The 57671-nt window shown below is 63.5% G+C and carries 56 protein-coding genes and 1 pseudogene (2 of these 57 only partly in view); 29 read left to right on the top strand and 28 right to left on the bottom strand.

The window, feature by feature from the left end; all coding sequences use genetic code 11:
* A protein-coding gene (locus tag B4394_RS10950) for an electron transfer flavoprotein subunit beta/FixA family protein (protein WP_005056735.1) crosses the window boundary here: on the bottom strand, nt 1–422 show its 5' portion. Its footprint begins 370 nt before the window's first position; 422 of the gene's 792 nt are visible here — the first part of the coding sequence; the start codon lies at nt 420–422; the stop codon falls past the left edge of the window.
* A 238-nt stretch (nt 423–660) separates the two neighbouring features.
* Between B4394_RS10950 and B4394_RS10945 the strand changes: the two genes are divergently transcribed.
* The 4 genes from B4394_RS10945 to car all read left to right on the top strand — a co-directional run bounded on the left by B4394_RS10945 (nt 661) and on the right by car (nt 7911).
* Nucleotides 661–1482 carry a class I SAM-dependent methyltransferase gene (locus tag B4394_RS10945; protein WP_078315027.1) on the top strand — a complete coding sequence of 274 codons (822 nt, stop codon included), beginning with the start codon at nt 661–663 and terminating at the stop codon, nt 1480–1482.
* A 43-nt stretch (nt 1483–1525) separates the two neighbouring features.
* On the top strand, nt 1526–3049 hold the full coding sequence (locus B4394_RS10940; protein WP_176138301.1) for a 1,4-alpha-glucan branching protein domain-containing protein: 1524 nt from the start codon (nt 1526–1528) through the stop codon (nt 3047–3049).
* 28 nt (nt 3050–3077) lie between these two features.
* Nucleotides 3078–4322, top strand: coding sequence for a glycosyltransferase family 4 protein (locus tag B4394_RS10935; RefSeq protein WP_078308878.1), 1245 nt, complete (start codon nt 3078–3080; stop codon nt 4320–4322).
* Between the two features lie 91 nt (nt 4323–4413).
* Nucleotides 4414–7911 (top strand): carboxylic acid reductase, encoded by a 3498-nt coding sequence (gene car / locus B4394_RS10930; RefSeq protein ID WP_078315025.1) that lies wholly within the window; start codon nt 4414–4416, stop codon nt 7909–7911.
* Nucleotides 7912–7948: 37 nt separating this feature from the next.
* On the opposite strand, the gene B4394_RS10925 is transcribed toward car, so the two are convergent.
* From B4394_RS10925 to B4394_RS10915, 3 genes are all read right to left on the bottom strand, one after another.
* Nucleotides 7949–8869: an SMP-30/gluconolactonase/LRE family protein gene (locus B4394_RS10925; protein WP_078315044.1), complete on the bottom strand. Its 921-nt coding sequence runs from the start codon at nt 8867–8869 to the stop codon at nt 7949–7951.
* Between the two features lie 168 nt (nt 8870–9037).
* A complete protein-coding gene (locus tag B4394_RS10920; protein ID WP_078308876.1) occupies nt 9038–9358 on the bottom strand; it encodes a hypothetical protein in 321 nt (106 codons plus the stop codon).
* Between the two features lie 862 nt (nt 9359–10220).
* The gene (locus B4394_RS10915) at nt 10221–10832 is read right to left on the bottom strand and encodes an MspA family porin (protein WP_078309018.1); all 612 of its coding nucleotides are present in this window, start codon (nt 10830–10832) and stop codon (nt 10221–10223) included.
* Nucleotides 10833–11443: 611 nt separating this feature from the next.
* Between B4394_RS10915 and B4394_RS10910 the strand changes: the two genes are divergently transcribed.
* Entirely contained in the window at nt 11444–12388 is a 945-nt protein-coding gene (locus B4394_RS10910; protein ID WP_139360110.1) for a LysR family transcriptional regulator, read from the top strand.
* A 31-nt stretch (nt 12389–12419) separates the two neighbouring features.
* Here B4394_RS10910 and B4394_RS10905 read toward each other — a convergent pair whose 3' ends face one another.
* Together B4394_RS10905 and B4394_RS10900 are read right to left on the bottom strand one after the other, a co-directional pair.
* A complete protein-coding gene (locus B4394_RS10905; RefSeq protein ID WP_078309017.1) occupies nt 12420–13256 on the bottom strand; it encodes a metal-dependent hydrolase in 837 nt (278 codons plus the stop codon).
* Between the two features lie 69 nt (nt 13257–13325).
* Entirely contained in the window at nt 13326–14162 is an 837-nt protein-coding gene (locus B4394_RS10900; RefSeq protein WP_078308874.1) for a metal-dependent hydrolase, read from the bottom strand.
* A gap of 130 nt (nt 14163–14292) precedes the next feature.
* On the opposite strand from B4394_RS10900, the gene B4394_RS10895 reads away from it, so the two are divergent.
* The 3 genes from B4394_RS10895 to B4394_RS10885 are packed head-to-tail and all read left to right on the top strand — an operon-like array spanning nt 14293 to nt 15608.
* Entirely contained in the window at nt 14293–14631 is a 339-nt protein-coding gene (locus B4394_RS10895; protein WP_078308873.1) for an ArsR/SmtB family transcription factor, read from the top strand.
* Nucleotides 14632–14633: 2 nt separating this feature from the next.
* Nucleotides 14634–15128, top strand: coding sequence for an SRPBCC family protein (locus tag B4394_RS10890; RefSeq protein WP_078309016.1), 495 nt, complete (start codon nt 14634–14636; stop codon nt 15126–15128).
* A gap of 33 nt (nt 15129–15161) precedes the next feature.
* Nucleotides 15162–15608, top strand: a complete 447-nt coding sequence (locus tag B4394_RS10885) for a nitroreductase family deazaflavin-dependent oxidoreductase (RefSeq protein WP_078308872.1) — start codon at nt 15162–15164, stop codon at nt 15606–15608.
* Here the strand turns inward: B4394_RS10885 and B4394_RS10880 are convergent.
* The gene (locus B4394_RS10880; RefSeq protein ID WP_078308871.1) at nt 15592–16341 is read right to left on the bottom strand and encodes an acyltransferase; all 750 of its coding nucleotides are present in this window, start codon (nt 16339–16341) and stop codon (nt 15592–15594) included. The two genes, B4394_RS10885 and B4394_RS10880, sit on opposite strands and share 17 nt — an antisense overlap.
* A gap of 85 nt (nt 16342–16426) precedes the next feature.
* Here B4394_RS10880 and B4394_RS10875 point away from each other — a divergent pair, with 85 nt between their 5' ends.
* A complete protein-coding gene (locus tag B4394_RS10875) occupies nt 16427–17719 on the top strand; it encodes an outer membrane protein assembly factor BamB family protein (protein WP_078308870.1) in 1293 nt (430 codons plus the stop codon).
* On the opposite strand, the gene B4394_RS10870 is transcribed toward B4394_RS10875, so the two are convergent.
* Genes B4394_RS10870 through B4394_RS10850 form a run of 5 tightly spaced genes read right to left on the bottom strand, consistent with a single transcriptional unit; the run spans nt 17679 to nt 22381 of the window.
* A complete protein-coding gene (locus B4394_RS10870; RefSeq protein ID WP_078308869.1) occupies nt 17679–18866 on the bottom strand; it encodes a THUMP-like domain-containing protein in 1188 nt (395 codons plus the stop codon). The genes B4394_RS10875 and B4394_RS10870 overlap by 41 nt on opposite strands.
* 18 nt (nt 18867–18884) lie before the next feature.
* Entirely contained in the window at nt 18885–19850 is a 966-nt protein-coding gene (locus tag B4394_RS10865; RefSeq protein WP_078294624.1) for a class I SAM-dependent methyltransferase, read from the bottom strand.
* A gap of 21 nt (nt 19851–19871) precedes the next feature.
* Entirely contained in the window at nt 19872–20666 is a 795-nt protein-coding gene (locus B4394_RS10860; protein ID WP_078315024.1) for an enoyl-CoA hydratase-related protein, read from the bottom strand.
* A complete protein-coding gene (locus B4394_RS10855) occupies nt 20663–21511 on the bottom strand; it encodes an NUDIX hydrolase (protein ID WP_078315023.1) in 849 nt (282 codons plus the stop codon). The genes B4394_RS10860 and B4394_RS10855 overlap by 4 nt, the downstream gene beginning before the upstream one ends.
* Nucleotides 21512–21538: 27 nt before the next feature.
* A complete protein-coding gene (locus B4394_RS10850; protein ID WP_078294632.1) occupies nt 21539–22381 on the bottom strand; it encodes an ABC transporter ATP-binding protein in 843 nt (280 codons plus the stop codon).
* A gap of 120 nt (nt 22382–22501) precedes the next feature.
* On the opposite strand from B4394_RS10850, the gene B4394_RS10845 reads away from it, so the two are divergent.
* The gene (locus B4394_RS10845; protein ID WP_078315022.1) at nt 22502–23248 is read left to right on the top strand and encodes a helix-turn-helix transcriptional regulator; all 747 of its coding nucleotides are present in this window, start codon (nt 22502–22504) and stop codon (nt 23246–23248) included.
* Here the strand turns inward: B4394_RS10845 and yczE are convergent.
* Nucleotides 23230–23919, bottom strand: coding sequence for a membrane protein YczE (gene yczE, locus B4394_RS10840; protein WP_078315043.1), 690 nt, complete (start codon nt 23917–23919; stop codon nt 23230–23232). The two genes, B4394_RS10845 and yczE, sit on opposite strands and share 19 nt — an antisense overlap.
* 62 nt (nt 23920–23981) lie before the next feature.
* On the opposite strand from yczE, the gene yczR reads away from it, so the two are divergent.
* Nucleotides 23982–25430: a MocR-like transcription factor YczR gene (yczR, locus tag B4394_RS10835; protein ID WP_078315021.1), complete on the top strand. Its 1449-nt coding sequence runs from the start codon at nt 23982–23984 to the stop codon at nt 25428–25430.
* Between the two features lie 12 nt (nt 25431–25442).
* On the opposite strand, the gene serB is transcribed toward yczR, so the two are convergent.
* Nucleotides 25443–26702, bottom strand: coding sequence for a phosphoserine phosphatase SerB (gene serB, locus B4394_RS10830; protein WP_078315020.1), 1260 nt, complete (start codon nt 26700–26702; stop codon nt 25443–25445).
* A gap of 3 nt (nt 26703–26705) precedes the next feature.
* A pseudogene (ctaD, locus tag B4394_RS10825) lies at nt 26706–28404 on the bottom strand (aa3-type cytochrome oxidase subunit I).
* Nucleotides 28405–28629: 225 nt separating this feature from the next.
* Here ctaD and B4394_RS10820 point away from each other — a divergent pair.
* The 4 genes from B4394_RS10820 to B4394_RS10805 all read left to right on the top strand — a co-directional run bounded on the left by B4394_RS10820 (nt 28630) and on the right by B4394_RS10805 (nt 31086).
* Nucleotides 28630–29637 (top strand): ABC transporter substrate-binding protein, encoded by a 1008-nt coding sequence (locus tag B4394_RS10820; RefSeq protein WP_286142033.1) that lies wholly within the window; start codon nt 28630–28632, stop codon nt 29635–29637.
* A gap of 52 nt (nt 29638–29689) precedes the next feature.
* Nucleotides 29690–29968: a YciI family protein gene (locus B4394_RS10815; RefSeq protein WP_078315018.1), complete on the top strand. Its 279-nt coding sequence runs from the start codon at nt 29690–29692 to the stop codon at nt 29966–29968.
* Nucleotides 29965–30477, top strand: coding sequence for a nitroreductase/quinone reductase family protein (locus tag B4394_RS10810; protein ID WP_078315017.1), 513 nt, complete (start codon nt 29965–29967; stop codon nt 30475–30477). The genes B4394_RS10815 and B4394_RS10810 overlap by 4 nt, the downstream gene beginning before the upstream one ends.
* Nucleotides 30478–30612: 135 nt before the next feature.
* A complete protein-coding gene (locus B4394_RS10805) occupies nt 30613–31086 on the top strand; it encodes an SRPBCC family protein (RefSeq protein ID WP_078308860.1) in 474 nt (157 codons plus the stop codon).
* A gap of 9 nt (nt 31087–31095) precedes the next feature.
* Here the strand turns inward: B4394_RS10805 and B4394_RS10800 are convergent, their stop codons facing one another.
* Nucleotides 31096–31512 (bottom strand): hypothetical protein, encoded by a 417-nt coding sequence (locus B4394_RS10800; protein WP_078315016.1) that lies wholly within the window; start codon nt 31510–31512, stop codon nt 31096–31098.
* 36 nt (nt 31513–31548) lie between these two features.
* On the opposite strand from B4394_RS10800, the gene B4394_RS10795 reads away from it, so the two are divergent.
* From B4394_RS10795 to B4394_RS10770, 6 genes are all read left to right on the top strand, one after another.
* A complete protein-coding gene (locus tag B4394_RS10795) occupies nt 31549–32124 on the top strand; it encodes a TetR family transcriptional regulator (RefSeq protein ID WP_078315015.1) in 576 nt (191 codons plus the stop codon).
* Nucleotides 32121–32993 (top strand): EamA family transporter, encoded by an 873-nt coding sequence (locus tag B4394_RS10790; protein WP_078315014.1) that lies wholly within the window; start codon nt 32121–32123, stop codon nt 32991–32993. The genes B4394_RS10795 and B4394_RS10790 overlap by 4 nt, the downstream gene beginning before the upstream one ends.
* Nucleotides 32994–33122: 129 nt before the next feature.
* Nucleotides 33123–34994 carry an ABC transporter ATP-binding protein/permease gene (locus tag B4394_RS10785; protein WP_078315013.1) on the top strand — a complete coding sequence of 624 codons (1872 nt, stop codon included), beginning with the start codon at nt 33123–33125 and terminating at the stop codon, nt 34992–34994.
* Between the two features lie 70 nt (nt 34995–35064).
* Entirely contained in the window at nt 35065–36108 is a 1044-nt protein-coding gene (locus B4394_RS10780) for an NAD(P)-dependent alcohol dehydrogenase (RefSeq protein WP_078315012.1), read from the top strand.
* A gap of 56 nt (nt 36109–36164) precedes the next feature.
* The gene (locus B4394_RS10775; RefSeq protein ID WP_078315011.1) at nt 36165–37616 is read left to right on the top strand and encodes an LLM class flavin-dependent oxidoreductase; all 1452 of its coding nucleotides are present in this window, start codon (nt 36165–36167) and stop codon (nt 37614–37616) included.
* Nucleotides 37617–37625: 9 nt separating this feature from the next.
* Nucleotides 37626–38150 (top strand): hypothetical protein, encoded by a 525-nt coding sequence (locus B4394_RS10770; protein ID WP_078315010.1) that lies wholly within the window; start codon nt 37626–37628, stop codon nt 38148–38150.
* Here B4394_RS10770 and B4394_RS10765 read toward each other — a convergent pair whose 3' ends face one another.
* Together B4394_RS10765 and nrdF are read right to left on the bottom strand one after the other, a co-directional pair.
* On the bottom strand, nt 38151–38480 hold the full coding sequence (locus tag B4394_RS10765; RefSeq protein ID WP_078315009.1) for a DUF3349 domain-containing protein: 330 nt from the start codon (nt 38478–38480) through the stop codon (nt 38151–38153).
* Between the two features lie 157 nt (nt 38481–38637).
* Entirely contained in the window at nt 38638–39612 is a 975-nt protein-coding gene (nrdF, locus tag B4394_RS10760) for a class 1b ribonucleoside-diphosphate reductase subunit beta (RefSeq protein ID WP_078308851.1), read from the bottom strand.
* Nucleotides 39613–39786: 174 nt separating this feature from the next.
* Here nrdF and B4394_RS10755 point away from each other — a divergent pair, with 174 nt between their 5' ends.
* From B4394_RS10755 to B4394_RS10745, 3 genes are read left to right on the top strand one after another with little or no spacing between them, the layout of a single operon-like run.
* Entirely contained in the window at nt 39787–40653 is an 867-nt protein-coding gene (locus B4394_RS10755; protein ID WP_078293989.1) for an SDR family oxidoreductase, read from the top strand.
* 29 nt (nt 40654–40682) lie between these two features.
* Complete coding sequence (locus B4394_RS10750; RefSeq protein WP_078308850.1) at nt 40683–41876, top strand: geranylgeranyl reductase family protein; 1194 nt, start codon at nt 40683–40685, stop codon at nt 41874–41876.
* A gap of 30 nt (nt 41877–41906) precedes the next feature.
* Entirely contained in the window at nt 41907–42545 is a 639-nt protein-coding gene (locus tag B4394_RS10745) for a YoaK family protein (RefSeq protein ID WP_078315008.1), read from the top strand.
* Here B4394_RS10745 and B4394_RS10740 read toward each other — a convergent pair.
* Nucleotides 42531–43268, bottom strand: a complete 738-nt coding sequence (locus B4394_RS10740) for a maleylpyruvate isomerase family mycothiol-dependent enzyme (RefSeq protein ID WP_078315007.1) — start codon at nt 43266–43268, stop codon at nt 42531–42533. The genes B4394_RS10745 and B4394_RS10740 overlap by 15 nt on opposite strands.
* 172 nt (nt 43269–43440) lie before the next feature.
* Nucleotides 43441–44154: a LysR family transcriptional regulator substrate-binding protein gene (locus B4394_RS10735; RefSeq protein ID WP_078315006.1), complete on the bottom strand. Its 714-nt coding sequence runs from the start codon at nt 44152–44154 to the stop codon at nt 43441–43443.
* 28 nt (nt 44155–44182) lie between these two features.
* Here B4394_RS10735 and B4394_RS10730 point away from each other — a divergent pair, with 28 nt between their 5' ends.
* Nucleotides 44183–44569, top strand: a complete 387-nt coding sequence (locus B4394_RS10730) for a DUF5997 family protein (RefSeq protein WP_078308846.1) — start codon at nt 44183–44185, stop codon at nt 44567–44569.
* Between the two features lie 21 nt (nt 44570–44590).
* On the opposite strand, the gene B4394_RS10725 is transcribed toward B4394_RS10730, so the two are convergent.
* Genes B4394_RS10725 through B4394_RS10700 form a run of 6 tightly spaced genes read right to left on the bottom strand, consistent with a single transcriptional unit; the run spans nt 44591 to nt 49979 of the window.
* Nucleotides 44591–45298: an anti-sigma factor gene (locus B4394_RS10725; RefSeq protein WP_078315005.1), complete on the bottom strand. Its 708-nt coding sequence runs from the start codon at nt 45296–45298 to the stop codon at nt 44591–44593.
* Nucleotides 45295–45876: a sigma-70 family RNA polymerase sigma factor gene (locus tag B4394_RS10720; RefSeq protein WP_176138300.1), complete on the bottom strand. Its 582-nt coding sequence runs from the start codon at nt 45874–45876 to the stop codon at nt 45295–45297. Before B4394_RS10720 ends, B4394_RS10725 begins: the two co-directional genes overlap by 4 nt.
* Nucleotides 45873–46646: a DUF1295 domain-containing protein gene (locus B4394_RS10715; RefSeq protein WP_078315042.1), complete on the bottom strand. Its 774-nt coding sequence runs from the start codon at nt 46644–46646 to the stop codon at nt 45873–45875. The genes B4394_RS10720 and B4394_RS10715 overlap by 4 nt, the downstream gene beginning before the upstream one ends.
* Nucleotides 46647–46654: 8 nt before the next feature.
* Nucleotides 46655–47929 carry a class I SAM-dependent methyltransferase gene (locus B4394_RS10710; RefSeq protein WP_078315004.1) on the bottom strand — a complete coding sequence of 425 codons (1275 nt, stop codon included), beginning with the start codon at nt 47927–47929 and terminating at the stop codon, nt 46655–46657.
* Nucleotides 47926–48663 (bottom strand): DUF1365 domain-containing protein, encoded by a 738-nt coding sequence (locus B4394_RS10705; RefSeq protein WP_078315003.1) that lies wholly within the window; start codon nt 48661–48663, stop codon nt 47926–47928. Before B4394_RS10705 ends, B4394_RS10710 begins: the two co-directional genes overlap by 4 nt.
* A complete protein-coding gene (locus B4394_RS10700; RefSeq protein WP_176138299.1) occupies nt 48660–49979 on the bottom strand; it encodes an NAD(P)/FAD-dependent oxidoreductase in 1320 nt (439 codons plus the stop codon). Before B4394_RS10700 ends, B4394_RS10705 begins: the two co-directional genes overlap by 4 nt.
* A 228-nt stretch (nt 49980–50207) precedes the next feature.
* Here B4394_RS10700 and B4394_RS10695 point away from each other — a divergent pair, with 228 nt between their 5' ends.
* Genes B4394_RS10695 through B4394_RS10680 form a run of 4 tightly spaced genes read left to right on the top strand, consistent with a single transcriptional unit; the run spans nt 50208 to nt 54543 of the window.
* Nucleotides 50208–51101 carry a cyclopropane mycolic acid synthase family methyltransferase gene (locus B4394_RS10695; protein ID WP_078315001.1) on the top strand — a complete coding sequence of 298 codons (894 nt, stop codon included), beginning with the start codon at nt 50208–50210 and terminating at the stop codon, nt 51099–51101.
* A gap of 22 nt (nt 51102–51123) precedes the next feature.
* Nucleotides 51124–51783, top strand: coding sequence for an SOUL family heme-binding protein (locus B4394_RS10690; RefSeq protein WP_078315000.1), 660 nt, complete (start codon nt 51124–51126; stop codon nt 51781–51783).
* A 37-nt stretch (nt 51784–51820) separates the two neighbouring features.
* Complete coding sequence (locus tag B4394_RS10685; RefSeq protein WP_078314999.1) at nt 51821–53179, top strand: TIGR01777 family oxidoreductase; 1359 nt, start codon at nt 51821–51823, stop codon at nt 53177–53179.
* Complete coding sequence (locus B4394_RS10680) at nt 53176–54543, top strand: cryptochrome/photolyase family protein (RefSeq protein WP_078314998.1); 1368 nt, start codon at nt 53176–53178, stop codon at nt 54541–54543. The genes B4394_RS10685 and B4394_RS10680 overlap by 4 nt, the downstream gene beginning before the upstream one ends.
* Here B4394_RS10680 and B4394_RS10675 read toward each other — a convergent pair.
* Nucleotides 54540–55034 carry a TspO/MBR family protein gene (locus B4394_RS10675; protein WP_078315040.1) on the bottom strand — a complete coding sequence of 165 codons (495 nt, stop codon included), beginning with the start codon at nt 55032–55034 and terminating at the stop codon, nt 54540–54542. The two genes, B4394_RS10680 and B4394_RS10675, sit on opposite strands and share 4 nt — an antisense overlap.
* Before the next feature lie 1515 nt (nt 55035–56549).
* Nucleotides 56550–57671, bottom strand: the 3' portion of a protein-coding gene (locus B4394_RS10660) for an SMI1/KNR4 family protein (RefSeq protein WP_078314996.1). It continues 75 nt past the right edge of the window; the window shows 1122 of its 1197 coding nt (coding positions 76–1197); the start codon falls outside the window, past its right edge; it ends in the stop codon at nt 56550–56552.

The raw sequence follows: 57671 nt of genomic DNA, 5'->3' as shown, positions 1-57671 counted from the left end.
CCCAGGTACTCGGCGATGATCGCGGGGATGGCGCCCGAACGGCCGTCGGTGGCCTCGTTACCGGCGATGACCAACTCGACACCCTCAACCTGACCCAGCGCGCGGGCCAGGGCCCAGCCGGTCTGGATGGCATCGGACCCGTGCAGGCCCGGGTCGAGCAGGTGAACTGCCTTGTCGGCACCCATCGACAGAGCCTTACGGATGGCCTCGGTGGCCTTTTCCGGACCTGCCGAGACGACGGTCACGACCGAGTCGCCACCCTCGCGCTCCTTGATGAGCAGCGCTTCCTCGACGGCACGCTCGTTGATCTCGTCGAGTACCGCGTCGGCGGCTTCCCGGTCGAGCGTGAAGTCACCGTCGGTGAGCTTGCGCTCTGACCAGGTGTCTGGGACCTGCTTGATCAGGACCGCGATGTTCGTCATAAGTCTCCGATCGTCCTTCCTCTTCGCTGTCTGCTAGCTATCTGCGTGGTAGTTCCGTGCGCACCCGTACTACGCCGGTCGCACTGTCACGTTTCGTGACTAATCCGGCGAACAAAGTTACTCACGGGTAATATACGGAGTTCGCCCGTACACCATAGCCGGTTCACCCCTGGTTTCCGGCCTGTGATCTGGGCCACCAGTATTAAGACACGGCGTTCACCCGATAGCCTGCCAAACGATGAACTCGCACCTGACCGACCCGCACCCGGCTGACCCTCTTCGCGCAAGCGGCTCATCAGCCGATGACCCGGACGCCCTGGCGCTGACCGGGGAGCGGACCGTGCCCGGGATCGCCGAGGAGAACTACTGGTTCCGCCGCCACGAAGTGGTGTACGAGCGGCTCAGCAGCCTCTGCGCGGGCCGCAGAGTGCTGGAGGCAGGCAGCGGTGAGGGCTACGGCGCCAACATGCTGGCCGCCGTGGCCGAGCACGTCATCGGTCTGGACTACGACGAGTCCGCGATCGCGCATGTGAAGGCCCGCTATCCCCGCGTGGACATGCGCGCCGGAAACCTGGCAGACCTGCCGCTGGCCGGCGGCGCGGTGGATGTGGTGGTGAACTTCCAGGTCATCGAGCACCTGTGGGATCAGGGTCAGTTCATCCGTGAGTGCGCGCGCGTGCTCAGCCCCGGTGGCTCGCTGCTGATCAGCACCCCAAATCGCATCACCTTCTCCCCCGGGCGCGATACCCCGCTGAATCCGTTCCATACCCGCGAGCTGAATGCCGCTGAGCTCACCGAACTCCTTGTAGAGAACGGCTTTTCGGTGCAGTCGATGAATGGCGTGTTTCACGGACCACGACTTCGCGAGCTCGATGCCAAGTATGGCGGTTCGATCATCGATGCGCAGATCGAGCGCGCGGTCGCCGGCGCGCCGTGGCCGCAGGATCTGCTCGCGGACATCACAGGTTTGACCACCGAGGATTTCGAGATTGTCGACGCGGAGGAACGCGACATCGATCAGAGTCTGGATTTGGTTTCCACAGCGGTGATAGACCGGTGATCCCGTGACGGAGTCGAAGAAGCCTATTCCGGGCCTGTTCACCATGGTGCTGCACACGCACCTGCCGTGGCTTGCCAATCACGGCCGCTGGCCGGTCGGCGAGGAGTGGCTATACCAATCCTGGTCAGCCTCGTATTTGCCATTGTTCAAGGTGTTACGGACGCTGGCGGCAGAGGGCCGGGAGAGCCTGATCACCCTCGGCATCACCCCGGTCGTAGCCGCGCAGCTCGACGACCCACACTGCCTGACCGGGCTGCACAGCTGGCTGGCCAACTGGCAGTTGCGCGCCTTCGAGGCGGCGACCATCACGAGCACCGACGCAGAGCCCGGCACCGCTTCGAGCCCGGAGATGTTGCGGGCCTTTGGCGTTCGCGAATACCGCAGCGCCACAGACGCCCTCGACGAATTCGACCGGCACTGGCGCCACGGAGGTAGCGGCCCGCTGCGCGGCCTCATCGATGCGAAAGCCATTGAACTGCTGGGCGGCCCGCTCGCACATCCGTTCCAGCCGCTGCTACACCCCCGGCTGCGCGAATTCGCGCTGCGCGAGGGGCTGGCCGATGCCGCACAGCGTTTCGGTCATGCACCTTCCGGCATCTGGGCGCCCGAATGCGCCTATGCCCCGGGCATGGAGGAGGGCTACGCGGCGGCCGGGGTCAACCACTTCATGGTGGATGGCCCGTCCCTTCAGGGTGACACCTCACTGGGCCGTCCCGTGGGCGACTCAGATGTGGTTGCGTTCGGACGCGATCTGACGGTGAGTTACCGCGTGTGGTCACCCAAGTCCGGATACCCCGGCCATGCCGCGTACCGCGACTTCCACACCTATGACCATGACACCGGCCTCAAGCCCGCCCGGGTCACCGGGCGCAACGTGGCTCCGGAAGCCAAGGCGCCGTACGACCCTGAGCGTGCCGACGCCGCGATCGACGTCCACGTCCGCGACTTCGTGGATACCGTGCGCCAGCGCCTCATCGCCGAGTCCGACCGCATCGGGCGGCCCGCGCATGTCATCGCCGCGTTCGACACCGAACTGTTCGGCCATTGGTGGTACGAGGGGCCGATATGGCTCGAGCGTGTGCTGCGCGCCCTGCCCGAAGCCGGTATCCATGTGGGCACCCTGGAGCAGGCCCGCGAACAGGGCTACGTGGGCAAGCCGTTCGACCTGCCTGCCAGCTCATGGGGTTCCGGTAAGGACTGGCATGTGTGGAACGGCGAGAAGGTCGCCGACCTCGTGCAGCTGAACAACGAGGTGGTCGACACCGCCCTCACGGCGGTGGACAAGGCTCTGGGTGAACAACCCGCGCCGCACACCCGGAATCGGGTGGCCGATCAGATCTTGCGCGAGGCACTGCTGACGGTATCCAGCGACTGGCCGTTCATGGTCAGTAAGGATTCGGCCGCCGATTACGCGCGTTACCGCGCTCATCTGCACGCACACGCCACCCGTGAGATCGCCGACGCGCTGGCGGGCGGTCGGCACGATGCGGCAGTCCGATTGGCGGACGGCTGGAATCGCGCGGACGGGCTGTTCGGCGCGCTTGATGCTCGGAGGCTGCCACGATGAAAACGATCTTCGCCCGAGAGGCTCATCAATGAGAATCCTGATGGTCTCGTGGGAGTACCCACCCGTGGTTATCGGCGGGCTGGGCAGGCACGTGCATCACCTGTCGACCGAACTGGCCGCGGCCGGACACGAGGTGGTGGTGCTCACCCGTCGCCCATCAGGCACAGACCCGGCGAGCCACCCGACGTCCGACGAGATCTCCGAAGGTGTCCGGGTGGTCGCAGCCGCCGAGGATCCACACGATTTCGACTTCGGCACCGACATGATGGCCTGGACGCTGGCCATGGGGCATGCGATGGTGCGCGCCGGACTGGCCTTGGGCTTCAAGGGGTCCGGCGATTGGCGCCCCGACGTGGTCCACGCGCACGACTGGCTGGTGGCCCATCCGGCGATAGCCCTCGCCGAGCACTTCGACGTACCGTTGGTATCGACGCTGCATGCCACCGAGGCCGGCCGGCATGGCGGCTGGGTATCCGGACGGATCAGCCGGCAAGTGCATTCGGTGGAATGGTGGCTGGCCCGCGAATCGGACTCGCTGATCACGTGCTCGGCCTCGATGCTCGACGAGGTAACTCAGCTGTTCGGGCCGGAACTACCGCAGGTTCATGTCATCCGCAACGGAATCGACGTCACCCGTTGGGTTTTCGCTTCCCGTCTACCCTCTGACGGATCCGCGCCGGTGCTGCTTTTCGTCGGACGGCTCGAGTACGAAAAGGGCATCCACGATGCCATCGCGGCGCTGCCCAAGATCCGCCGCTCGCACCCGGGAACGGTGTTGGCGGTCGCGGGCGATGGCACGCAGCAGGATTGGCTCCTCGAACAGGCACGCAAGCACAAGGTCGTCAAGTCCGTTCAGTTCCTGGGCAACCTTGACCACGAGGGTCTGTTGCAATGGCTGCATCGCGCGGACGCCATTTTGTTGCCCAGCCATTACGAGCCGTTCGGCATCGTGGCGCTGGAGGCGGCGGCCGCGGGTACTCCCCTGGTGACCTCGACCGTCGGCGGGCTGGGCGAAGCCGTCATCGACGGAGAGACCGGATTGTCCTTCGCCCCCCGTGATGTGGCAGGCATCGCGGACGCGGTCAAACGCACCCTGGATGACCCGGCCGCTGCCGCAGAGCGGGCCGTGGCGGCACGGGCCCGGCTCACCGCGGACTTCGACTGGGCCACCGTCGCCGACGAGACGGCTCAGGTGTATTTGGCTGCCAAACGCCGCGAACGGGAACCTTTGGGCCGCAGCGTTATCGTCGAGCGTCCGCTGCCGGACCGCTAACCTCCATTCTGCGAGCAGACAACTGGTGCACGCAAAACCCTGAGATACCTGTGCAATACACGTCTGTTCGGCGAAAGAAGGGACTGACACCATGACCGATGCGGCGGCCCTCGCGGCGAAGCTGGTCGAGTCCGATCCCCAGTTCCGGGCGGCCATCCCCGACCCTGAGGTGATGGACTCCTTGCTGGTACCAGGACTGCGGCTGTCGCAGGTACTGCACGCCCTACTGACCGGCTATGCCGACCGGCCGGTCATGGGTTTCCGGTCCCGCGAATCGGTCGTCGACCCCGCCACCGGCCGCACGGTCGATCGGCTGCTCCCCGCCTTCGAGACGATCACCTATGGAGAACTCCGCGAGAACATCTCGGCCATCCTCGCCGAGTGGCAGCACGGCCCCAACGCCATCGGTGCCGACGACTTCGTTGCCACCATCGGCTTCTCCAGCCCCGACTACGTCACCCTCGACCTTGCCACGCTCATGAACGGGTCGGTATCGATTCCACTGCAACACAACGCATCAGTGGCCCAGCTGCGCATGATGTTGGAGGAGACCAGTCCGCGGCTGGTGGCGGCGAGCGCTGACAGCCTCGATCTCGCGGTGCAGGCAGCACTGGGGCTTACGGATCTGCGGCGGGTGGTGGTGTTCGACTACCGGCCCGAGACCGACGATCACCGCGAGAAGCTGGCCGCGGCACGGGACCGCCTACGGGAAGCCGGTATGGAGGTCGTCGTAGAGCCGCTCGCGGAAGTCATCGCGAAGGGACGGCGGCTGCCCGAGCCCGTGTTGTACACGGCCGGCGATGATCAGCGCACGGCGCTGATCATGTACACCTCCGGCAGTACCGGCGCACCCAAGGGCGCGACGTTCACCGAGTGGACGGTGACCCGTTTCTGGTCCTCGGGTGCGGCACCCAACCGGGACACCCCGATCATCAACGTCAACTTCCTGCCGCTCAACCACCTCGCGGGCCGAGTGGGGCTTCTGACCGCCTTCATTCCCGGCGGCACGTGCTACTTCGTTCCGGAGAGCGATCTATCCACACTCTTCGAGGACTGGCAGCTGGCACGCCCCACTCATATGGGCGTGGTGCCGCGAGTGGTCGACATGCTCTTTCAGCATTACCAGACCCGTGTCGACGCACTCATGGCCGAAGGAGCCGATGCAGCGTCTGCCGATCGCACGGCCAAAACCGAACTGCGCGAAGAGGTTCTCGGAGGGCGCGTGGTCGCGGGCATGCTCGCCACGGCGCCGCTGTCCCCCGAGATGAAGACCTTCCTGGAATCCTCCCTCAACTTCCACCTACTCGATCTGTACGGCCTGACCGAGGTAGGCGGGGTGTTCCGGGATGGCAAAATCTCCCGCCCCCCGGTACTCGACTACAAACTCGTCGACGTCCCCGAGTTGGGGTACTACACCACCGATAAGCCCCATCCCCGTGGCGAATTGCTGGTCAAGAGCGCCACCGCGACACCCGGGTACTACAAGCGCCCCGATGTCACCGCCGAGGTGTTCGACGCCGACGGCTATTACCGAACTGGCGACGTCATGGCCGAGATCGCGCCCGACGAGCTGGTGTACGTGGACAGGCGCAACAACGTCATCAAGCTCGCCCAAGGCGAGTTCGTCGCGGTGGCGAACCTGGAGACGGTGTATGTCGGCGCACCGCTGGTTCGCCAGATCTTCGTCTACGGCAACAGCGAACGCGCGTACCTATTGGCGGTCATCGTGCCCACCGAAGAGACACTGCAGCGTTACACCAATTCGCCCATCGACATGAAGAACTCGATCCGGGAGTCGCTACAGCGGACCGCTCGCGCCAACCATCTGCACTCGTACGAACTTCCGGCCGACTTCATCATCGAAACCACCCCGTTCACGATCGAGAGCGGCATGCTCGCGGCCGTGGGTAAACCGATACGCCCCAAGATGATCGAGCACTACGGCGGTCGGCTTGAACAGCTATATGCCGACCTCGCCGAGGCCCGCGTCCAAGAGCTACGGCAGCTGCGCGATACCGCACAGCAGCGACCGATCATCGAGACCGTCACCGAGGCCGCCCAGGCACTGCTCGGCATGTCCTCGGACGCGGTGCGTCCCGACCACCATTTCATCGATCTCGGCGGAGACTCGCTGTCGGCGTTGACCTTTTCCAACCTGCTGCGCGATTTGTTCGACGTCGACGTGCCGGTCGGTGTGATCACCGGTCCCGCAGCTGATCTGCGCAAGCTCGCCGCCTATATCGAGACCGCCCGCGAGAGCAATGTGGCCACCGCGGCCAGTGTGCACGGACCGGACGCGGCCGTCATCAACGCGGATGAGCTCACTCTCGACAAATTCATCGACGCCGAGACGCTCGGCAATGCCTCCACACTTCCCGCCCCCTCCAGCGCCGTGCACACGGTTCTCCTCACCGGGGCCAACGGGTATCTCGGCAGATTCCTGTGCCTGGAGTGGCTGCAGCGGTTGGCACAGTCCGATGGACAACTGATCTGTCTGGTTCGTGGCGACGACAACGAGGACGCCCTCGCCCGTCTTGAGGCTGCATACGGCGACACCGATCAGACACTGCTCGACGAATTCCGCGCGCTGGCTCGGCGACATCTGCGGGTAGTCGCCGCCGATATCGCCCAGCCCCGCCTCGGGGTAGATGACGTGACCTGGGAGCAATTGGCTCGCGACGTCGACAAGATCGTCCATCCCGCCGCACTGGTGAACCACGTGCTCCCCTACAGCCAGCTGTTCGGCCCCAATGTCTTTGGCACGGCAGAGGTTATCCGCTTGGCGCTGACGACGCGAATGAAGCCGGTGACCTACCTGTCAACGATGGCAGTCGCCATGGCGGTGCCCAATTTCGACGAGGACGGCGATATCCGCACGGTGAGCCCGACTCGCCATATCGGCGCGGGTTACGCCAACGGTTATGCCAATAGCAAGTGGGCCGGCGAGGTGCTCCTGCGGGAGGCGCACGATCTATGCGGCCTGCCGGCCAGCGTCTTCCGCTCCGACATGATCCTCACCCACCGTCTGTACAGCGGTCAGCTCAACGTCACCGATGCCTTTACCCGCATGCTGCTGAGCCTCGTCCTCACCGGAATCGCACCGCGCAGCTTCTACCAAGGCGGCTCCGACGGAGACCGTCCGCGAGCGCATTACGAAGGGCTGCCGGTGGATTTCGTCACCGAGGCGATCACCACCCTGGGGCTGGCCAACTCCGAGGGATTCCGCTCGTACGACGTCATGAACCCGCACGACGACGGCATATCCGTAGACACCTTCGTCGACTGGCTTATCGAAGACGGTCACACCATCGACATCATCGACGACTATGACGAATGGCTGTCCCGCTTCGAGACGGCGCTACGGGGCCTGCCGGACGAACTGCGGCGCAGCTCGGTGCTTCCCCTCCTGGACGCCTATCGCGCGCCGGGCCACCCGCGGCGCGGCGCCGATACCCCTACCGACATGTTCCGGAAGGCAGTGCAGGACTACAAGATCGGCACCGACGGCGACACCGCCGACATTCCACATATCGACCGCGCGCTCATCTCCAAGTACATATCGGATCTACGCGCGCACGGGTTGCTGTAAACGCGTCCGCGCGAAGATCAGCTGAACGCCGAGCGCTTCAGATTCCGACGATTCCGGTAAAGTTCCCGTCAACCTTGGCCAACGTCCGCTCGCCACTACCGTCGAGGTTGACTGCACGAATCTCGCCTGCCATATCGCTGACGTAGGCGATCCCGGCTTCCTTGTCCACCGCCAGACCGATCGCTTCCCCGAAGCCGGAGGCGAGGACCGTGACGTCGCCGCCTGACTGTCTCTGGGCGGGGATCTGGGCGCGGTTCAACGTATTTCCCAACGGGGGAGCTCCACGGTCGGTCCAGTAGATCACTCCGCCGTCAAGGTCCAGTTCGATGTCAATCGGCTCGGGCAGCCCGGCCCACAGCACCTCGATATCACGATTCTCCGGGGTCTGTCCGTCGGGAATCTCCAAGGAAGTCCGGAAAATTCGGCCATCTCCGCCCTTGGAAGGGCCCTTCTGCGTCCAGTACAGAAACCCGTTGCGCTCGTCAACCGTCAGTCCGACGCACTGATTGCGAACAGTATGTCGGTCCTGTTCGGCCGCCGCGACAACCACCTCGTCGCGCAGGCCGCTGCCGTCCAGCTGCACACTGCGGATGGCGGCTCCTTCACGATCGGACCAATACAGGCGCCCGAGTGACCATGCGGCCGAAAGCTGTTTTCCGGTAACGAAACTTCCCGGCGGAAGGAGGTAGGAACGCCCACCGCCGTCGATTGCGGCCCATTCGATGGAGCCGTTTTTGCCGTAGAAGTCGAGGTTCTCCTCGGTCGGGGACTCACCGGAGTCGGTGAGTGTGGGCACGCCCATGTTCGTCCAGTAAATGTTCTCCCGAGCGGGATCGACCACTATGCCATCGGGCAGTTCGTTAAGTCCGGTAACCAGTTCCGTGAATCCTTCGCCCGACACGGAGAACTTCAGAACGGCTCTCTTGATCTGGTTCAGCGCCAACAGGTATCGAAACATCTTGTTCCCCTTAGCAAGTTGTGCCCATTCCCATTGTTCACCACACAAGATGCATCCGGCGATGGTCGCCGAAGACTGCATCCAGTTAGCTTCCGGAGCACAATTCCCACAGAGCTAGCCAGATCATCCGGCGCTCCGGCGCATCGTGATGAAGAGCCACCAACCACATCAGATATAACAGCTGTTCAAGATCAGAGCGTAGGCCTTGGACCAAGAATCCAGAAGCTGCGCCAGACGAGCCGCCCATTCCGCGGTGGCCGGCTTCGTGAGGTCCTGACTGCGGCGTTCGGTGTACAGCGTGCTCATCGCGATCACCGTGTTTTTGAACATTTCAAACTTGTTCTTCTCGCGAGCATTCTCAAGGTTCGCACTAGCGCTCACCGCCAAGCTGACGATGCTATTGAACAACCGAAGGTCGCTCTCGACAACCAGTTCCCCTGATTCCTTCGTTGGAAAAGGATCCGAGACGGGAGCGATCCTGATCGCCAATGCGTCGATTCTCCCGGACGCGGACCGAATGATCTGGCAATCCTGCAGCGAGGCTGGGTCATCGGGTCGAGTGTCAGCTGCTGCCGGTGGCGCACCAGAATCATCAACTGGCGCCGGTGATACAGGCGCAGGTAGCTGCCCCGGAGCATCTTCGGCACGCGGCGTTGCCGAGCCTCCCGGAGGAGACAGTCCGGGACTAGGGTCCGGTAGCGGATCGATCGGTGGATCAGCCAACCAGCCAGACACGTCGCGGAGGGATGGAGACGACGCTTTGGCCACGTTGCCTCCAATCCCTACCTGAACACCACCTAAGGCAAGCGAAACCACACACACCGCCATGCAACGGACGGTGTGGGCCAATATCTGACTCAATCGGCCTACGTGCTGCATATTAGTTGCCCGGGAGCTTTAGCGGCGGTGCCTGAATGTGATTCGCGGGGAAGTCGGGGACAGGAAGACCTGTCATGTATCCCGGAAGGATTGCATTCGTCCCCGGACGATATCCGCTTGACCCCGTGCTGATTTCGCTAGCCAGCGGACCCAAACCACCGGGCACGTACCCCGGCACGATGCCGGGCTGCGGCGAGCTAACACCCGGAGCCTGTCCCCCCGCATATGGGCTCATCTCGCCATAAATCGCCGCCCCAGGCGCGCCGGAATTGTACGGATTGAGATAAGGATTGGGCGCTGGCCCCGGTGCAGGCGCTGGTATCGGGTCCGCGTGAGCGAGCGCCGAACCAACCCCTAATCCAACCAAGCTCACCGACATAACCACGAACGCCGACCTCACTACTAGCTTGTGCATAGTGCTCCTAATCGCTTTACAGGAATTGAACTTCTGGCGACCAAAGTCTTGCCCACACTAGATCTGAATGGGCTCGCCGTAAGTTGCCAACGAGGAGTGCGTGAAATCGGTCGTGATGCTCAGCAGCGTGAAAGACCGAACGGTAACCGGGCCTCCGCATGCGTCGATCTTGATATGCATGTTCCGCACCCGCAACCGCGCCTCACTGCCTCTGAGAGCCATGCTGTCCATCGGAATGGCGACAATTCCGCCGGGCCGCAATGTGAACTGCAACCCTCCATTGACGCCTGCGCCCGCGCCCACTGCGCCGAAGCCCGCACCAAACGGCCCTGGCCCACCGAAGACCCCGCCGACTCCACCGCCCACGCCAGCACCTACACTCCCACCCAAAGTGATGCCCTGACTTAGATCGATCTGGCATCCCATCTGGTAACCGATGGTGAGCGATGCTGAGGTCACGGGGTTGCGTCCCTGACCGTTAATCTTTCCAACACCCGTGAACTGCACGAATGCTTCCCTCGAAAATGCCGTCGCAGCCAGATTCGGAACTGGGTTAACTTCCTCATCGAGTGTGCTTACTTCTATGCCCCAACCATCTTCGGTCCGATCAAGCAAATTCGAATCAGGCAGACCCTGCGCATTCGCTGTCACAGCGCTCGTGGCGAGCATCGCCAACACAGCGAAGAGACCCGAGACCGCCCGAATAGACCTGTGAGCCGACCTCCGTCGCCGAGTTGAATTCTTTAGCGGATTCATCGTCACCTTTCCGAAATTCTCGACTGGAAAACTCTTCACAAAACCGAAATAGACGGCAACTCAAAATGAGAATATGGCCGTTGCCCCCCTTGAAGCATCTACAACATGTTTGAAGCGCGCAGTACCACCGTCTTGCACCTCGCGGTTCATCCATCAGGCAACTGGCGAGGACGGTATATAGCGAAGACATCGGCCGCAAACTACTAGCGTGTGACAAGGATCATAGGAACTCGATTCATGATTACTCCGAGACAGCCAATAAGTCGAATTTGTGCAGGTCATCGATCTTTTAGCTGATCGCCACACAGCAACGTCCGCGAAAAAATGGCCATTGCTTTTTGAGTAATGACTGTTACTTAGCAAACAATATTTCATACGAGTCAGCTCGATACCGCCAAGCAGTCGCCGGATCACGCCCGACACTCCAATATTGGGGTACGTGATCAATCGATTCGCGCCCTCATCGATACCTGCGGCCAGAGCCCGCGAAATTGTTCATCCCTTACTTAGATATAATCGGGAACGTGGATGTAAGAGGCCTCGAGATACACGACTTGCGCTGCTTCGTCGCAGTGGCGGCGAGGCTAAACTTCACTCGTGCTGCGGCCGACCTTCATATGTCCGTTCCTCCGCTTAGCCGGCGGATCCGCGCCATGGAAGGGACACTCAAAACAACGCTATTTATTCGCGATACGCGCCGGGTGGTTCTCACTCCCTCAGGCGTCAACCTGCTCCCGCTCGCCAAGAAGATACTCCACCAATTCGATGCCTTGCCGGATGTTGTGTCACATGATCTCGCCTGTAGCCGTCCAACAATTAGGTACGGCGTACCGCCCTGGCTCCACCCAGAACTGTCCTCCAGGCTCGAGCGCCTGGAGGAGATCTACGCCGAGCGGCTGACGCTGATCAGGCGGCGGCGAAGGAGCCAGGAAGCCATCGGTGCGATAGTGAGGAAAGACTTGGTGTTCGGCTTCGCGCGGTCAGCACCAACTAACACCACATTGAGCAGCGTCGTTGTTCGGCAAGAGAGCGTAGGGGCAGTGCTGTCGAGGGCGGACTACGGTGCGCGTACATCAATCTCCCTCGCAGAACTCATCAAGCTCGACTACGTCACCGATCGCCGTGACAGCGACACCGAATACCGACGACAGGTAGATGGACTACTAGGGGCCACAAGCCTTCTCAAGCGATTACGACACAACCCCACCGACCATTCTTCAGCCGCTGAAGCCATCAGCACAGGCGGAGCATTCGCGATAGCACCCATCTCAGAAGGCGCCAGAGAGACCTCTGACCTCTACCACTCTGCAGAGACCGTGTGCCTGCCTATAGACGATCTCGACTTCGTCCTGCCAACCTGTCTGGTGTGGAGCACGGAGCTGGCTCAGAACGACAGAAGTTCGCGGGACGTCATCAACACGGCTGTACGTTTATGTCAGGGGGGCACCCCCCGTCTTGGTTCGGCGTAGCCCGGCTCGCTCAGACCTGACGAACTGAGAATCAGTGCACGTGGTCGGCGATCTGCCCCTGCTCACCGAACAACACGGCATTCCACTTCGCGATGAGTTCGGTGTTGTCCACGTCATCGGGGTGAAAGTCTTTGCGGCTGTACGACGCTAGTCGCCGAAATACCTCGCGCGAGAAGAAGGGCGAACGGAACAATCGGATGGCACTGCGAAGGAAGATCCTGGGGTCGTAGAAGTCCGGGTCTCGAAGTAACGAGATGAACGACGCGCACGCAGCGAGCGTGAAGAACCCAAATGTGGTGAACCACATGACAAATACCCGCATGCGGTGGGTACCACCGACGGCCTGGTAGACATCGAAGGCCACCGTGCGATGCTCAGATTCCTCCAGCGCGTGCCACAGCAGCATGGATCGAACCTCGCCCTGCCCCAACATCTGTTGGGCGCGTTCATCGGTCAGGAGCGTCTCAGCCAGAATCGCGGTGTAATGCTCCAGCGCCGCGGTCATCGCAAGGCAGTACTTCGCCGAGGAGTAGCGCGTGCGCGTTTCCAGTCCCCTGCGAGTCGCCCGATCGATGAAGGCGGTCGGATAACCCATTTCCTGCAGGCGCTCGTTGAGCTCACGATGCTCACGGCTGTGCGTCGCCTCCTGTCCGATGAACCCGGCCACCTGCTTCTTGAGCTCCGGATCGGTGATCTGGTCGGCGACCGCCCGCACCGAGCGGATCATGAACGCCTCACCCTCGGGGAAAGCCCCCGAGAGCACCGAGACCACGTGACTCATCCCTAAGTCGTCCTGCACATAGTGGCGCCGCATGGAACCGGCCGGATAACGGAACTTGATCCGCCTGGTCTTGATTTCCCGTTCCATGATCACCTCACCCCGCCGCCGGTCTCCCCACCAGTATCACCAGCGTACCGACGCACAGGGGGCCGGGCCCTAATGCAGGTGTCCGGCCAGCTGCCCGTTCTCCCCGAAAAGCTCGGTATGCCATTTCTCGATGAGTTCGGTGTTGTCGGAATCGTTGGGGTGGAATCCCGGACGGTTGTACTCACCGATGCGGCGGCGCACCTCGCGGCTCAGGAACGGCAAGTGCCGCAATGCCGCAAGGCTTTTCACCAGCCGGACGGGGTTGTATGCGGCCTTGTCACGCAGCAGCGAGATCACCGTCTCAAAGAATGTGGTGTAGATGAAAGCGATGGTGGTACGCCGCATCACCCAGATACGCAGCCGCTCACTACCGCCGACCGCGCGGTAGACGTCGAAGGTGACGCAGCGGTGCTCGGCTTCTTCGAAGGCATGCCAGAGCAGCATGGAACGCACCTCACCCTCGCCGAGCATGTCGAGGGCGCGTTGGTCGGTCAGCAGCGTCTCCGCGAGTACCGCGGTGTAATGCTCCAACGCGGCCGTGACGGCCAACGTATAGATCGGCGGGTAGTTCCGGGTCTGGAAGTTGAATATCCGGCGAGCCAGCCGCTCGACGAACGCCGTGGGATATCCCATCTCCTGCAGGCGCTCGTTGAGCTCACGATGCTCGCGCCCGTGAGTCATCTCCTGGCCGATGAACCCGGCCACTTGCTTCTTGAGTTCGGGATCGGTGATCTGGTCCGAGTAGCGCCGGACCGACCGGATGAAGAACTCCTCACCCTCTGGAAATACCGCCGACAGCATCGCCATCATGTGACTCGATACCAGGTCACCCTGCACAAAATGACGGTCCAGCGAACCCGGATGGTAGCGAAACTTAATACGGCGGGTCTTGATAGGCCTGTCCATACTCAGCTTCCCACTACCCCGCACTGACTGATTTCTGTCGGCATCGCCAACGCGCTCAGGGTACCGCAGTTCACCGAGATTCCGATGACCTAGGCCTTGACATATACCTATATCGGTATATGTTTCCTCCATGGCTCGCACCCCCACGACCGCTGACGCGTTCAACGCGATCGCCGAAGCTGGCCGGCGTGACCTTCTGGGCGCCATCGGCACCGGCGAGGTCACCGTGAACGAACTGGTGACGCGGACCCGGATGGGCCAGCCGCAGGTGTCCAAGCATCTGGGCGTGCTCCGCGCCGTGGATCTGGTGCGGGTGCGCTCACATGGGCGGCAACGTTTCTATCGCGTCAACGGTGCGGCCCTGCGGCCCGTCCATGACTGGGTGGCCGCGTTCGAACGCACCTGGAACCAGCGCCTCGACCGACTCGACGATCTACTCACCGAACTCAAGAAAGAGGAAATGGAATGACGATTAGCAATCGCTACGGCAGCGCCACCGTCGAACTTCCCTCGGACACCACAATTCTCATTACCCGATCGTTCGACGCACCGGCCGCGTTGATCTTTCGCACACTCACCGAACCCGAGCTTGTCAAGCGCTGGTGGGGATTCGAGACCGCACGATGGCAGATCTGCGACATCGATCTGCGGGTCGGTGGCACGTGGCGGTACGTGGTCAGCCAACCGTGTGAGTCCGAGCCGGACATGGAGGTCGCCTTCCATGGCGAGTACCGCGAGATCGACGCGCCGCATCGACTGGTCAGCACTGAGGTATTCGAAGGTGTGCCCGACGGCGAGGCGCTCGTCTCGACCACCCTGGATGAGGCCGATGGCGTCACGACCATGCGGGTCCTGGTGCAGCACAGCTCCAAGGAACATCGCGACGGACACATCAACTCCGGCATGGAAGGCGGCATGCAGGTCAGTTACAACCGCATCGAAGACCTGCTGCGCGACCTGCGCTGAAATAGGGCGCCCCGCGGCTGTGTTGCAGCGACGGTGAGCAACCACTTCACCTCCGAGTACATCGCCACCAATCCGCAGTGGGTCGATGAGCAGATAGAGATCTACGAAGCCAGCGGCGGAGCCGAAGGCACCACATTCGACGGGATCCCCGTCGTGGTGCTGTACACCATCGGCGCGAAATCGGGACAGATCCGCAAGGCCCCGCTCATGCGCGTCGAGCACGAGGGCGTGTACCTGGCGGTCGGCTCTATCGGCGGTGCGCCGAAGAATCCCGCCTGGGTCGCGAACCTGCGGGCCAACGCCGTGATCGACCTGCGCGACGGAGAAAACGTGCAGTCAGTGCGCGCTGACGAGATCACCGACGAGGCCGAGCGTGCCGCATGGTGGGAACGTGCCGTGGCGGCCTTCCCTCCCTACGCGGAGTACACGAAGCGCACCACGCGGGTCTTTCCGCTGTTCACCCTCACTCCGGTGAGCTAGCGGCCGCCTTCTTGCGTTCGATATCGGCCAGCGCCTCGGCTAGTTGCGCACGCTGCGCGGCCGAGGCGTCCCAGGCCACCTTGCGGTTCTTGACGACCCTGGCCGGCGCCCCGACGGCGATCGAATAATCCGGGATCACACCCTTGACTACGGCGTGGGCGCCGAGCACGCAGCCACGGCCGACAATCGTGTCCCGAAGGACGGTCACCTTGGTGGCGATCCAGGTGTCGGGCCCGATGCGCACCGGGGATTTAGCGATGCCCTGGTCCTTGATCGGGTAGGTGATGTCTTCCATGCGGTGGTCGAAATCGCACACGTAGCACCAGTCGGCCATCAGGGCGGAGTCACCGAACTCGATGTCGATGTACGCGTTGACGACGTTGTCCTTACCGAACACCACTTTGTCGCCCAGACGTAGGGACCCCTCATGGGCACGCAACGAGTTTCCGTCACCGATGTGCACCCATCGGCCGATCTCCATCCGGGCCAGCTCGGGTGTGCAGTGGATTTCGACGTTCTTGCCGAGGAACAGCATGCCGCGCGTGACGATGTGGGGGTTGGAGAGCTTGAACTTGAGCAGGCGCCAGTACCGCACCAGGTACCACGGCGTGTACGCCTTGTTCGCGATCACCCATCGCAAGGAGGCCTTGGTCAGGAATTTGGCCTGTGCCGGGTCGCGTAGGCGCTGTCCGCGCCACCGCTTGTGCAGGGGAGCGCCCCACATCGTCGTCATGGCCGCACAGCCTACGGGACGCGGCAGGACGCGCACGCTACCCTGCGATGGGCCGGACCGCCCCCTATGGAAGGAGTGCCTCACCGTGCTTTCCCGGGCACGAGTACTCGCGAGCATTGCTTTCGCGACGCTCCTCACCGTCACCGGATGTTCCGGCGATGATTCCTGGATCAACATCAAGGCGGCGCCCGGCTGGTCCGCCACCTATGCCGACGCGCATAACAGCAGCTACACGCCCACCGAAGGCGCTCGTGAGCTGACCCTGGAGTGGAGCCGGAACACCAAGGGCCAGATACGCAGTGCCGCAGCGATCGGTATCGACAACTTCATCGCCGTGAGCGCCGACACCCCATCTGGTTGCACGCTCATGGAGTGGGAGAACAACAAGGCCGCCCGCCAGCGCTGGTGCACCCGGATGGTTACCGGAAGCCCATGGTCCGGACCGCTCTCCGACGGCTACAACAACATTTACATGGGTCAGCCCGGCGCCGTGGTGTCGTTCCCGCCCACCCAGTGGATTCGGTGGCGCAAGCCCGTCATCGGCGCACCGACCACACCTAAGATCGTCGAGCCGGGACGGCTTCTCGTCGTCACGCACCTCGGTCAGATACTGATTTTCGACGCCCAGCGTGGCGAGGTTGTCGGTACCCCAATGGATCTGCTCGAAGGGGTCGACCCCGCCGATCCACGGCGCGGCCTGGGTGATTGCGAGGCGGCAAGGCCCCAATGCCCGGTATCCGCGTCCCCCGCCTACGACCCGGAGACCGGCACGATTGTCACCACGCTGTGGCAGCCGGGCAAGCCGGTACCGGTGTTGCTGGGAATCACCTACGACGCCGACGGCAAGATCACTCTGAAACACAAGTGGGCCAACAAGATCATCGATGAAGGCGTCATCGGATCCCCCGTGATGTCCCAGGATGGCGAGACGGTCTACATCAACGACCGCAAGGGTTCGCTGCACGCGATGCACACGTTCGACGGCAGCCAGAAATGGTCGGTGCCCTTGGGATTCAACGCGACGACGCCGCCCTCGGTAGCACCGGACGGGACCATCATCGCCGGAACCGGCGACAAGGCCACCCTGGTGGGCATCAAGGACGCCGGCGGCAATGGTGAAATCGCCTGGCGTCGCGATGATCTCACTCCACTCTCGACATCAAGCCAGGCCGCCGGAAACGTGGGCTACGCCGTTGTCAAGGACGGGGACAAAGGCCTGGCCCTGGTGGTGTTCAACACACCGGACGGAGCGACCATCAACCGCTATGCGTTGCCCGATGCCACCGGCTTTCCGGTCGGCATCTCGATCGGACCGGATCAGCGGGTGATCGTCACACTCAGCGAGGGCTTGGTGTACGGGTTCCGCCCGGGGACCTAGCCTCACAAACGAATACTGTTGCACTACTGCCTATCCGGGTTATTACGACCGATAGCGCCGCGCCGCCCCGCAACTTCAGCCTGGTGCGCAGCACTGCCGGGTCGAGATCGACTCCGCGCACGGTGATCTCCACGGACCCGCAATCGCGGGCGGCGAGCGCCTGGCGCAGCCGCTTCTCGCTGTACGACAGCGAATCGAGCACCCGATAGCCCTGTACACCGGCGGGTACGGAATCCCCCGATAGATAGGCGATACGGGGATCCAACTGCCACAGCCCATGTCGCACGGCGTATTGCCGCACCAGACCTGCGCGCACGACCGCGCCGTCGGGGTCGATGATCCACTCCCCCGCGTCGGCGACCACGCAGTCATCGGGGTCGCCATCGGTCAGCTGATATCCGTCGCCGCACGTGGTGAGTACGGTGGCGCGCCTGCGCGCCCGAGCCAACCCCGCCGACCACAGACATGCCTCGCGGACGCCCCCGTCGAGCGAAACAACCTCGACCTCGCCGGCAAACCCGGTCTGTTCCCGCAGATCGGTGAAGTCCAGTCCCGGAGCGCATTTGACGACCAGATCGCGATCGGCGTATGTCCGCAGCACCACGTCCAGGGGTGGTGAATAGGCCGACGGATCGAATCGTCGGCGCCCTCCGGATCGGCGCCCCGGATCGGCAATCACCACCTCGGCGCGGCTAGACGGTGCCAGCGCATCCGCTCGACACACCAGAACCTGTTTGCCAATGTTGTGGCGCGCCATTGCCGTTCGTACCGGATCGAGATCGCTGCCGATGACCGTGGCGGCGACGCCGTCAAGAGCGGCGAGCTCGGTCCCCACCGAGCAGGTGACATCGTGGACCACCCGCCCGGCCAGTCGCCCGGCCCGGTGTCGCGCCACCGCCGCGGGCGTCGCCTGCTGCAGCGCGTCGTCGGTGAAGAGCCAGTCCTTCACATCGCCCAGCTTGGCTACCGCCTTACGGCGCAACTGCACGGTCTGCGCCAGGACCGCGGCGCGGTCGCCGAATTCGGCGCGCAGGGCCGCCGTATCGGCCACCAGGGTGCCCGCCGTGAACGTGTACGCGGACGCAGACGCCAGGTCCGCACTGCCCGCCTCCGACGACAGATATGCGACGTCGGGAAGCTCGAACACCGGCGGGTTTTCGCGTGATTACGAGGGCTTGAGCCCGGTAATCATCACGTTGTAGTACCAGCCCTTCGGCACCACGTGACGCCACACGTTCTCGTCCACCCAGCTGAGCGCCTTCCAACCGCCGAACGCGAACTTCGCCCAGCCCCAGCCCAACTTGCCGGGCGGCACCGTCGACTCGAAGGTGCGCACCGGCCACCCCAGCATGGCCGCGGTGAATTCCTCACTCGCGGTCCGGACCGCGACGGCGCCGGCATTGCCGGCCATCTTCTCCAGATCTGCCGGATCAAAGGTGTGCAGGTCAACGACCCATTCCAGGGCCGCGGCGCGAGAATTCTCGTCGAGCTCCTCCTGCGGACGCCGCCAGCTCTCCAGTCCGGGCAGCTTCATCGCCTGGACCGTCGCCTTCCACGTCAGATTCGCGAGCGCGCGAGCGTACAGATTCCCGACTGTGGTGGGCTCGCCGGCGAAGATGAACCGTCCACCCGGCTTGAGCACCCGCAGCACCTCGCGCAGCGACAGCTCGACATCGGGAATGTGGTGCAGCACGGCATGGCCGACCACCAAATCGAAGGTGTTGTCGTCGTACGGAATCCGCTCGGCATCGGCAACCCGGCCGTCGACGTCCAGGCCCAGCTCCTTGCCGGTACGCGTGGCGACCTTGACCATGCCCGGCGACAGATCGGTGACCGAACCACGGCGCGCGACGCCCGACTGCATCAGATTCAGCAGGAAGAAACCGGTGCCACAGCCCAGCTCCAGGGCGCGGTCATAGGGCAGCTCACGCTGGTCCTCGACAGGCACGATGGCATCGAACCGGCCGCGCGCGTAGTCGATGCAGCGCTGGTCGTACGAGATGGACCACTTCTCGTCGTAGGTCTCCGCTTCCCAGTCGTGATACAGGATCTGGGCGAGTTTGTTGTCCTCAAAAGCGGCAGCGACCTGCTCCGCAGTGGCCTTGGTCGTCGGCTCGGAAATCTCCGTCATGGCCGTCAGCCTAACGCCTGGTTAGGCTCCCCTGAACCGGGCCGTCCCCGGGCCGATCTCCAGCTGAGCGGCCACCCCGTCCGCACGATCCTGTGTCGCGAACACCTGGCAAAACAGCTCGCGTTCCCTGTCCAGTCCCCCGGCCAGCGGACTGTCGAAACCGTGATCGATTGCCTGCTTGGCGGCGGCGAGAGCCAGGGGCGGTCCGTCGACGAAGCGCCGGGCCCAGACAGCGGCCTCGGTGTACACGTCATCAGGCGCCACCATCTGATCCAGGAGCCCCATCCGCAGGGCCTCCTTGGCGTCGACCAAGCGGCCGCTGAACACCATTTCCTTGGCCCGGCTCAAGCCCACCACGCGCGCCAACCGCACTGTCCCGCCACCGCCCGGGATCATGCCCGCCAAAATCTCCGGCGAACCCACCTTGACGTTGTCCCCCGCGATCCGCCAATCGGCTGCCAGCGCCAGCTCCAGGCCGCTACCCAACGCGTATCCCGTGATCGCGGCGATCGTGGGTTTGGTCAGCTCTGCCACCGCGGTCAACGCGGCCTGCCGGTCGCCGGCGCTGCGCGACATCTCGTCAGGGGTCAACTCCGATAGCTCGGCTAAATCATCACCAGTGCAAAAAACTTCATGTCCGCCGTAGACGATGACAACGCGGATGTCAGTGCGCGCGTTTGCCGCGGTAGCAGCTTGGGCGAGTTCGCGATACATCTGGCGGGTCAGGGCGTTGGTGGGTGGACGCGACAGCGCGATGGTGCCAATGCCGGGATACTCGGGCGCGGTACGTACCGAGACGAATTCGGGTTCGGTCATGCCAGCTCCGGCCCGGTTGACTCGGGGATCTCCACGGCCCCCTGCCGGGCGGCCTCGTAGCGGTCCACATCGTCGAACTGGACGAACCATCGGCCGTCCTGCTCCGTCAAGATCGGCATGATCGGAGCGATGTGTCGCGCCGACGCCAGCACCTCCGAGACCGTCGCACCGGACGAGGACACGGCGTCAAGCTGCGACCAGGTGGGCGGAAGCAGAAAGCTGCGTCGCTCGGTAAAAGCCGATATCGCGGCGTCGGGGGTCTGCCAACCCGAGGCGACGGCCTCGGTGTTGTCTCCGTCGGCGTCCTGCCCCGACGGCAATGCCGCGACGAAGAAGAAGGTGTCGTAGCGACGCGGCTCTGCCTCGGGGGTGATCCAGTTGGCCCACGGCCGCAGCAGGTCAGCCCGCAGAAAAAGCCCCTCACGCTGCAGGAACTCGCCGAAGGACAGCGTCTTGTCGGAGAGGTCGCGGCGGGCCTGACGGTAAGCGGCCGCGTCTCGCACGATCTCGGCCTCCGAGGTGCCCGCGAACAGCACCCCACACTCCTCGAAGGTCTCGCGGGCGGCGGCACACACCAATGCCGACGCCAGCTCGGGCGACACACCGAACCGCTGCGCCCACCAGTCGACATCCGGGCCCACCCACGGCAGGTCGGCACGCAGGTCGCGGGAGTCCACTCCACCGCCCGGGAACACGGTCATCCCACCGGCAAAGGCCATGGCGTTATCGCGGCGCATCAGAAACGCCTCGACGCCGATTACACCGTCGCGAATGAGCACGACGGTGGCCGCGGGTTTCGGCTGCGCTGGATTGTTCGGGGCTGGATCGTTGGGGGTCGGTGTCATCGAGGAGGGCTCCTTAAACTTTGCGCGCTAATGCGCCCGGTGGGCTGCCCGGGCCCGGGCACGTCGCGCGAAGTAGCGCCCGTCGATCATCTCAACCACGATCGACTGACCGAACGCGCGGGACAGGTTCTCGCTGGTCATCACATCCGCCAGCAGGCCCTGAGCGACAACCTCGCCCTCGGACAGCAACAACGCATGGCTGAAACCAGGCGGGATCTCCTCCACATGGTGGGTCACCAAAACCATCGCGGGCGCATCCGGGTCGGCGGCAAGCTCACCCAGCCGCGCCACGAGTTCCTCACGCCCGCCCAGATCCAGCCCGGCGGCCGGCTCGTCGAGGAGCAGCAGCTCGGGATCGGTCATCAATGCACGCGCGATGAGCACTCGTTTGCGCTCGCCCTCGGACAGCGTCCCGTAGGTGCGTTCGGCCAGATGCTCGGCGCCGAGGGTCTCGAGCATGTCCACCGCACGAGCGGTGTCGATCTCCTCGTACTCCTCGCGCCACCGCCCCAGCACCGCGTATCCGGCCGAGACCACCAGGTCACGGACCACTTCGTTATCCGGTATCCGCTGCGCGAGCGCGGCCGAGCTCAAACCGATCCGCGCTTTGAGTTCCGTGACGTCGACACGCCCCAGCCGCTCACCCAGGATGGCCGCGTGACCTGATGTGGGGTGCTCCATGGCAGCCGCGATCCGCAGCAACGATGTCTTGCCGGCTCCGTTGGGACCGACAACCACCCACCGCTCGTCCAGCTCGACCGACCAGGTGACCGGGCCTACCAACACCTTGCGATTGCGCCGCAAGAGGACATCGCGGAAATCGAGCAGAAGGTCCGGATCAATTTCGGCCACGGGGCCATCGTGCCGCATCGAGCCCGGCGAGCGGCGAGCGGGAGCCATCTCGCGAGCCGTCCCGACCATGCGCCCGAGCCTCCATCGCGTATCCTCATCCATACGTCAGCAAGCTCGGAAGGAATTCTAGGCAACGATATGACAAACGATCTTGATCCGGATCCCTACCTGGACACGGTGCACAGTATCGGGCTTGCTAACCATCGACTCATCGCACAGCTCGATGCCGAAGCGAGTCGAATCCAGCAACGTGCAGCTCACGGTGAGGATCGCTCCTGGGTATGGGATGACCTCAAGGCGTGGCGTCGCCGGGTCGACGCCTTCCAGTCTCAGCTGCGCCGCGACACGACAGCCCTGGGCCGGTTGATCGATGCCAACCGGCGAATCCAGGGATCGGACAGTGCGGAAGATAGCCGCACATCAAAACTTGATTCCTCTGCCGATAGCAACCGCAGCACCCTCTACCCGTTCAAAGATCCCCGATCGCAAGAGGAATTCGTCGCCAGACTTAACCGGGTGTTCGCGGTGCTGCACACTCCTGGCCGCGGCCCGTATTCCAACAGCGAATTTCTCGTATTCATGCGGACCGGGGGTACCGTCGTCTCAGCGCCTTATCTGTCACAGTTGCGGAACGGGCAGCGGGGGCGGCCCTCCCTGCAGGCGCTGGAGAGCATCGCGCACGCTTTCCGCATCGACGTCCGTTACTTCACCGATAGTGGCTACGCGGACGAGCTGGACGAGGATTTGACCACTCTCGAGCTGGCCCAGAACGAAGCGGTGGCCAAGCTGACATCCGCACTGATCGACCTCCCGGACGCCCTTCGTGAGCAGTTGCTCATCGACGCCGAGTCATTCGACCGGCGCAATCAGGCCGCTACATCCTGAGGCGATGCCGTCGGCACGACGGCCGCGGAGTTGTCGCGTTGCGTGCTCAACACCGCACCCCAGCCACTGACGGCCAGTAGTCGCCGGGGCGTGAGCCGCAGCACCACCTGAATGAGGGGCCCGATCCCCAGCGCGTAGAGCAGGGTCCCCACGCCCACGTTCCCGCCGAGCAGCCAACCCGTCGCCACCACGATGACCTCGATGGTGGTCCGGATCAGCCGCACCGATCGGCCGGTGCGATGAACCAGTCCAGTTGTCAGTCCATCACGCGGCCCCGGCCCCAACCCGGCACCGACGTACAGCACCGTGGCAATCGCATTCAGCAGCACACCGCCGACCAGAAACCCCACCCGCACGGCCATCGCCGAGGGCGCGGGCAGCCAGGCCAGCGTGGAATCGACAGCGACGGCGATGACGACAATGTTGGCGATCGTCCCCACACCCGGCTTGTTACGCAACGGAATCCACGCGAGTAGTACGACGACGCCGGTCACCGCCGAGGCCAGCCCGATGCTCATCCCGGTACGCATGGAGAGCCCCTGATGGAATACGTCCCAGGGGTCCAGCCCGAGCCCCGCGCGCACCATGAGCGCCATCGAGAACCCGTACAGGTACAGGCCCACCAGCAGGGCAGTGCCGCGCGCACTCCAACCAATCCATTTCCCGGTCACCATCCGAGTTTCTCGGCCAACTGGCTTGTCTTTCAATAGCCAGTCGAGTCACACTGGCTTTTATGTCTGATCGCGTGGTCATCGCCGACACCCTGGCCCGCCACCTCGGCCAATGGCGCACCGCGGGCTCTGCCGGCCCCGCGTACGGAGCACTGGCGGACGCGATCCGGCTACTCGTCATCGACGGGCGGCTGCCACTCGGCGCCCGCATCCCCAGCGAACGAGCGTTGGCGAGCGCGCTGCACGTCAGCCGCACCACTGTCACCGCCGCATACGCGGAACTGCGCGAGAACGGATACCTGCGCGGCCGCCAGGGGGCGCGCAGCACCACCGCTCTGCCCGGCCCTGACCGATCACATTCGGCCACAACGGGATTGGCGAGCGCGATGATCGACCTGCAAAATGCCGCCACCGCCGCACCGGCTGCCGCGGTTCTTGAGGCGTACCAGCTGGCCCTGACAAAACTGCCGACCCACCTTCGGGGAATCGGTCATGAATTGGTAGGCATTCCGGAGCTGCGCCCCCGTATCGCCGAACACTTCTCACGACGCGGCCTGGCCACCGCAGAGGACCAGATTATGGTGACGTGCGGTGCCCAGCAGGCCATCGCACTACTCCTCGGCACCTTCGTGGAGCCCGGCGACAGAGTCCTGGTGGAGCAGCCGAGCTACCACGGTGCGCTGGATGCGATCACCCAACGTGGCGCACGCCCTGTCCCGGTACCGATGCACACCCACGAACGCGAGTCGGGCTGGGATATGACCGGCATGGAGACCACCATCCGTCAAACGGCCCCAAACCTGGCCTACCTGGTGCTGGACAACCACAACCCCACCGGCCTCACCATGCCGCTTTCGCAGCGAAAGACCTTGGCGGACATCATCTCCCAGACCAGAACCCGGACCGTCGTCGACGAGTCGCTCGTGGGATCCTGGCACCAGGCACCCACGCCCGCACCGATGGCCTCGCTGGTAGCGCGTCCCGATCTGATAGTCACCATCGGGTCGATGTCGAAATCGTTCTGGGGCGGCATGCGCGTCGGCTGGATTCGCGCCGACCGCACCACCATCGCCCGGCTCGCTGCCGTGCGCTCGGCCATGGACACCGGCACACCGATCCTCGAACAGCTGGCCGCCGCCGAGCTGCTGGAACGCGCAGACGAGGTGGAGGCCACGCAACGGGAGACCCTTCGCGCACGGCGCGCCCTGGTGGTGGCCGAGTTGCACCGGCGACTTCCCGATTGGGAGCTGCAGGAAGCCGAAGGCGGACTGTGTATCTGGGCCCGACTGCCCGCTCCGATGAGTACCGCACTCGCTGCGGCCGCTGCGCGCCTCGGGGTCCGCATTGCTGCCGGCCCACGGTTCGGGGTCGGCGGTTCGCTGGAACGTTTTGTGCGGGTGCCCTTCACCCAGCACGACGATCAGTTGTTGCGCGGAGTGGAGCTCCTCGCCCAGGCCTGGCACACCGTGACTGGCGCTGCACCGCTTGCTGATTCGGCGATGGTGGGCTGACCCACGCGCCTCTTAATCGTCGAGAATCTCGACGCGGCGCACCCCACCGTCGACCGCGTCGGCGGCCTCGATCTCGGCGCGGGTCACCCCGAGAATGAACAACACCACATCCAGATACGGCTGACTCACCGACGCGTCGGCAACCTCCCGCAGTGCGGGCTTGGCATTGAAGGCCACGCCGAGGCCGGCCGCCGACAACATGTCGATATCGTTCGCGCCATCACCGACCGCCACTGTCTGCGCCAACGGCACCCCTGCCTCGTAGGCGAACTGCCGCAACGCTTTGGCCTTCCCCGGGCGGTCCACGACCTCCCCGATGACACGGCCAGTGAGCTTGCCATCCACGATTTCCAGGACATTGGCGGCCACGAAATCAAGAGCCAGGTCGTGGGCCAGCGGATCGATCACCTGCCGGAACCCACCCGACACCACACCGCACGAGTACCCGAGGCGGCGCAAGGTTCTGATGGTGGTGCGTGCGCCCGGGGTGAGCACCAGCTCCTCGGCCACCTCTTCGAGCACCGATTCGGGCAGCCCGGCCAGGGTGGCCACTCGCTGATGTAGCGACTCGGCGAAGTCCAGCTCCCCCCGCATGGCCGCCTCGGTGATGGCCGCGACCTGTTCCCGGGCTCCGGCACGATCGGCGAGCATCTCGATGACCTCGCCCTGAATCAGGGTCGAGTCGACGTCGAAGACGATGAGTCGTTTGGCACGCCGGTCCAGGCTGCTGTGCTCGACGGCGATGTCCACCGGTTCGTCGACGGTCACCTGGGCCATGGCGGTGTGCAGGTCGAGATCGGTCAGTCGCTGTCCCCCGCGAGCGGGGGACAGCCCCAGCGGCACCGTGACCCGCAGCTCCAGGCCTGTCACGGGGTAGTCGGCGATACCCCGGATCAGGTCGATGTTGATCCCGAGTTCGGCAAGTGCGCGCGCTACAGCCCCGAAGGCCCTCGCCGTGACGGGCCGGCCCAGCACCACGATGGTGTGAGTCGACGGGTCCCGGATTACTGAGCTATCCCGGCCGAGTTCGACGTCAACATTGAACCCCAGCGTGTGCATGGCCTCTTCGAGCTCGTCCTGCAAGGCCTCCACGGCTTGATTACCACCGTGCGACTTGACGAGGACACCAAGCGTGAGCTTCCCGCGGATGACGACCTGCTCGACATTCAGCAGCTCGACGCCGTGGCGGGATAGCACACCCATGAGCACCGAGGTGACACCAGGCTTGTCGGCCCCGGTGACGGTGACAAGGACCGTGAAGTTACGGGCCACCGGTTACTTGTGGCCGCCACCCACGTGCGCCTCGGCGCGCATGCGTTCGGACATGTGCGGGTAGTGCAGCTCGAATGCCGGGCGCTCCGAACGGATTCGGGGCAGCTCGGAGAAGTTGTGCCGCGGCGGCGGGCAGCTGGTGGCCCACTCCAGGGAGTTGCCGTAGCCCCACGGATCATCCACCGTGACAACCTCGCCATAGCGGTAGCTCTTGAACACGTTCCACAGGAACGGCAGCGTCGAGGCACCCAGGATAAAGGCACCCACCGTCGAGAACGAGTTCAGGGAAGGTGAAGCCATCGGTGGGCAGATAGTCGGCGTATCGGCGCGGCATGCCCTGGTTACCCAGCCAGTGCTGCACCAGGAAGGTGGAGTGGAAGCCGATGAACGTCAGCCAGAAGTGGAACTTGCCCAGACGCTCGTCGAGCAGGCGGCCCGTCATCTTCGGGAACCAGAAGTAGATACCGGCGTAGGTCGCGAACACGATGGTGCCGAAGAGCACGTAGTGGAAGTGCGCGATGACGAAGTACGAGTCGGTGACGTGGAAGTCGACCGGCGGCATGGCCAGCAGCACGCCGGTCAGACCACCGAAGAGGAAGGTGACCAGGAAGCCCACCGAGAAAATCATCGGGGTCTCGAAGGTCAACTGCCCCTTCCACATGGTGCCGATCCAGTTGAAGAACTTGATACCGGTCGGAACCGCGATCAGGAAGGTCATGAAGGAGAAGAACGGCAGCAGCACCGCCCCGGTGGCGTACATGTGGTGCGCCCACACCGCGATCGACAGCGCCGCGATACCGAGCGTCGCGTAGATCAGCGTGGTGTATCCGAAGATCGGCTTGCGGCTGAACACCGGGAAGATCTCCGAAACAATGCCGAAGAACGGCAGCGCGATGATGTAGACCTCGGGGTGTCCGAAGAACCAGAACAGGTGCTGCCACAGCAGAACACCGCCGTTGGCGGGGTCAAAGATGTGGGCTCCAAGGTGCCGGTCAGCGGCCAGACCGAAGAGCGCGGCGGTCAGCAGCGGGAAGGCCAGCAGCACCAGCACGCTGGTCACCAGGATGTTCCAGGTGAAGATCGGCATCCGGAACATGGTCATACCGGGGGCGCGCATACAGACGACCGTGGTGATCATGTTGACCGCGCCAAGAATGGTGCCCAGACCACCGACGGCCAGACCCATGATCCACAGGTCGGCGCCGGCACCCGGCGAGTGAATGGCGTCGGTCAATGGGGTGTAGGCGGTCCAGCCGAAGTCGGCGGCGCCACCAGGGGTGATAAAGCCGGCGATACCGATCATGGCGCCGAAGAGGAACAGCCAGAACGAGAAGGCGTTCAGACGCGGGAAGGCGACGTCCGGCGCGCCAATCTGCAACGGCAGCACTACGTTCGCGAAGCCGAACACGATGGGCGTCGCATAGAACAGCAGCATCACGGTGCCGTGCATGGTGAACAGCTGGTTGAACTGCTCGTTGGACAGGAACTGCAGGCCCGGCACCGCCAGCTCGGCGCGCATGAACAGCGCCATCAAGCCACCGATGAGGAAGAACGCGAAGCACACGACCAGATACATGATGCCGATCAGCTTGTGATCGGTCGTCGTGATCAATCGGTAGATCAGAGTGCCCCGCGCGCCCGTGCGGGGCGGGAACGGGCGGCTGGCCTGCAATCCACCAATGGGGGGTGCTTCGGCGGTCACGGCTCCTCCGATTCCTTGTAGCGCGCAGTCGATCCAGTGACTGCATGTCTGGGGTGAATCCTAGCCCGCGCCACCCCCGATCGTGGAGCGGGTCCTACAGAGAGTCGTACTTGGGGTTGATTACCATCCGCGCGACCGTGGTCGAAGCGTCCTACCCGCGTGTTCGCGACCCCGCGCGGTAAGTTCAACCGGGTGCACACAGCGAGGTTCTGGGGCGCTGCCGTGATGTCGGCAGCACTGGTGACGGTGACGGTATCCGGCTGCACGGAGAAACCCACCAACGAGACCCCGAGCACCCTGGCCACCAGCACCACGAAGATCGCCGGCGCGGGTGTGTTGGGCAATGCACGCAAGCCCGACGAGTCCTGCGCCAAGGATCCGGCGGCTGTCGACTCCGCCGCACCGCGCGAGGTGCGGCACGCCCAGGGCGAGACCGAGGTGCCCGAGGACGCCAAACGCATCGTGGTCCTCGACGCCGGCGCCATCGACACGCTGTGTGCACTGGGACTGCAGGATCGCATCGTCGGAGTGGCACTGGCCGACCGCGCGACGTCTCCCCCGTCCTACCTGGGCACCGTGGTCCATGACCTGCCGTCAGTCGGTCCGATGGCATCTCCGGACCTGGCCAAGATCGGTGCCGCCAAACCCGATCTCATCCTGAGCTCGGTGGGCGAACAGAATTCCTACCTCGACCTGAGCGCCATCGCGCCCACCGTGATCGTGTCCGGCCATGATCTGGCCGAGCACGTCCAGCTGGTGGGTAAGGCCACCAGGCGGACTGCCGACACCGACAAGCTGTGGTCGGGCTTCGTCGATGCCGCCAAGAAGGTGGGCCGCGAGAACGACGCCACACATTTCCAGGCCTCAATAGTCCAGTTCACCGATCAGACGGTGCGGGTGTACGGCGCCAACAACTTCCCGGCCTCGGTACTCGCCACCGTGGGACTGGATCGCCCTGCCACCCAACGGTTTACCGACACTCCGTTCATCGAGATCAGCGCCGAGGACTTCTCGGCAGTCGAGGGCGACATCGTCTACGTCTCGTTTACCAGCCCGTCGGCCAAGGATCGGGCTGCCCGGATTTTCGGCACCACGCCCTGGAGGGCGCTCGGCGCCACACGAGACAACCGGGTGTTCGCGGTCAACAACGAGGTCTGGCAGACCGGGGATGGAATTGTCGCGGCCCGCGGGATTCTGGACGACTTGCAGTGGGTCAACGCACCCATCAACTAGATCTCCCAGTCGGCCCACACCCACCCATCGCCCCAGGCGCTACGCTCCCGGCATGTACCACGTACTGCAGCTGACCTATACCCAACCGCTCGACGTCGTGGACGGTGTCCGCCCCGCACACCTGGAGTGGCTCGACGGCGAGATCGCGGCAGGCAATCTGCTGATCAGCGGCCGCAACGAGGCAGGTACCGGCGGCGTGCTGGTCACCGGCGACATCAGCGCACAGGACGCCGAGGCCCTGATCACCGCCGATCCGTACACCACGGCCGGGGTTGCCGAGTACACCCGAATTGGATTCAACGCTGGACGCAAATCCGAGATAATCCCGTGAGCGACAAGGGTTTTCCAGAGAATCGCTGGGGCAATCCCGACAGCGCGCTGTCCCGGGCCGCCGCCAAGTTCGCCGCCACCAAACCGGGGTCGTGGACCATCCGCAAGTTGACCCCCCTGGACCGGGCCGTCATGGAGCGCACTGGCAGCCGGTACACCGTGCTGGGCCCGTTGGGTTTGTCGACGCTGCTGCTCACCACGACCGGGCGCAAGTCTGGCCAGCCGCGGGTCTCCCCGCTGCTGTATCTCCACGATGGCGATCGGATCGCACTAGTGGGCAGCAATTTCGGCCAGGAGAAGCACCCGGCGTGGACCACCAACCTGCTCGCCGATCCGCGCGCCAAGGTGACACTGGCCGGCCAGACCATCGATGTGGTCGCGACCCTCGCGCAGGGCGCCGAGCGCGACGACTACTACCGGCGCTTCGAGGCGATGCTCGAGGTCTATTCCGCCTACAAGGGCCGCACCGGACGCGAGATCAGAGTTTTCATCCTGGAACGCGCCGCCTAAAGCTATCCGTTACAGACAGTATCCGTACCTCCAGTACTAGTTCTGAACTGGGACTTTAGAATCAGTTTGCCCTAAAGGTCTCCATTTTTGCTCCAATTGGGCTAACGTTCCCCGCAGTCCGCGGAAGGATGGAACGTGATCCAGGAACGCATCGACATTGCCGTCGCCGCTAGGCCCGAAACCGTCCTCGAGGTGCTCAAGGATGTGGAGTCCGTCGATAGTTGGCTGCGCCCACATCTGCCGACGTGGCCGCCGGTCGCCAGCACGATGACTGTCGTCGAATCATTTGACGACGGCTCGCCGCGCCTGGTGCGAACGGTGAGTACCACGCTCGGAATCTCCGATGATTCCCTGACCGAGTACGAGTGGTACCCCGACGGCTGCCGGCTCACCCTGCTGGAAAGCAGAACCCTGCGCCACAACGTCAGCCGGTTCACCGTCGTCCCCGATGACCCCGAATCCCGCCTTACCGCCGACATCTCCCTGGATCTCAAGATCCGATTGCCCGGCCTACTGGAGCGGCAGCTCAAGAAGACCCAGGTGGGATTTGTCCGCAGCTTCCAGCGCGCGCTGGCCGCGGAATCGGCACGGCGCGAGCTGAATTCGTAGCGATCCCGGTCAGTGCGAACCCGCGCCAGCGGCACGCCGTTTAACCGAACACAGCAGATGGTTGGTCACCACCACGTGGCCGCGCGTACCGATCACCAGCGCACGGTAGATCCGGCCGCGTAGCCCGGGAAAATCCGCATACGTCTGCGCACGCAGCTGAGTACCACCGTCGCGGGTGTCGGCGAGTTCGAATACCAGCTCGTAGCGCGAAAAGCGGTGCTTCCCGGCCAAACTCAGCCGTTGTTCGGGGTCGATACCGTCCACAGCGAAGCCCGCACGCGGACTGGCGCCCAGCACGGTGCCAAGCGGACTGCGCTCAGCGGATCTCAGCACGGCGTCAACGTAGTGCCGCAGGCTCGCCCACACCCGGTCCCGCGGCGCGTCGATACGGATCGCATGCTCGTCAATATAGGATGGATGTTCCATATCTCAGGTTTACCAGAATTAGGATGGATATTCCAGATGGCTCCCGAACGCAAGCACACCAGCGATGCCATCCTCGATGCGGTGCGATCACTATTGCTCGACGGCGGCCCCCGTGCCGCAACCATCGCGGCTATCTCGAGCGCCTCGGGCGCTCCGGCCGGAACCCTGAACCATCGCTTCGGCAACCGCGAAGCCATCATGTCGGCCACCTGGCTACGTGCGGTGGAGCGCTTCCACGAACACGCGTTCCGCGCACTGCACTCCTCCGTGGATCCCATTGATATTGCTGTGGCGCTTGCACTTTCAGTGCCGGGGTTCTCACGCTCCTATCCCGATGACGCCCGGCTACTGTTTTCCCTACGTAGCGCCGATGTCCTCGGAGCAGCCGACGCGGCGAGGGCACTAGACACGATGAATGAACCGTTGTTCGCCGCCATGCGGGATCTGACGCGGGCCATCTATGGCCACACTGACGCGCGAAGCCGCGACCGGCTCGTGCGCGCAGTGGTCGACTTGCCGTACGCGTCGGTCCGACGCCACATGCCCGGCCTGCCCGGGTGGCTCGAAGAAGATCTGACAGAGGCTGTCCGCACCTTGTTGGCCACACGGTGACTCAACCTGAGCGCCACCTGCTCGCGGCACCCGCCCTCATGCTGGTCAGCGGTACCTCGCTGTACATCGGTGCCGCCGCTGGCGTCAGCCTGTTTCGGTGGCTCGACCCGGTAAGCGTGGCCTGGCTGCGGATATGCGGTGCGGCGCTGGTGTTTCTCGCCATCGCCCGGCCCGGACGTGCGGCCTGGCGGGGCCGGGCACTGTGGTGGGCAGGAGGCTTTGGGCTGGTCACCGCCCTGATGAATATGTCGTTCTATCTCGCGATCGACCGACTGCCGCTGGGCACCGCGGTGGCGATCGAATTCCTGGGACCGATCAGTGTCGCGGCGATCGGCACGCGATCCCTCCGCGAGGGATTCTCGGTTCTGGCAGCTCTCGTCGGTGTCCTCCTGATCGCCGACGTGCAGCTCACCGCCGAGCCCGCGGGGATGGCATTCGCACTGCTCGCGGCGCTGTTCTGGGCCGGATACATTGTGCTCGGCAAACATGTTGCGCTACAGGGTAATCCGGCCGACTCGCTGGCGGTCGGCTTCACCGTTGCCATGATCGTGACCGCGCCGGTCTTGGCTTTCGGTATCGCCGGCACTCATGGCGAGATACCCGTCGGCCATGTCCTCGTGCTGGGGCTCCTGATGGGCGTGCTCTCCAACGTCATCCCCTACGGCCTTGACCAGGTGATCCTGCGACGGGCGGGGCGGAGCCACTTCGCAGTGCTCCTCGCGCTGCTTCCGCTCTCCGCGACCGCGATCGGCGTGCTCGTCATGCACCAGATTCCCAGCACACCAGAGCTTTTCGGTATTCTCGCGATCGTGATCGCGGTCGCTTCACGCCGAGACCGGGACCCGAACGGCACCCCGGCCGCACTGTGATGCCGCGCCGACGACCCGCACAAAACTTTCACTACCTGGCCACTCTTAGCGCTTGTCAGGACGTGCTCAGCCTGTGCCCGTACACTCCGCGGACAACTGGATAGTGACAGACTCGGAAGGCATTAATCGATGAAGACTGCGACCGACTGGGGCACCGAGGTATGGCGATCGCTGGTGTGGATCGGCTGGGTGTGGCCTCTCACTTTCGTCTGCTTTGTGGCGGTCGCCTTCTTACTGGTACGACTGACCCAGTGGGGTCGCCAGTTCTGGAGGATCAGCAGCGGCTTCTTCACTGGCAGCGAAGCACGTGTCACCTGGACCTACCTAGCAGTGCTATTGCTATCAGTGGTGGCCGGTGTGCGTCTGACTGTTGTCTTCTCTTACTACTATTTCGACATCGCAGCATCAATCCAGGCGATCTCTGGGTCCCTCGCCAAAGACAAGGCGGGGATGCCCGAGGCGCGAGCCGCTTTCTGGCACGCCATTCAAATGTTCGTCGTCCTGGCAATCATTCACGTAGCTCGAACGATGCTCGACGTGTATATCTTGCAAGCCTTCATCATTCGATGGCGGGTATGGCTCACTGATCGAATCACGACCAATTGGCTCGATGGTCGCGCGTTCTATCGCTCACGATTCATCGACAGCACCATCGACAACCCCGATCAACGAATTCAGGCTGATATCAACAACTTTGTCGCGATGTACGCGTCACCGGAAACCCTCCAAACATCTGGTGGTCACCTAGCATTCGGCGCCGCGAAATCTGTGATCTCATTAGTTTCATTCACCATCATTCTGTGGCAGCTGTCGGGAACGATGAACATATTTGGCGTCACGGTGCCCTACGCGATGGTATGGCTCGCCTACCTATACGTGATCATCGGAACCCTCATCACGTTCTGGATCGGCCACCCTCTCATCCGGCTCTACTTCCTCAACGAGCGACTTAACGCCATGTTCCGCTATGCGCTTGTCCGCCTGCGTGATACCGCGGAAAGCGTCGCCTTCTATCGCGGGGAGCGCGCCGAAGCGCGTCAGCTCAAACAGCGATTCGACGGAATTATCGCCAATTACTGGCGCCTGGTAGGCCGAGGCATCAGCTTCACCGGATGGAACCTCAGCGTTACCCAGGCCGCCGCGATCTTCGCCTACGTTATTCAGGGTCCACGGCTCATGGCTGGTGAGATCAGTTACGGTGCGCTGAGCCAGTCCAGCAATGCTTTTGGACAGGTGCACGACAACCTGTCCTTCTTCCGCAATGCCTATGACACGTTCGCGTCGTATCGCGCCACCGTCAACCGGCTCGACGGGCTGCTGGAGGCCAATGAACAGTCTCGCGAGCTTCCGTCACTCGACCCCGGCACTCAGGATGAGGGTGTCACATTGGAGAACGTGTACGTCCGTAAACCCAACGGCGATGTGCTCATTGACGATGTGAATCTGGAACTGAATGCCGGTGATGCACTCGTCATCAAGGGATCATCAGGCGGCGGCAAGACGACCCTGCTGCGCTCCCTCGCCCAGTTGTGGCCGTATACGGATGGTCATTGGAGCCGACCCGGCGGTGACCACGAGACTATGTTCATATCGCAGTTGCCCTATATTCCGCTGGGGAATCTGCGTGATGCGCTTTCCTACCCCGCTGAATCGGGAACCTTCTCCGACGACGAACTCAGCCAGATCCTCGAGAAGGTGTCCCTGGCACACCTCGTGGATCGCCTCGACGAGGAATCCGACTGGATCAAGGTGCTCTCCCCTGGAGAGCAGCAGCGGGTCGCCTTCGCGCGCATCCTGCTCATCAAGCCCAAGGTGGTTTTCATGGACGAGTCGACGTCGGCACTCGACGAGGGCCTGGAGTTCGCGCTATACCGCCTTGTCCGCACTGAGGTGCCCGAGTGCACCGTAGTCAGCGTCAGCCACCGCAGCACCGTCGACCAGCACCACACACAGAAGCTAGAGCTACTCGGCGACGGCCGGTGGTCGCTGTCCCCCGTCTAAGCGCGCGCCATGTGCGGGGCGAGTAGTCTGAGATCGGTAGCAATGTTAACTATCGCAAAAGGACGCATATATGGTCACCGTCTCCGCCTACGCCGCAACATCCGGTAAGGAACCGCTGGTCCCCATCACGATCGAGCGCCGTGAGCTCGGTCCGCACGACGTCTTCATCGACATCAAGTTTGCCGGCATCTGCCACTCCGATATCCACACCGTCCGCGACGAATGGGGACGTGCCAACTACCCGATCGTGCCCGGCCACGAGATCGCCGGCGTCATCAGCGCTATCGGTTCGGAGGTCACCAAGTTCAAGCCGGGCGATCATGCGGGTGTTGGCTGCATGGTCGAGTCGTGCCGCACCTGTCCGCAGTGCCTGGCCGGGCTGCAGCAGTACTGCAGTGGCGGCGGCATGGTCGGCACCTATGGCGCCAAGGACCGCGACGGAACCCAGACGCAGGGTGGCTACAGCCAGGCCGTCGTCGTCAACGAGGATTTCGTGCTGCACATCCCCGACAGCCTCCCGTTGGACAAGGCAGCTCCGCTGCTGTGCGCGGGCATCACCACCTACTCACCACTGCGGCACTGGGGTGCCGGTCCGGGCAAGCGCGTTGCGGTCATCGGACTCGGCGGACTTGGGCACATGGCCGTCAAGCTGGGTGCCGCGATGGGCGCCGAGATCACGGTGCTGAGCCAGTCGCTCAAGAAGCTGGAAGACGGACTGAGCCTGGGTGCCAGCCACTACTACGCCACCTCCGACCCAGACACCTTCAAGAACCTGCGCTACGGCTTCGACCTCATCCTCAACACGGTCTCCGCCAATCTCGACATGGGCAAGTACCTCGGTCTGCTCAATGTGGACGGGACGCTGGTCGAGCTGGGCGCACCGGAGAACCCCATCGAAGTTCCGGCCTTCCCACTGCTGTTCGGCCGCCGTAGCCTGTCCGGTTCCGGCATCGGCGGTATCCCGGAAACCCAAGAGATGCTTGACTTCTGCGCCGAGCACAACATCGGCTCCGAGATCGAGGTCATCGACGCCGACTACATCAACGAGGCGTACGAGCGTGTGATCGCCAGCGACGTGCGGTACCGGTTCGTCATCGACACCGCCACTTTGTAAGTTTCACCCCGAGTACAACCGGTGACTGATGTCGTCGGGGTGCCGATGCTGAGGGGATGACCCGCGTCATCCGTTTCAACGCGTTCGACATGAATTGCGTTGCGCACCAATCCCCCGGCTTATGGCGGCACCCCGACGACCAGTCCTGGCGGTACAAGGATCTGTCCTACTGGACAAATCTGGCCAAGCTCCTGGAACGCGGCCGCTTCGACGGACTGTTCATCGCCGATGTGCTTGGCACCTACGACATCTATGACGCCAGCGACGAGGCGGCCATCCGCCAGGCCGCGCAGATTCCGGTTGCCGATCCCCTGCTGTTGGTCTCGGCGATGGCGCTTGTCACCGAGCATCTCGGCTTCGGGGTCACCACTGGAACCGGATTCGAACACCCATATCCGTTCGCGCGCAGGCTATCCACACTCGATCACCTCACCGGAGGCCGAGTCGGATGGAACGTCGTCACCGGGTACCTACCCGCCGCGGCACGCAACATGGGACAAACCGACCAGCCAGCACACGACGCCCGCTACGACCACGCCGACGAGTACCTGGAGGTGCTCTACAAGCTGTGGGAAGGCTCCTGGGAGGACGACGCCGTCGTCCGCGATGCGACCCGTGGGGTCTTCACCGATCCCGACAAGGTGCACCACATCGGCCATGAGGGAACGCATTTCACCGTTCCCGGTGTCCATCTCGTTGAGCCATCGCCGCAGCGGACTCCGGTGATCTACCAGGCAGGATCGTCGCCGCGCGGGGTGCGCTTCGCCGCGGAGAACGCCGAGGCGGTCTTCACCGCGGCCCCCACCAAGGATCTGCTGCGCCAGACGGTCACCACGATCCGCCGCGAGCTGGAACTCGCCGGACGAGATCCCTACTCCGCCAAAATCTTCAACCTCACCACCGTGGTCACCGGAGAGAATTCCGAGGCTGCGCACGCCAAGCACCGCGAGCTGCTGAGCTATGGCAGCGCCGAGGGCGCACTGGTCTTCATGTCCGGCTGGATGGGCGTCGACCTGGCCCGCTACGGCCTCGACGAGCCGATCGGAAATGTGGACTCCAACGCGATCCTGTCGGCTGTCGCGGCGTTTCAGGCCGCCACCGATGACGGCCGGGAATGGACGGTGCGCGACATCGCCGAGTGGGGCGAGATCGGCGGCATGGGCCCGCTTGTCATCGGCTCAGGCACCGAGGTGGCCGACACGCTGCAGGAGTGGGTGGCGGAAACCGATGTCGATGGCTTCAACCTGGCCTACGCGATCACACCGGGCACCTTCGAGGACTTCATCGAGTATGTGGTCCCGGTATTGACCGAACGTGGTGCATACCAAAATGGCTACACCCCAGGAACATTGCGCCACAAGCTACTGGGCAATGGTGATCGGTTGCCCACGGAGCACCGGGGCGCCAAGTACCGGATCGGCGGACCGCTGTCGACAATCGTCGATCGACCGTCCACCGTGCCCTCGTCGTCGGGGTCTGCCGCGCCCGCTCCTACCCGGGGGCGATAGATTGCGCCCATGGAAAACCGGGGCGCCAAGGCCCTGCTGGTCACATACGTTGCCGCGCTGTGCCTGACACCCCTGGGCGCCTGCACCGCCTCCGCCGAACCGCCGCCGGATTTCCCTGACCTGAGCCAGCTCCCCACCGTCGACTCCCGGCAGTACTTCAGCGTCAAGGTCTATCGTTTCGCCACACCCGATGGCGTCGTGTGCGAAAGCGCCGGATGGAATCCGTACTTTCAGTGGACCTGCGTTGGACCGAAGGGCAGCGGGTCAGCCCAGTTGGATCTGGGCACCTACGCGCGGAACAACGGCGCGCCTGCGACGGTGGGCGAATCACAGAGCAACCCCGACCGATCCCGCGTCCCCGTGCTCCCCGACCATCACCAGGTGCGGATAGCGGCCCCCGTGCACAACAGCGACGGCAGCCAGACAACGCTGATATGTGCCACTCCGGCACCCAAGACCATTGCCTGTTTGGTCGACGATGCCCGTGGTACGCACGGATTTGTGTTGAGCCCAGAACGCAACTGGGCGTTCTAATTACGCGTTGAGTGCGGTGGAGTCCACACCGGCCAAGGGCCACCCGCCGGCGGCCAGGCGTGAAGCTACACGCGAAATGTCTTGAGCGGTCGGCTCATCCTTGGTCACATCCGAGATGAACTTCTCGATCTCGTCCTTGCTCACCACGCCGTCCAGCTGTGCAGCCGATGCGGGGTCGGTCAGCTTGGCGACCACTTCCTTGACCTGTTCTTCGGTCAGCGTGCGGCGCAGCAGCGCCAACAGCGGGAATCGATCCGTGGGGGGAACCCCCTCCGGGTATCCGGCGGACAGCCAGGAAAGAATCGAACCGATAATCGATGTGCTCGTCACGGTAATAGTGTCCCCGCAGCGGGTTCACAGCGCGAGGTGACATCAGTACAGTTCACCGGCCGTTCATTTGTGCATCCGCCACCACCTGCGACCTGACAGGAAAGCCCCCGAACACTTGGCGTGTCGGGGGCTTTCCTGCTTCGTGACGTCGAGAAACCTAGAAGTCCCAGTCCTCGTCTTCGGTGTTCACGGCCTTGCCGATGACGTACGACGAACCCGATCCGGAGAAGAAGTCATGGTTCTCGTCGGCGTTCGGTGACAGCGCCGACAGGATCGCCGGGTTCACGTCGGTCTCCTCGCGCGGGAACAGCGCCTCATAGCCCAGGTTCATCAGGGCCTTGTTGGCGTTGTAGCGCAGGAACTTCTTGACGTCCTCGGTCAACCCGACCTCGTCGTAAAGGTCTTCGGTGTAGTCGGTTTCGTTCTCGTACAGTTCGTAGAGCAGGTCGTAGGTGTACTCCTTGATCTCGGAGCGTGTGGCCTCGTCGACGCGCTCCAGCCCCTTCTGGAACTTGTAGCCGATGTAGTACCCGTGCACCGCCTCGTCGCGGATGATGAGCCGGATCATGTCGGCGGTGTTGGTGAGCTTGGCGCGGCTCGACCAGTACATCGGAAGGTAGAAGCCCGAGTAGAACAGGAAGCTCTCCAGCAAGGTCGAGGCAACCTTGCGCTTGAGCGGCTCATCACCCCGGTAGTACTCCATGACGATCTCGGCCTTGCGTTGCAGGTTCGGGTTCTCCTCCGACCAGCGGAACGCGTCGTCGATGTCGCGCGTGGAGCACAGCGTGGAGAAGATCGAGCTGTAGCTCTTGGCATGCACCGACTCCATGAACGCGATGTTGGTGTACACCGCCTCCTCATGCGGAGTGATCGCATCGGGGATCAAACTGACCGCGCCGACGGTCCCCTGGATGGTGTCCAGCAGCGTCAGGCCCGTGAAAACCCGCATGGTCAACTGCTTTTCATGATCAGTGAGGGTGTTCCACGACGGGATGTCATTGGATACCGGCACCTTTTCGGGCAGCCAGAAGTTACCGGTGAGCCTGTCCCAGACCTCGGCATCCTTCTCATCGGGAACCCGGTTCCAGTTGATCGCCGAGACGCGGCTGACCAGCTTAAGTTTTTCACTCACGAGACCACTCCTGGAGAACGTCAAACAGATTCGCGGGATTCGCTGACTGTGCCACAGACACTACCCCTGGGGTGAGACATCGCGGCGCAACACAACGTGTTGTGGTTAAGCGTGTCGAGCCCAATCACGAGAATCCCTAGTGACGCAAACTTGACACATGTAAAGTCCGTGGTCATGGGCTCATCCAGGGACAAGATCTACGGGAAAACTATCGCCATCACCGGTGCCGCACGCGGGATCGGCTACGCCACCGCCACCGCACTGCTGCGTCGGGGCGCTCGGGTGGTGATCGGCGACCGTGATGTCGAGGCGCTCGGAGCCGCGGTCGAGGGCCTCAAGGAAGAAGGAAACGTCGACGCCCATCCCGTGGACGTGACCGACCCCGCCTCGTTCAAGCGATTTCTGGAGGCCGCCGGCGCCGGCGGACCGGTCGATGTGCTCGTCAACAATGCGGGTGTCATGCCGATCGGGCCGTTCCTGTCCACGAGCGACGGGGCGATCCGGTCGATGCTGGAGGTCAACCTGTACGGCGTCATCAATGGGTGTCGCCTGGCGCTTCCCGAGATGGTGGCACGCCGCGGCGGTCAGATCGTCAACATCGCATCCGTGGCCGGCCTCATGGCGGCACCCGGTATGGCGGTGTACAACGCGTCCAAGTTCGGCGTTGTCGGCCTGTCCCGCGCGCTGAGCGACGAGTTCGAGCCGCAAGGGGTCCAGGTCAGCGCCGTATTGCCGACTTTCACCAACACCGAGTTGATCGCGGGCACCGATTCGACCGGCGCACAGAAACCCGTCGAACCCGAAGACATCGCGGCGGCGGTGGTGCGGATCATCGAGAAGCCGCGCGTCCAGGTCACAGTCCCGAAGCCACTCGGCGCGGTGACCACAATCGTCAATTCACTGCCCACCAAGGTCCGCCGATTCATGAGCAAGAAGACCGGAACCGACCGCGTGTTCCTCGAGATCGACACGAAAGCACGCAGCGCGTACGAGAACCGTGCAGGTTCGAGCCTGGGTGTGACCAAACCCGAGGGCGAATAGACGCACTCGCGGCCCTTACTATTTGATATGTGACCGAGAAGCACTACGACATTGCGGTAGTCGGCGGGGGCCCGGCCGGGTCGTCCGCGGCCTGGCAGGCCGCCCGCACGGGCGCCAGCGTGGTTCTCGTCGACAAGGCCGAGTTCCCGCGGGATAAGCCATGCGGCGACGGGCTGACCGCCCGCGCGGTGAGCTACCTGCAGAAGATGGGTCTGGCCAATGAGGTCTCCCAGTTCCATCGCGTCGATGGTGTGCGCGTCGACAGCGGCAGTGTCTGGGAGCTCACCTTCCCCCAGCGTCCCGGCATGCCCGATCACGGGCATGTGGTGCGCCGGCCCGAGCTGGACACCCTGCTGCTCAAGCACGCCGAGTCCGCGGGCGTCGAAGTGCGCCAGTCCACCGAGGCGGTCGGCCCGATCGGCGACGGCAATGTGGTCAAGGGCATTGAGGTCAAGACCGCGAATGGATCTCGCGAGACCATCTCGGCCGACGCGGTGATCGTGGCCGACGGTGCCTACTCCCCCATCAAACGCGCGATGAACCTCGACTCGGAGGTCAAGGGATACACCGCGATTGCGATCCGCGCCGAGATGGAAGCCAACCGCGAAGACTCCAACATGCTCGACATCGACCTGCGGTTGCACCACAAGAATGACGCGCTGATCGGATACGGCTGGGTTTTCCCGCTCGGCGCCGGGCGGATCAACATCGGCATCGGGTACGTCAACAGCTACAAGAAGTGGCAGGACGTCAACGCCGCGCAGGTGCTGGATACCTACATGAAGAAGCTACCCAGGGAGTGGGAGCTGCCCGATCTGGCCGAGCTGCGCAAGAACAAGGGTGTGCGCGCCTGGCGTCTGCCGATGGGATTCACCGCATGGCCGCCCTGGCGCCCGGGCGTGCTGTTCGCCGGTGACGCGCTGGGCGCGGGCAAGCCGGTCAGCGGTGCCGGTATCTCGAAGGCACTCGAATCCGGCTTGGCGGCGGGCGAATGCGCGGTGGCAGCGTTGCAGAATGCTGGCCCGCAAGACTTCACCAACTACCAGCAGCGGATGAATGATGCCTGGGGCCGGGAGTACCAGCGCGGACGGATCATGCACCGCGCGCTGGGCAATCCGTGGCTGTGCGACAAGGGCATCAAGCTGATGGACAACTCGACCTTCCGCGACAACCTGCTCAAGGTTTTGTACAAGCGGGCCCAGGGCCCCGGCCACAAGCACTGATCTGCCGTGTGGTCCATCCGGCGGCGGGAGATGCTGCTCGCCACCGGACTGTCATGTGTCGCAGGGTTTCTCGACGCAATCGGGTTCGTACATCTGGGCGGGTACTTCCTGTCCTTCATGAGCGGTAACACGACGAGGATGGCCGCCTCGACGGCCAGCCAACAGTGGGAATCCGCCTACAAGGCAGCCGGTTTGATCGCCATGTTCTTCATCGGCGTGATGATCGGGGCCATCGCATCACGCGTCAGCGGCGACCACGAGCGGGTCGCCGTGCTGGCGGTCGCCTCGAGCACCGTGGCCGCGGCGGCGATCACCCAGGAATTGGGAGCGGGTGTCGCCGCACTGCTCCTGACGGCACTCGCGATGGGTTCCATGAACTCGGTTTTCCAGCGCTCCGGCGAAGTCCAGGTGGGCCTCACCTACATCACCGGCACTGTCGTGAAGGCCGGGCAGCGGCTCGTCGATGCGTTCTTCGGTGGACCCCGCTGGGTATGGCTGCGCTACATCACGCTGTGGGCGGGCCTGACCGTCGGTGCCGTACTGGGCGCCGCGACGTACCACCGCATCGGGCTCGACGCGCTATGGGTCGGCCTGGCACTCTTGGCTATCGCCACGTTCACCGCATGGCTGGTGCAGCGGTCGATCCCCGCGGTTTTAGATCCGGACTAGATCCAGCACCCGCTCCACGCGGGCACCATCCCCGTCGACCGTCAAGCGTGACAACGGAACCCGATGCCACAGGGCCAGCAGCAGGTCGGACGTGGACGCCGTGATCGTGGCATCCGGTGTGGCGTCTTCCTCCACGATGCCAATGGCTTCGGCGTCCACACGTAGCAGCCAGGAACCACCGGCCTCGCTGGCCTGCAAGAGGATCCGCGTTCCCCGAAGGTCTTCCGGGGTACCGCCGTCACGCCCGAGACGCCGGGACGTGAACAGCTCCGACCACTCGCCGATGCCGTCGGCCGCCAGGACCGCATCGATGGGTTCGGCATCCCATCCGCGGTAGGCGTGCTCAATGTCCCAGCGGTGTACCGCCACCTCGTTTGCCTGCCGTCGGTACCAGAATCGCACCGGTCGCTCACCGAAGGGCGACTTTGTCGGCGCATCAAGGTCCTTCGACGTCAAAGCGGCGACGAGATTGTCGGCACGGTTCGAGTACCAGCCGATAACGGGCTCTCCCGCTGGAGCGTCCGGGTCGACGTCCGTGTACGGAACCTTTTCCCCGACTACGACACCCACTGCCCAGCGATGCACTCCGCCGAGATGGGCCACCACATCGCGTGCTGTCCACCCCGGACAGGACGGTGCGCCACGCCCCAGATACTCGGGCGGCGTCGCAGCGACCGCCGCCATCCCTTTGCGCAGCGCTTCCAGCCATTCGTCGGGGCTCATGGATTAGTCGTATCACGCCCGGCGGCGATGGCCTCGGGCAGTGGGGGGCTGCCTGGCGTTACAGCCAGAGCCAGAGACGCGATCGCGCCGATAGATTGCCGACGACTCCGAATCTCACGACTTTTCGGGCCGAAAAACATCGTGAGGTTCAGACTCGAGGTAAGACGCCGCGTCAGCGACGGCCGCGGTCGGCCCGGCCCGGCTTGCGGGCCACCTTGCCCGCAGTGGCGCGGGCAGCCTGCTTCGCAAGGGTCTTCTCCCGCGCGGTGCGTTTCGGCGCCGGCTCGGTCTGCCCCCGCGACGAGCCGGGTCTGCGTCCTCGCACAATGCCGACGAACTCCTCGATCAGTTCTGGCTGCGGCCCTTCCGGGAAAGCGAGCGCCACCGGGCAGGTGGGTGCGTCGCTGATCGGGCGATACGTGAGATCCTTGCGGTGATACAACCGCGCCAATGACTGCGGAACCATGAGTACGCCGATTCCTGCGGCGACGAGTTCTATTGCATCTTCGGTGGTTTCGGGCCGGTGATCAACCGGATTACCGGGAGCGCCCGACCAGGCAAGGACATCATCAAGTGGGAGCAGCGTTGGCTCGCCATCAAGGTCCGCGGCGGTAATCGCGTCGAAGGCGCCCAGAACGTGATCGGTCGGCACCACGACCACCGTCACCTCCTCATAGAGGGCGATGATGGCCAGCCCAGAGGTGTCGGCCGGCGGCCGAAGCAATGCCACATCTACGGTGCCGGACCGCACCTCCGCAGGCGCGTCTGCGGCGGCAACGACGCGCAGCTGAAGCGGAACCTCGGGGTGACGCTGCGCCCAGACCCGAGCCCACTTCGCGGGCGTCCCGCCGGGGACGTACCCGAGGGTGAGGGAGTGCGAGGTCACCGCCTCAGGCTACCGATAGGCTGGTCCTATGAGCAGGCCGAACGCGCAGTCCATGAAACCCGCTACCGCGGCGAAGAAGCTGGACGTATACCTGCAAGCGACGCCCGCGGAATTCCAGGAGAACCCGATCACCCGCGCCGAGCTCGCGGCCCTGCAGGCGGACCCGCCGCAGTGGCTCAAGGATCTCCGCAAGGACGGGCCGCACCCGAAGAACCTCGTGGCAGCCAAGCTTGGTGTTTCGATCTCCGGTCTCGCGCGCGGCGGGGTCGACGGTCCGCTCACCACCGAGCAGATCAACGAGTTGCTTGAGCAGAAGCCCGAGTGGCTGGTCGCGGAACGCGAGAGCTACCAGGCCGTGCTGAGCGAACAGCGACGCTTGAAGGCACTACATGCGGAGAAGGCTCGCGAGAGTTAGAGGTCAACGCAGGCAGGCCCGCTACCGGTTCAGTGGCAGCTGCGCGATAACCGGGCCCGTAGGCACGGCCGAACCGCGCCCGTTCTCGACAGTGAATGCCAGAGCGGTGGAGTCGTTGAGACGGGGAATGACGGCGGTGGTCGACGGCGCAACGGCCTGCGTATCCATGGTCCCCGCTGACTGCGGATCGTGGTCGCCGATCAGCCACATTTGGTAAACAGTGCCGGGTTGTGGAGGTGCGACGTTGTTCATCACCAACACCGCGGCGTTCTTCTGCCGCGAGTAGACAACGGTCGCGGTACCACCGGTGGGAATGGCACCGGTGACGGTCCGGACGTCGGTCGCGGTAAAGACCTGCTGTGCGGTCGGAGGTGGAGGCCTCAGGATGGTGCCAATCCCGGCGGCGGCCAGCCCGATAGCGGTGGCGGCCGCCACGGCTACCAGGGGCGCTCTCCAGCGGTTGATATCTGTTGCTCCGGAGGCTCTTTGGGCGTCCCGGGCCACTATCTTCAGCAGTCGTGGGCGAAGCCGGACCGGGGGCTCGACCGCGGTGCTGGCCGCCAAGGCCGCCATGGTCTCTCGTGTGGCACGCACTTCCTGGGTAAAGGAGAGCGTTTGTTCGGTCGAACCTGCCGACAGCCACCGGTCAATCTGGTCTCGTTCGTCATCGGGCAGCGCGTGTAGTGCGTAGGGGGTTGCGGCGGTGATGAGGTCGTTGGGTTCGGTCATGGTGTCCCCAGGCATCGGCGCAGCGCTTTGATGGCGTCACGCATCCGAGATTTGATGGTTGCCAGATTCGCGGCAAGCCGTTGCGAGACTTGGTTGTAAGTCAAACCGTCGTAGTAGGCCAGATGCAGGCATTGGCGTTGGGTATCCGTGAGCGTTTCGAGGCATTCGGTTACTTGCCGCTGTTCTTCGTTGCGGATCACCGATTCAGTGACCTCGTCGACAGCTCGCTCGATAGTGGCTGCGCCATAACGTGACTCGCGGTCTGCCGCAGATTGCTCAGAGCGCACGCGGTCGATGGCGCGGCGATGAGCCAAGGTCATGATCCAGGCAAGGGGCGATCCGGCGGTCGGGTCATAGCTTTGGGCTGAACGCCAGATCTGTAGGTAGATTTCTTGCGTTGTCTCCTCGCTGTAGCCGGGGTCCCGTAATACCCGCAACACCAGCCCGTAGACGCGTGAGCGGGTGTGATCGTAGAGAGCGGCGAATGCCGCGGTATCGCGGTCGGCGACGTTGCGTAGAAGGGTATCCAGGTCGCCGGTCACGCCCGTGAGCCTAAACGTATCGCGGACAATGTTCATGGCGATTCGCGCTTCGGGGGACGAGGCAGGATAAACGAAACCCGCTGCTGGTAGTCAGCGAATCCGGGCCGCCCGGCCATTGCCTTCTCGGTGCGGCGGCCTCCGGTGGCATAGACCAGGAAATAGGTCATCAGCAACGGGTAAGGGGCCGTTGCCAACGATTGCCAACCCGTGATGGTGACCAACCACAGCCCCCACCACACGCAGGCATCACCGAAATAGTTCGGGTGCCGAGTCCAGGCCCATAGACCCTGGTCCATGATCCTGCCCTTGTTGGCTGGGTCCTGCGTGAAACGGCGCAGCTGATAATCACCCACCGCTTCGAAAAGCATTCCGACGAACCATAATCCGATACCGGCGGCCAACACCGAACGCAACGATTCCGGTGTAGGCCCTTCAACGGCTGAGCGCTGGATTGGTATGGAAACCAGCCAGGTGGCGGCGGCCTGGATGACGAAGATCTTGCGTAGCACGTGCGACACAGAGAAATCGCCGCCTAGCAAGTCGTGGTATCGGGGATCCTCCCCTTTCCCAGCTGATTTCACCAGCATGTGCCCGGACAGCCGGGCTCCCCATATCCCGGTCAGCACCAGCAGCAGGACCCGCCGCTGCAGGTCCCCGCCGCCCAGTGCGGCGCAGACCGCGGCCACTGCGATGAACCCGAGGCCCCATGCGACGTCGACCACGTTGTAGCGCCCGATGCGGTGGCCGATCAGGAAAGTGACACTGTGCACGGCCACCACGGCCCCCAGCGAGCACACCAGTACCATCAGAAAGTTCATTGTTGGCCTCGCTGGAAAATCCATTGGTGGACATCGAGATACCCGGAACGAAACCCGGCCTCGGAGTAGGCCAGGTACAACTCCCACATGCGGTAGAACGCCTCGCCAAAACCCAACGCCGACACGGCCTCGCGCTGCGCCGCGAACTGCTGAGTCCATAGCCGCAGTGTTTCGGCATAGTGTGGTCGCAGGGACATTGTCTCGATGGTCCGCAGATCCGTGGTCTCAGTGGTCGTTTCGTCGATTGCCCGCACCGAGGGAAGTAAACCGCCGGGGAAGATGTACTTCTGTATCCAGGTGTGGGTATTGCGACTGGCCAGCATCCGCTCATGGGGCATGGTGATGGCTTGAAGGGCCAGCCGGCCACCAGGCTTAAGCAATCGGTCGATGGTTCGGAAATACGTTGTCCAGAAATCGAATCCAACCGCTTCGATCATCTCTATCGACACTATGGCGTCGTATTGGCCCTGCACGTCTCGATAGTCGCGTAGCTCTATCTGCACTCGGTCGGACAACCCGGCAGCTTGCACCCGCTGCTGGGCCAGCTGCTGTTGCTCGGTCGACAATGTCACCGAGCGCACGTGTGCTCCGCGTGCGGCCGCCGACAAGCACACTTGCCCCCAGCCCGTGCCGATCTCGAGAATCCGGGCGCCGGGGCCTACCCGTGCGTGGTCCAGCAAGCGGTCAATCTTGCGCCGCTGAGCATCCGCCAGTATCGCTGTTGCGCTCGGTATGTGGTCGAACAGTGCACATGAGTAGGTCAGCGTCTCGTCGAGGAACAGGGCGAAGAAGTCGTTCGACAGGTCATAGTGATGCGCGACATTGCGTCGGGCCTGCGGCGGTTCGTTGCGCTGCGCACGCGGGACCCGCGGCACAGCGATATGCCGGAAGCGTTGCAACGCAGAAGGAATTAACTCCCCCATCGATGCTGCCCATTGGGTGAGAAAACCCGCGAGGTCGTCGCAGTCCCAGTCTCCCGCCATGTATGCCTCACCGAATCCGATCAAGCCGGAGCGGCCCAGGCGTCGTGCCATTGCTACCGGCTGCCGGATTCTCATGGTGGGCAGGGACGCATCTGCTGCGCCCACAACGGATCCATCGGGGTACATCAACCGCACCGGGAGCCGCGCGGCCGCACGACGCAGCAGCTTTTCGGCTACCACCCCGCGTGCCGCCGTCAGCGGCCCGCCGGGAACCGGTGTGATCTCCGGCCCGCGGTGCGACCTAATATCGCGCACATCGGTTGCGGCACTGTCGAGGCGCCCGTTCACGCCACCCTCTCCCTCTCGTGTGTAGGTGTGCGGTCCACCACTGGCAGCCCTTTCAGCCACAGCCTGATCCCTTCTCTACGGATGGCCAGCGCACCCATCAACGGCGCCAACGGCGCAACGGCCTGCAACCACAACAGTTCACCCACCCGAGCCCTGCGCCGGGCGCCGCGGACCTCGGCGAAGAACGGCCGCTGGCCGGTGCGCTGCAGCGAGATACTGACGTTCAACGTCTTGCCGGGACGGGCAGCACGAACTTGATATCGCCCGTCGACGCCGTTGAAGGGCGAGACGTAGAGCTGCTTGTCCACCGTGGAACTAGCAGTGGGGGGCAGAAGATATGCGTGTCGTCCGCCGTAGGTGTTGTGGACCTCGGCGATTATGTGTACAAGATCGCCATGATGGTCGTGGCACCAGTACAGACTCAGCGGGTTGAAGACATGCCCCAACACCCGTGCCTGTAGCAGTGCGGTGACCGTGCCGCCGCCCAGGTTTACCCCGTGCGAGGCCAAGAATTGGTCCACGCGTTGACGCAGTGTGTCATCGTCATCGCCCCAGAAATGGTCCCGTGCTTGAAAACTGGCGAAGAAACCCAGGCCGAGTGGCAGACGTGGCGGCTTGTCGATGTCGACGTACCAGCAGTAGCCGCGATAGGTGAATCGGTGCGTGACCGGCGAACGCCGGACATGGAGGATCCGGGTGCGGTACAGGCAAGGAACCATCGTCGCCGAACTCATCGTGCTCCCACCCGGTGCTCGCGTTTACCGGGCGCTCCGGACGGCCAGTCCCGGCCCAGCGCTTGTGCGGCACGGACGCCTGAGACCGCGCCGTCCTCATGGAAACCCCACCCGTGGTACGCACCGGCGAACGCGACGAGGCCGTCGTTAAGACTTGGCAGTCTGCGTTGGGCGGCAACGGATTGCGACGTATAGACCGGGTGGTGGTAGGTCATTTCAGCAAGCACCGCCCCGGGGTCTACCAGGTGCTCACCGCCCAGCGTGACCAGAAACCTGCGCGGGCCAGGCAATCTCATCAACCGGGTGACGTCATACGTCACCACGACACCCTGAGTGTCTCCCCTGCTCAGGTAATTCCACGATGCGCGGGCATGTACATGGCGCGGCAACAGGGACTCATCGGTATGTAGTTGCGCGGAATTGCTCACGTATCCCATGGCTCCCAGCACCGCACGCTCGTCCGCGGTCGACTGTGCCAGCAGGCCCAGCGCCTGATCGGGATGCGTCGCAATCACGGCGGCATCGAACACCCGCGGCGGGTGTCCTGCGACCGTGACCGCAACGCCCGCTGGGATCCGCTCGATCTGGGCGACCGGGGCATCGGTAAACGCCTCGTGCAGCCCGCGCACTACAGCATCGACATACGTGTGCGATCCCCCTGTGACCGTTTTCCACTGCGGCGACCCGAGCACCGACAGCATGCCGTGATGGTCCAGAAACCTGAACAAGTACTGCGCTGGGTACGCCATGGCCCGCCCGGGCGGGCAGGACCACACAGCGGCCACCAGTGGTGTCAGGAAGCGGTCAAGGAAAAACTGCGAAAAACCCAACTGCTGAACAAAATCCCCGAGGCTTAGGGCTTTATCGTCGGCGTTGGGGTCAGCAAGCAGCCGGCGCGCGCGACGGTGAAATCGCTTGATCTCTGCCAGCATCCACAGATAGCGAGGACTCACCGCGGCGGGCGAGGCGAAGAGGCCACGGACGCCCCGCGCACCGGCGTACTCCAGGCCAATGCTGTCATCGCACACCGACATCGACATATCCGTATCGGCAGTATCGATACCGAGTTCGTCGAACAATCGGCACAGCGTGGGGTAGGTCCGGTCGTTGTGCACCAAGAACGCGGTGTCGACCGCGGTCGGCCCGCCTTGGCCGGCATCGACGAACTGCGTATGAGCGTGGCCCCCGAACCGCCCATCGGCCTCGTACAAAGTGACCCGGTCGTAGGCAGAAAGCACGTACGCTGCGGTCAATCCGGCCACGCCACTGCCGATAACGGCGATGGACCGTGCGCCGGGGCCAGATATTGCACTCACACCCAGTATTCGGAGTAAACCGGCCCGCGGATGGGTATTGCCCTCATCAGGCGGCGTCTCGGCGCGGCTCAGCTTTTTACGCAACCTACCCATCCGGAGAACGTTCGGCACCGAATAACAACAGAGCCGCACACACATGCCCCCGAAGTGCGGCACTTCCCGTACGCCCGCAGAAGGAGGGCCGGCAGGTAGACGTTCCCCGTACCGCCCACGAAAGGTTCCGTCCAGATGCCAGAATCACCGCGGCTTCGCCCACATTTCGACGATGTTCAGGCCCACTACGACCTGTCGGATGACTTCTTCCGCCTCTTCCTCGACTCGACCCAGACATATAGCTGCGCCTATTTCGAGCGCGATGACATGACCCTTGAAGAGGCACAAATCGCCAAGATCGACCTGGCACTGGGCAAGCTGCACCTGGAGCCCGGCATGACGCTGCTGGATGTGGGGTGCGGTTGGGGCGCCACCATCAATCGCGCATTGGAGAAGTACGACGTCAACGTCATCGGTCTGACGCTGAGTAAGAATCAGAAGGCTCACGTCGAGAGGCTTCTGGCGGCATCATCGAGCACCCGGTCAAAGACCGTCCAGCTGCACGGCTGGGAGGAGTTCGACGGCAAGGTCGACCGGATCGTGTCGATCGGCGCGTTCGAGCATTTCGGCTTCGACCGCTACGACGACTTCTTCAGGTTCGCCTACAACGCGCTGCCCGATGACGGCGTGATGCTGCTGCACACCATCACCGGGCTGCATCCCAACGAGATCGTGGCCAAGGGCCTGCCGCTGAGCTTTGAGCTGGCACGCTTCATCAAATTCATGGTCACCGAGATCTTCCCCGGCGGGCGGGTGCCCTCCATCGACATGGTGCGAGAGCATGCCGAGCGGGCGGGCTTCACCTGCACGCGAATACACCAACTGCAGCCGCACTACGCCAAGACTCTGGACCTGTGGGCGGCGGCACTCGAGGAACACAAGGATCAGGCCATCGCCATCCAAGACGAGATTGTGTACGAGCGTTACATGAAGTACCTCACCGGATGTGCGAAGTACTTCCGCATCGGCTACATCGACGTCGCACAGTTCACCCTCCCCAAGCTGCACCTCCCATATCTCCAGAAGTAGAGACCGCCGAAAGGAGCAAGAAGTGAGCGCCATCGTGCCGCCCTGGACCCTGGGTGTCGAACTATTCAAAGCGGCGGGCAATATCTTCGGGGTCCGTATGGGCACCGAAGAACCGCGCTACTCGTCACGGCCGCTGACCGCTTCGGTGCAGATCAGGCAGTACAGCAGCCGAGTTGCGGCAGAAACGATCGTCCTGGCAGAAGATGACCGGGCACGCAGTGAGGGCTTTCGCCGCCTTGCGGGTTACATTTTCGGCAAGAACCACCGGCAGTCCAAGATCGCCATGACCGCACCGGTAGCGCAACAAAACGACACCATCGCCATGACAGCCCCGGTGGGCCAATTATCCAGTGCTACTGGCGGTTCAATAATCCGGTTCTACATGCCGGCGAAATGGACACTGGCCAGCCTGCCCACCCCCGGCGATGACAGCATCCGACTCACCGAAGTGCCCGCCGAGACGCTCGCAGTGCTGCGCTTCAGCGGTGACCGATCGGCGGCCACCGTCACCAGACGCACCGACGAATTGCTCAATACCCTGCGCGACAACAACATACAGATCGCGGGTGACCCCCAAGCCTGGTTCTATGACCCGCCGTGGACACTCTCGTGTGCTCGCCGCAACGAAGTCGCAGTTCCGGTTGACGCACGGGTCGACGACGACCTCCGAAGAGGCACCTAGAGGGCCGCGAAACCAGCTTCCCGATGATCGGAGACCTATGGGTGTCAGTGGTTCGGTGATTGTCGACGCGCCCGTCGAGGACGTGTTCGCCTGGTATTCCAGGCCGGGCGCGTTCAGCCGCTTGGCCGCACCGTGGGCGCCGGTCGAACTGCGTTCCGAGGCGGCCTCGCTCTGCGACGGGACTGCCGTACTGGACCTACCAGGAGGTCTGCGCTGGGTCTCCCGGCACGAGCAGGACGCATTCGTGCCCGGCCGACGATTCGTCGACGAAGGGGTCGCGGCGGGACTGCGGTCGGCGGTCAGTGGTTTGTTGCCCTGGCGGCATATCCATGAGTTCGAGCCAATTTCCGCTAGCAGGACTCGGGTACGCGACATCATCGAGACCCCCATTCCAGGGCGGTTTCTCGCCGAACTCATCGCATATCGTCACCGGCAGCTCACCGGAGATCTGGCCGCCCACCGCAGGGCCGCCGACCATGGAATGAACGCATCGACAGTGGCAATCACCGGCGCATCCGGCCTCGTGGGTACCGCACTTGCCGCATTCCTGAGCACGGGTGGACACCGCGTGATCCGCCTGGTCCGCGGGGAGCCGATCCACCGCACCGACCGGAATTGGGAACCAGAAGATCCGGACCCGGCCGCACTGGAAGGCGTCGATGCCGTCATCCATCTGGCGGGTGCCACTATCGCCGGACGCTTCACCCAGCGGCACAAAGAGCTCATTGCCTCGAGCCGAATCGAGCCCACTCGGCTACTTTCCCGAGCTGCCGCATCCGCAGGTGTCGGCACCTTCGTCAGCGCCTCGGCGGTCGGGTACTACGGAAAGAGCCGAGACGACGAAACACTCACCGAGACAAGCCCGCCCCCGTCGACGGCAGACTTCCTTTCCGACGTGGTCGCTCGTTGGGAGCAAGCGGCGTTAGCAGGCAAGAGTGCTGGGACCCGGGTTGTCACTGTCCGCACCGGCATTGTTCAGTCACCCCGCGGCGGAACTCTCAAGCTTCTGCTCCCGCTTTTCCGGGCTGGCCTCGGCGGGCGCCTGGGCTCCGGTACCCAGTGGTTGCCCTGGATCGGCATCGACGATCTGGTGGACATCTATCACCGCTGCCTATGGGACCTTTCACTATCGGGCCCCGTTAACGCCGTGGCACCCGGCGTGGTCCGCAACGTCGACTACACGCGCGCGCTGGCCCAGGCAGTCCACCGTCCCGCGGTCATACCCGTACCTGCCTTCGGCCCCGCCCTGCTGCTGGGACGCGAGGGAGCCGAAGAGCTCGCGATGGCAAGTCAGTGTGTCTCTCCCGCAACACTATTGGACCGCCAATATGTGTTCCGGACTCCCAGCATCGGTCCGGCCTTGGGTCATCTCTTGGGAAGTCATGTCCCCTCGTGACCGTTATCTGGTGGGCCCGCCGCGACTTGCGGTTGGCCGACAATCCCGCCCTCCAAGCCGCGGCCGCGCGCAGCGATGTACTTGCCGTGTTCATCCTGGACCCGCAGTTGCTGAGCAGCGCACCACGCCCGCGGGACGCGTGGCTTGCCGCCAATGTTCTTGACCTTGATAACCGACTCGACGGGCGGCTCTGCCTCTATTCCGGTGCGCCGCAACAGGTCCTTGCAGAGCTCGCTGAACGTATCGGAGCAACCGAGGTGCACGTGTCCCGGGAGACGACCCCCTTCGGTAGGCGCCGGGATACGTCGGTATCGGCCGCGCTGGCCAGGATCGGCGTGGACTGGATCGAGACAGGCTCACCCTACGCAGTGACGCCGGGCCGAATCACCAAGTCCGACGGGTCCCCGTACCGGGTGTTCACCGCGTTCGAACGCGCTTGGCGCGAGCACCGCTGGCCGCGCCCCGCCCGCCTGAAAACGAGACCTTCCTGGACAAAGCCTCCCCAGTCCGCACGATCAGGCCCCGTCAGGTCGTCACTCACCGAACTGGCCCAAAGATGCAGCATCACAATGCCTCCCGCGGGCGAGGTAGCGGCCAGCATCCTGTGGGAACACTTCCTCACACACGACCTCACCGGGTATGCCGCATGTCGTGACCGCGCCGATCTGGACGCCACATCCAGGATCTCGCCCTATCTGAAAGTCGGTGCCATCCATCCTCGCACCATGCTCGCCGACCTGGCACCCATCGCAGGCCAAGACGCCGCCAAGTGCGCCTCGGAGCTGGCCTGGCGAGACTTCTACGCCGACGTGCTCTACCACCAGCCGCACTCCGCGCACGCCGACTTAACCGATGCCCTAGCGCATTTGTCCTATACCGAACCCGGCGAGGGCTTTACGGCCTGGCAGCGCGGAAAAACCGGATACCCATTGGTTGATGCAGGTATGCGGCAACTACTTGCCGAAGGTTGGATGCACAACCGAGTACGGATGGTCACCGCGAGCTTCCTTACTAAGGATCTCCACATCTGGTGGCCGCACGGAGCCAAGCACTTCATGAACCACCTCATCGATGCCGACAGCGCATCCAATACACACGGCTGGCAATGGGTCGCAGGAACGGGCACCGATGCCGCCCCGTACTTCCGGGTCTTTAATCCGACGGCTCAGGCACAAAAGTTCGACCCGAATGGCGATTACATACGCAAATACATCCCGGAACTACAGCACCTGCCCGGCGCCTCAGCCCTCACGCCCTGGAAGCACTCCGACGGCCACCTTCACGGATATCCGACTGCCATCCTCGATCACGCAGAGGAAAGAAACATCGCGCTGCACCGTTACCGGGCCAGGCAAGACCACTAGCTATTCAGCTGCCACACCGAGAAATTCAGCACCGCCGCGAAGGTCGTCCATGCTAAGTAGGGAAGCAACAAGATTGCGGCCCAACGGCTTCTGTGCCAGAACAGCATCACCGTTGCGGCAATGAATCCCCACAGCACGAGGATCTCGATGAATGCCGTTCCCCGCCAGCCAAGACCAAAGAACAGAGGTGTCCACGCCATGTTCAGGACGAGCTGTATCCCGTACACCGCCAGAGGCAGCCGGTTCTCTCGTGAGGGATGTGACCGCCACACCAGCCATGCCGATACCGCCATCGACGCATACAGCACGGTCCACATGGGACCAAACAGTGCGGCCGGTGGAGCCCAACCGGGCTGTTGCAGACGCCCATAGGTTTCCGCAGCACTCGTTACGGCCACACCTCCGACTCCCGCAGCGATCGTCACCGCAATCAAAGACACGGCAAGCCCAGCCCATTCCCTGGGCCACCGGCGCGAAATCCCTTGAGTCATATCGATATAGTAGCCAAAGTCGCACGTTGGCCGTGTGATCATAGCCAAATCGCGGCACCGGCAATGCCGTTGAATCCAGACTCGTTGCAACACGATCGCGACTTTGAAACATCGTGGCACCGGCGCCGCGTCTCCTACAGCATGAGGAGACGTAGCTGGCCTTCAGGAGCCTTCAGGTCTCCTTCCCCTCCACGTAAACCACCCAACTCTCCAGCCATCCCGCCCCACCGCAAATTTGCTATCTGCTTACACTATGCTGGTGTGGATAAGACTTGCACTTGCTAACTGGTGGATACAGTAGCTCACGTATTCAGCCCTGATTTTCACCGCTGCCGGCCTACCTGTAGCGATTATTAACCGCAACGAGCCGGGGGAATGGCTCGGTTGGTGGATCGGCATCGCGGTCGTGGCGCTCGTATGCGGGTTCGTTTGGTCGCTGGCCGCACGGTCCAGAGCATCCCAATTGCACCAGCTGCTCGAGGGCCTAACACCAGCCCAGTACCGGCAAGCATCCAAGGCTGTCCTGTTAGGGCCGATCCCGCGATCCGGCGTACAGCTGCACGCCTGGCCGAGAACGCTGCTCGACGTCAACTCGCCATCACCACACCCTTGGTGCGCAGGTTCCTGATCGGGATCATGATTGTCAATGTCTTACTCCGGCTGGGCAATTCGGCTTTCGTCCAGCCAACCACCTTTGTCGATTTCTATACCGCAGTTCTGCTCGCAGGGCTGGGTGTGTTCTGGTGGCTCTATCCGCCGCTGCTCAATGCCCGAGCGCAACTGCTTGCAGAATCCGTGCACATACCGAACATCGGCCCCCTTGGACCCTCCACACAGCGATCGGATACCCACCCAGACGCAGGCCTCTATCAGAGCCAGCCCAAAAGCCCTTACTCCCCACCACATATATGACCACATGTCGACGCCATCAACGCACAGGTTTCCCGAAGACGCTGAGAGAGTTCAGTCTCTGGGCTCGGAGGCTGATCTTCGCAGCATCTCCCAGATCATCTTGAGCCAACCCACGCTGCGGCGGCGAATCCAGTAGTTTGCGCCCCCAACCACCACCAAAGCGAAAACAACTCCCGTAGACGCCAGGACCGATTTCAGCGAAAACCCGGCTCTGGGCGAGACAAGCAATACAAAGCTCGATACCGATAAGACAAAGAATAGGGCGAACAGCCCATACCGCTTCCCTAATAGGGCGACCCACATCGCCAAGGAAGAGGCGAAAAACAAAATGGCGACGAAGGCAGTCAACGGTTGAACTTCTTCCTGGGTTCTTCACTCGCGGCTGCGGTTCGTTTCATCTTAGCGCTCCTAATTTACCTGTGCAGCAGTCTATTTCGCAGTAAGACCAGTGCGGCATAGCGCCCCTACCCGCCTGGGCCCAGGCAGCCCGGCTGGTTCGACAACGGGCCCCTCCCATCACATCCGCCGCTATAGAGCGCTCGTTGTGCTGCTTGGGCTACGGCGTTGGTGGGCGCGGGCGTGATCGGGCTCGAACTCGGGTAGTTAGCGTGTCTCGCCGCCAGGAACTGACATGCTTTGAACTCTGGTCCACAACCTTTCACAGAATCTGAGGAGGTGGTTTTGCACAGTGCAGGCGTTGTCCGGGTGGTAGGTGTTGGGAGATCTGGGTGCGGCGTCCTGGATGAGGTGGCGGACCTTGCCGTCACGAACGTCTACCCCGTAGAGGTTGTAGGACACGCCTTCATAGCCGAATACTTCATACTGAATGATGTTGTAGCCGAACGGTATAGCGGGAATCCGCCCGATCCGTGCAGCGACAGGCTCGGAATAGAGTTCATCAGGCAGCATCACTCCTGACTTCTTGTGGTGGTCGAGTGCATCTTGCTGATGGAGCACGGCAAGCTCCAGGAATTCTTGCCAGTGCCGCGAATCGGCGAGTTCTGTGGTGGACAGGACGTGCCCGAAGCCGGGCAGGTCCAGGCCGTCACTGATGTGAAGAAGAGCGCGATGCTCGGGATGCAACGCATGTGTCAGATGTTGGTTGGTGGCCTGCAGCGCGGTCTCTGTGGCTCCGGGGTGGCGTGTCATCAACGGTTGCCCGGTGGCTCGCAGCTGCTCATCGATCTTGTCGAGGATGCTCGGCAGTGTCGGTGGATCTGTTCGGATGTTGCGATCCCATGGATCGGACCACTGCCCGCGGACCTCGTATTCGACCATTTTGCGTTTGGCGCTCAGGTCGTCGGACAGATAGGAGTACAGGTCCGGCCAGAGATCCTCGGGCTCCTCACCCAGACAAAAGACGCTGCCGGCTCGCTGGCGGCCGGGCCCGTCGGAGATGAACATGCAGGTCTGTCCGCTGTAGCCGTTGTCGTCGTAGAGCACGGGCAGACATGCCGACCAATCGTCGCCGACGCCCTTTCGCTCTGCGAAATCTGTGCAGTTGTCGGCAAAGACCTCGACTGTCTCGAGGCAATCTGCGGACCGGTCCCCTTGGCCGAGATCAGAAGTGCCCAATAGGTCAACAAAGAAGAAGCCGTCCCAACCGTTCGCGATCGACAACAGAGTGCGATAGTCCGGATCTAACCGATACCCGAGACGATGCTCGGCTTCAGCCAACTCGGCCTCCGATGCACCCGGCCGAGGCAAAGTCAGCTCGAAATACTC

Source organism: Mycobacterium sp. D16Q16, assembly GCF_002013745.1.
Classification (GTDB): domain Bacteria; phylum Actinomycetota; class Actinomycetes; order Mycobacteriales; family Mycobacteriaceae; genus Mycobacterium.
This window is presented reverse-complemented; position numbering and strand designations above follow the sequence as displayed.

Bases quoted from the DNA above. Each gene is read 5' to 3' on its own strand.
- B4394_RS10945 (WP_078315027.1), top strand. From the start codon at position 661: ATGAACTCGCACCTGACCGACCCGCACCCGGCTGACCCTCTTCGCGCA.
- B4394_RS10940 (WP_176138301.1), top strand. From the start codon at position 1,526: ATGGTGCTGCACACGCACCTGCCGTGGCTTGCCAATCACGGCCGCTGG.
- B4394_RS10935 (WP_078308878.1), top strand. From the start codon at position 3,078: ATGAGAATCCTGATGGTCTCGTGGGAGTACCCACCCGTGGTTATCGGC.
- car (WP_078315025.1), top strand. From the start codon at position 4,414: ATGACCGATGCGGCGGCCCTCGCGGCGAAGCTGGTCGAGTCCGATCCC.
- B4394_RS10925 (WP_078315044.1), bottom strand. From the start codon at position 8,869: ATGTTTCGATACCTGTTGGCGCTGAACCAGATCAAGAGAGCCGTTCTG.
- B4394_RS10915 (WP_078309018.1), bottom strand. From the start codon at position 10,832: ATGCTCGCCACGAGCGCTGTGACAGCGAATGCGCAGGGTCTGCCTGAT.
- B4394_RS10905 (WP_078309017.1), bottom strand. From the start codon at position 13,256: ATGGAACGGGAAATCAAGACCAGGCGGATCAAGTTCCGTTATCCGGCC.
- B4394_RS10900 (WP_078308874.1), bottom strand. From the start codon at position 14,162: ATGGACAGGCCTATCAAGACCCGCCGTATTAAGTTTCGCTACCATCCG.
- B4394_RS10895 (WP_078308873.1), top strand. From the start codon at position 14,293: ATGGCTCGCACCCCCACGACCGCTGACGCGTTCAACGCGATCGCCGAA.
- B4394_RS10880 (WP_078308871.1), bottom strand. From the start codon at position 16,341: ATGACGACGATGTGGGGCGCTCCCCTGCACAAGCGGTGGCGCGGACAG.
- B4394_RS10865 (WP_078294624.1), bottom strand. From the start codon at position 19,850: ATGACGGAGATTTCCGAGCCGACGACCAAGGCCACTGCGGAGCAGGTC.
- B4394_RS10860 (WP_078315024.1), bottom strand. From the start codon at position 20,666: ATGACCGAACCCGAATTCGTCTCGGTACGTACCGCGCCCGAGTATCCC.
- B4394_RS10855 (WP_078315023.1), bottom strand. From the start codon at position 21,511: ATGACACCGACCCCCAACGATCCAGCCCCGAACAATCCAGCGCAGCCG.
- B4394_RS10850 (WP_078294632.1), bottom strand. From the start codon at position 22,381: ATGCGGCACGATGGCCCCGTGGCCGAAATTGATCCGGACCTTCTGCTC.
- B4394_RS10845 (WP_078315022.1), top strand. From the start codon at position 22,502: ATGACAAACGATCTTGATCCGGATCCCTACCTGGACACGGTGCACAGT.
- yczR (WP_078315021.1), top strand. From the start codon at position 23,982: ATGTCTGATCGCGTGGTCATCGCCGACACCCTGGCCCGCCACCTCGGC.
- B4394_RS10820 (WP_286142033.1), top strand. From the start codon at position 28,630: ATGTCGGCAGCACTGGTGACGGTGACGGTATCCGGCTGCACGGAGAAA.
- B4394_RS10815 (WP_078315018.1), top strand. From the start codon at position 29,690: ATGTACCACGTACTGCAGCTGACCTATACCCAACCGCTCGACGTCGTG.
- B4394_RS10800 (WP_078315016.1), bottom strand. From the start codon at position 31,512: ATGGAACATCCATCCTATATTGACGAGCATGCGATCCGTATCGACGCG.
- B4394_RS10795 (WP_078315015.1), top strand. From the start codon at position 31,549: ATGGCTCCCGAACGCAAGCACACCAGCGATGCCATCCTCGATGCGGTG.
- B4394_RS10785 (WP_078315013.1), top strand. From the start codon at position 33,123: ATGAAGACTGCGACCGACTGGGGCACCGAGGTATGGCGATCGCTGGTG.
- B4394_RS10780 (WP_078315012.1), top strand. From the start codon at position 35,065: ATGGTCACCGTCTCCGCCTACGCCGCAACATCCGGTAAGGAACCGCTG.
- B4394_RS10775 (WP_078315011.1), top strand. From the start codon at position 36,165: ATGACCCGCGTCATCCGTTTCAACGCGTTCGACATGAATTGCGTTGCG.
- B4394_RS10770 (WP_078315010.1), top strand. From the start codon at position 37,626: ATGGAAAACCGGGGCGCCAAGGCCCTGCTGGTCACATACGTTGCCGCG.
- B4394_RS10755 (WP_078293989.1), top strand. From the start codon at position 39,787: ATGGGCTCATCCAGGGACAAGATCTACGGGAAAACTATCGCCATCACC.
- B4394_RS10745 (WP_078315008.1), top strand. From the start codon at position 41,907: ATGCTGCTCGCCACCGGACTGTCATGTGTCGCAGGGTTTCTCGACGCA.
- B4394_RS10740 (WP_078315007.1), bottom strand. From the start codon at position 43,268: ATGAGCCCCGACGAATGGCTGGAAGCGCTGCGCAAAGGGATGGCGGCG.
- B4394_RS10730 (WP_078308846.1), top strand. From the start codon at position 44,183: ATGAGCAGGCCGAACGCGCAGTCCATGAAACCCGCTACCGCGGCGAAG.
- B4394_RS10725 (WP_078315005.1), bottom strand. From the start codon at position 45,298: ATGACCGAACCCAACGACCTCATCACCGCCGCAACCCCCTACGCACTA.
- B4394_RS10720 (WP_176138300.1), bottom strand. From the start codon at position 45,876: ATGAACATTGTCCGCGATACGTTTAGGCTCACGGGCGTGACCGGCGAC.
- B4394_RS10715 (WP_078315042.1), bottom strand. From the start codon at position 46,646: ATGGTACTGGTGTGCTCGCTGGGGGCCGTGGTGGCCGTGCACAGTGTC.
- B4394_RS10705 (WP_078315003.1), bottom strand. From the start codon at position 48,663: ATGAGTTCGGCGACGATGGTTCCTTGCCTGTACCGCACCCGGATCCTC.
- B4394_RS10695 (WP_078315001.1), top strand. From the start codon at position 50,208: ATGCCAGAATCACCGCGGCTTCGCCCACATTTCGACGATGTTCAGGCC.
- B4394_RS10685 (WP_078314999.1), top strand. From the start codon at position 51,821: ATGGGTGTCAGTGGTTCGGTGATTGTCGACGCGCCCGTCGAGGACGTG.
- B4394_RS10675 (WP_078315040.1), bottom strand. From the start codon at position 55,034: ATGACTCAAGGGATTTCGCGCCGGTGGCCCAGGGAATGGGCTGGGCTT.